At 72.7% G+C, this 57,671-nt stretch carries 48 protein-coding genes and 1 pseudogene (2 of these 49 running past the window's edge); 31 read left to right on the top strand and 18 right to left on the bottom strand.

Annotated elements, in window-relative coordinates; genetic code table 11:
• The 23 genes and pseudogenes from ACOJVX_RS22385 to ACOJVX_RS22275 all read left to right on the top strand — a co-directional run.
• Window positions 1–1,033, top strand: partial view of a protein kinase domain-containing protein gene (locus ACOJVX_RS22385; RefSeq protein ID WP_425475823.1) — the final stretch only. Its footprint begins 1,061 nt before the window's first position; 1,033 of the gene's 2,094 nt are visible here — the last part of the coding sequence; its start codon lies off the left edge, out of view; it ends in the stop codon at window positions 1,031–1,033.
• 174 nt (window positions 1,034–1,207) lie between these two features.
• On the top strand, window positions 1,208–1,960 hold the full coding sequence (locus ACOJVX_RS22380; RefSeq protein WP_035292565.1) for a purine-nucleoside phosphorylase: 753 nt from the start codon (window positions 1,208–1,210) through the stop codon (window positions 1,958–1,960).
• 32 nt (window positions 1,961–1,992) lie between these two features.
• Window positions 1,993–3,642 carry a phospho-sugar mutase gene (locus ACOJVX_RS22375; protein ID WP_418153655.1) on the top strand — a complete coding sequence of 550 codons (1,650 nt, stop codon included), beginning with the start codon at window positions 1,993–1,995 and terminating at the stop codon, window positions 3,640–3,642.
• 435 nt (window positions 3,643–4,077) lie between these two features.
• Window positions 4,078–4,902, top strand: coding sequence for a phage antirepressor KilAC domain-containing protein (locus ACOJVX_RS22370; protein WP_337662272.1), 825 nt, complete (start codon window positions 4,078–4,080; stop codon window positions 4,900–4,902).
• Between the two features lie 629 nt (window positions 4,903–5,531).
• Entirely contained in the window at window positions 5,532–6,647 is a 1,116-nt protein-coding gene (locus tag ACOJVX_RS22365) for an ROK family protein (protein WP_245588881.1), read from the top strand.
• A gap of 226 nt (window positions 6,648–6,873) precedes the next feature.
• Entirely contained in the window at window positions 6,874–7,269 is a 396-nt protein-coding gene (locus ACOJVX_RS22360) for a VOC family protein (protein WP_030104781.1), read from the top strand.
• 821 nt (window positions 7,270–8,090) lie between these two features.
• Window positions 8,091–9,329, top strand: a complete 1,239-nt coding sequence (locus ACOJVX_RS22355) for an ROK family transcriptional regulator (protein ID WP_245588855.1) — start codon at window positions 8,091–8,093, stop codon at window positions 9,327–9,329.
• A 68-nt stretch (window positions 9,330–9,397) separates the two neighbouring features.
• Entirely contained in the window at window positions 9,398–10,885 is a 1,488-nt protein-coding gene (locus ACOJVX_RS22350) for a sugar ABC transporter ATP-binding protein (RefSeq protein ID WP_026419373.1), read from the top strand.
• Between the two features lie 155 nt (window positions 10,886–11,040).
• Entirely contained in the window at window positions 11,041–11,979 is a 939-nt protein-coding gene (locus ACOJVX_RS22345; RefSeq protein ID WP_051314178.1) for an ABC transporter permease, read from the top strand.
• 153 nt (window positions 11,980–12,132) lie between these two features.
• Window positions 12,133–13,188, top strand: coding sequence for a substrate-binding domain-containing protein (locus ACOJVX_RS22340; protein ID WP_026419371.1), 1,056 nt, complete (start codon window positions 12,133–12,135; stop codon window positions 13,186–13,188).
• Window positions 13,189–13,288: 100 nt separating this feature from the next.
• Window positions 13,289–14,461 carry a Gfo/Idh/MocA family protein gene (locus ACOJVX_RS22335; RefSeq protein WP_026419370.1) on the top strand — a complete coding sequence of 391 codons (1,173 nt, stop codon included), beginning with the start codon at window positions 13,289–13,291 and terminating at the stop codon, window positions 14,459–14,461.
• Window positions 14,462–14,847: 386 nt separating this feature from the next.
• A complete protein-coding gene (locus ACOJVX_RS22330; protein WP_422647075.1) occupies window positions 14,848–19,713 on the top strand; it encodes a ThuA domain-containing protein in 4,866 nt (1,621 codons plus the stop codon).
• Window positions 19,714–19,895: 182 nt separating this feature from the next.
• Window positions 19,896–21,095 carry an inositol-3-phosphate synthase gene (locus ACOJVX_RS22325; protein WP_051314101.1) on the top strand — a complete coding sequence of 400 codons (1,200 nt, stop codon included), beginning with the start codon at window positions 19,896–19,898 and terminating at the stop codon, window positions 21,093–21,095.
• A gap of 260 nt (window positions 21,096–21,355) precedes the next feature.
• Window positions 21,356–22,210 (top strand): SCO3242 family prenyltransferase, encoded by an 855-nt coding sequence (locus tag ACOJVX_RS22320; protein ID WP_422647583.1) that lies wholly within the window; start codon window positions 21,356–21,358, stop codon window positions 22,208–22,210.
• Window positions 22,207–23,852 (top strand): annotated as a pseudogene (locus tag ACOJVX_RS22315) (EboA domain-containing protein). The gene ACOJVX_RS22320 and the pseudogene ACOJVX_RS22315 overlap by 4 nt, the downstream one beginning before the upstream one ends.
• 3 nt (window positions 23,853–23,855) lie before the next feature.
• On the top strand, window positions 23,856–24,755 hold the full coding sequence (locus ACOJVX_RS22310; protein WP_051314100.1) for a TatD family hydrolase: 900 nt from the start codon (window positions 23,856–23,858) through the stop codon (window positions 24,753–24,755).
• Between the two features lie 5 nt (window positions 24,756–24,760).
• On the top strand, window positions 24,761–25,966 hold the full coding sequence (gene eboE, locus ACOJVX_RS22305) for a metabolite traffic protein EboE (protein ID WP_418153660.1): 1,206 nt from the start codon (window positions 24,761–24,763) through the stop codon (window positions 25,964–25,966).
• On the top strand, window positions 25,963–27,402 hold the full coding sequence (locus ACOJVX_RS22300) for an alkaline phosphatase family protein (protein WP_418153630.1): 1,440 nt from the start codon (window positions 25,963–25,965) through the stop codon (window positions 27,400–27,402). Before eboE ends, ACOJVX_RS22300 begins: the two co-directional genes overlap by 4 nt.
• 109 nt (window positions 27,403–27,511) lie before the next feature.
• Window positions 27,512–27,829 carry a hypothetical protein gene (locus ACOJVX_RS22295; protein ID WP_026419364.1) on the top strand — a complete coding sequence of 106 codons (318 nt, stop codon included), beginning with the start codon at window positions 27,512–27,514 and terminating at the stop codon, window positions 27,827–27,829.
• 41 nt (window positions 27,830–27,870) lie between these two features.
• On the top strand, window positions 27,871–28,875 hold the full coding sequence (locus tag ACOJVX_RS22290; protein ID WP_026419363.1) for a sugar phosphate isomerase/epimerase family protein: 1,005 nt from the start codon (window positions 27,871–27,873) through the stop codon (window positions 28,873–28,875).
• Window positions 28,876–28,915: 40 nt separating this feature from the next.
• Window positions 28,916–29,788: a sugar phosphate isomerase/epimerase family protein gene (locus ACOJVX_RS22285; protein WP_030227616.1), complete on the top strand. Its 873-nt coding sequence runs from the start codon at window positions 28,916–28,918 to the stop codon at window positions 29,786–29,788.
• Between the two features lie 227 nt (window positions 29,789–30,015).
• Window positions 30,016–31,242 (top strand): M20 family metallopeptidase, encoded by a 1,227-nt coding sequence (locus ACOJVX_RS22280; RefSeq protein WP_418153633.1) that lies wholly within the window; start codon window positions 30,016–30,018, stop codon window positions 31,240–31,242.
• 173 nt (window positions 31,243–31,415) lie between these two features.
• Entirely contained in the window at window positions 31,416–32,612 is a 1,197-nt protein-coding gene (locus ACOJVX_RS22275; RefSeq protein ID WP_272500058.1) for an amidohydrolase, read from the top strand.
• Between the two features lie 225 nt (window positions 32,613–32,837).
• Here the strand turns inward: ACOJVX_RS22275 and ACOJVX_RS22270 are convergent, their stop codons facing one another.
• A complete protein-coding gene (locus tag ACOJVX_RS22270; protein WP_026419359.1) occupies window positions 32,838–33,290 on the bottom strand; it encodes a gamma-glutamylcyclotransferase in 453 nt (150 codons plus the stop codon).
• A gap of 171 nt (window positions 33,291–33,461) precedes the next feature.
• Between ACOJVX_RS22270 and ACOJVX_RS22265 the strand changes: the two genes are divergently transcribed.
• Window positions 33,462–34,868 (top strand): NAD(P)H-quinone dehydrogenase, encoded by a 1,407-nt coding sequence (locus ACOJVX_RS22265; RefSeq protein WP_026419358.1) that lies wholly within the window; start codon window positions 33,462–33,464, stop codon window positions 34,866–34,868.
• A gap of 9 nt (window positions 34,869–34,877) precedes the next feature.
• Here ACOJVX_RS22265 and glpK read toward each other — a convergent pair whose 3' ends face one another.
• Together glpK and ACOJVX_RS22255 are read right to left on the bottom strand one after the other, a co-directional pair.
• Complete coding sequence (gene glpK, locus ACOJVX_RS22260) at window positions 34,878–36,395, bottom strand: glycerol kinase GlpK (protein WP_026419357.1); 1,518 nt, start codon at window positions 36,393–36,395, stop codon at window positions 34,878–34,880.
• Window positions 36,396–36,534: 139 nt separating this feature from the next.
• A complete protein-coding gene (locus ACOJVX_RS22255) occupies window positions 36,535–37,284 on the bottom strand; it encodes an MIP/aquaporin family protein (protein WP_422647074.1) in 750 nt (249 codons plus the stop codon).
• Between the two features lie 358 nt (window positions 37,285–37,642).
• On the opposite strand from ACOJVX_RS22255, the gene ACOJVX_RS22250 reads away from it, so the two are divergent.
• Complete coding sequence (locus tag ACOJVX_RS22250) at window positions 37,643–39,352, top strand: glycerol-3-phosphate dehydrogenase/oxidase (protein ID WP_035292553.1); 1,710 nt, start codon at window positions 37,643–37,645, stop codon at window positions 39,350–39,352.
• 22 nt (window positions 39,353–39,374) lie between these two features.
• On the opposite strand, the gene ACOJVX_RS22245 is transcribed toward ACOJVX_RS22250, so the two are convergent.
• From ACOJVX_RS22245 to ACOJVX_RS22175, 15 genes are all read right to left on the bottom strand, one after another.
• The gene (locus ACOJVX_RS22245; RefSeq protein WP_026419354.1) at window positions 39,375–40,238 is read right to left on the bottom strand and encodes an ESX secretion-associated protein EspG; all 864 of its coding nucleotides are present in this window, start codon (window positions 40,236–40,238) and stop codon (window positions 39,375–39,377) included.
• Window positions 40,238–41,092 (bottom strand): PPE domain-containing protein, encoded by an 855-nt coding sequence (locus tag ACOJVX_RS22240; protein ID WP_155886191.1) that lies wholly within the window; start codon window positions 41,090–41,092, stop codon window positions 40,238–40,240. Before ACOJVX_RS22240 ends, ACOJVX_RS22245 begins: the two co-directional genes overlap by 1 nt.
• Window positions 41,093–41,114: 22 nt before the next feature.
• Window positions 41,115–41,525, bottom strand: a complete 411-nt coding sequence (locus ACOJVX_RS22235) for a hypothetical protein (protein ID WP_026419353.1) — start codon at window positions 41,523–41,525, stop codon at window positions 41,115–41,117.
• A gap of 200 nt (window positions 41,526–41,725) precedes the next feature.
• The gene (locus ACOJVX_RS22230; protein ID WP_103056028.1) at window positions 41,726–42,376 is read right to left on the bottom strand and encodes a DUF3558 domain-containing protein; all 651 of its coding nucleotides are present in this window, start codon (window positions 42,374–42,376) and stop codon (window positions 41,726–41,728) included.
• Window positions 42,377–42,411: 35 nt separating this feature from the next.
• Window positions 42,412–43,005, bottom strand: a complete 594-nt coding sequence (locus ACOJVX_RS22225; protein ID WP_051314098.1) for a GNAT family N-acetyltransferase — start codon at window positions 43,003–43,005, stop codon at window positions 42,412–42,414.
• Window positions 43,006–43,125: 120 nt separating this feature from the next.
• Window positions 43,126–44,088 (bottom strand): hypothetical protein, encoded by a 963-nt coding sequence (locus ACOJVX_RS22220; protein WP_051314097.1) that lies wholly within the window; start codon window positions 44,086–44,088, stop codon window positions 43,126–43,128.
• 218 nt (window positions 44,089–44,306) lie between these two features.
• Window positions 44,307–44,696, bottom strand: coding sequence for a DUF1707 SHOCT-like domain-containing protein (locus tag ACOJVX_RS22215; protein ID WP_418153640.1), 390 nt, complete (start codon window positions 44,694–44,696; stop codon window positions 44,307–44,309).
• A gap of 94 nt (window positions 44,697–44,790) precedes the next feature.
• Window positions 44,791–45,057 carry a hypothetical protein gene (locus ACOJVX_RS22210; protein ID WP_026419351.1) on the bottom strand — a complete coding sequence of 89 codons (267 nt, stop codon included), beginning with the start codon at window positions 45,055–45,057 and terminating at the stop codon, window positions 44,791–44,793.
• Window positions 45,039–46,850, bottom strand: a complete 1,812-nt coding sequence (locus ACOJVX_RS22205; protein WP_248783799.1) for an acetyl/propionyl/methylcrotonyl-CoA carboxylase subunit alpha — start codon at window positions 46,848–46,850, stop codon at window positions 45,039–45,041. The genes ACOJVX_RS22210 and ACOJVX_RS22205 overlap by 19 nt, the downstream gene beginning before the upstream one ends.
• A 313-nt stretch (window positions 46,851–47,163) precedes the next feature.
• A complete protein-coding gene (locus ACOJVX_RS22200; protein ID WP_030104807.1) occupies window positions 47,164–48,573 on the bottom strand; it encodes a dicarboxylate/amino acid:cation symporter in 1,410 nt (469 codons plus the stop codon).
• Window positions 48,574–48,618: 45 nt separating this feature from the next.
• The gene (locus ACOJVX_RS22195; protein ID WP_372492994.1) at window positions 48,619–48,708 is read right to left on the bottom strand and encodes a putative leader peptide; all 90 of its coding nucleotides are present in this window, start codon (window positions 48,706–48,708) and stop codon (window positions 48,619–48,621) included.
• Between the two features lie 470 nt (window positions 48,709–49,178).
• Window positions 49,179–50,414 carry a hypothetical protein gene (locus ACOJVX_RS22190; RefSeq protein ID WP_422647073.1) on the bottom strand — a complete coding sequence of 412 codons (1,236 nt, stop codon included), beginning with the start codon at window positions 50,412–50,414 and terminating at the stop codon, window positions 49,179–49,181.
• Window positions 50,405–51,034, bottom strand: coding sequence for a Maf family protein (locus ACOJVX_RS22185; RefSeq protein ID WP_026419348.1), 630 nt, complete (start codon window positions 51,032–51,034; stop codon window positions 50,405–50,407). The genes ACOJVX_RS22190 and ACOJVX_RS22185 overlap by 10 nt, the downstream gene beginning before the upstream one ends.
• A 142-nt stretch (window positions 51,035–51,176) precedes the next feature.
• Entirely contained in the window at window positions 51,177–51,413 is a 237-nt protein-coding gene (locus ACOJVX_RS22180) for an acyl-CoA carboxylase subunit epsilon (protein WP_030104809.1), read from the bottom strand.
• A 34-nt stretch (window positions 51,414–51,447) separates the two neighbouring features.
• A complete protein-coding gene (locus ACOJVX_RS22175) occupies window positions 51,448–53,088 on the bottom strand; it encodes an acyl-CoA carboxylase subunit beta (protein ID WP_026419346.1) in 1,641 nt (546 codons plus the stop codon).
• A gap of 712 nt (window positions 53,089–53,800) precedes the next feature.
• Here ACOJVX_RS22175 and ACOJVX_RS22170 point away from each other — a divergent pair.
• The 6 genes from ACOJVX_RS22170 to ACOJVX_RS22145 form a co-directional block, all read left to right on the top strand.
• Entirely contained in the window at window positions 53,801–54,715 is a 915-nt protein-coding gene (locus tag ACOJVX_RS22170; RefSeq protein WP_418153642.1) for a biotin--[acetyl-CoA-carboxylase] ligase, read from the top strand.
• Between the two features lie 90 nt (window positions 54,716–54,805).
• Window positions 54,806–55,336, top strand: coding sequence for a PH domain-containing protein (locus ACOJVX_RS22165; protein ID WP_030104812.1), 531 nt, complete (start codon window positions 54,806–54,808; stop codon window positions 55,334–55,336).
• Window positions 55,337–55,379: 43 nt separating this feature from the next.
• The gene (locus ACOJVX_RS22160; RefSeq protein ID WP_026419344.1) at window positions 55,380–56,330 is read left to right on the top strand and encodes a hydroxymethylglutaryl-CoA lyase; all 951 of its coding nucleotides are present in this window, start codon (window positions 55,380–55,382) and stop codon (window positions 56,328–56,330) included.
• Window positions 56,331–56,486: 156 nt separating this feature from the next.
• Window positions 56,487–56,984 carry a YbaB/EbfC family nucleoid-associated protein gene (locus ACOJVX_RS22155; RefSeq protein ID WP_035273976.1) on the top strand — a complete coding sequence of 166 codons (498 nt, stop codon included), beginning with the start codon at window positions 56,487–56,489 and terminating at the stop codon, window positions 56,982–56,984.
• The gene (locus tag ACOJVX_RS22150; protein WP_051314094.1) at window positions 56,981–57,307 is read left to right on the top strand and encodes a WXG100 family type VII secretion target; all 327 of its coding nucleotides are present in this window, start codon (window positions 56,981–56,983) and stop codon (window positions 57,305–57,307) included. Before ACOJVX_RS22155 ends, ACOJVX_RS22150 begins: the two co-directional genes overlap by 4 nt.
• A 21-nt stretch (window positions 57,308–57,328) precedes the next feature.
• Window positions 57,329–57,671: the start of a glycohydrolase toxin TNT-related protein gene (locus tag ACOJVX_RS22145; RefSeq protein WP_422647072.1), read on the top strand. 2,012 nt of this gene lie beyond the right edge of the window; only the first 343 of its 2,355 coding nucleotides appear in the window; the start codon lies at window positions 57,329–57,331; its stop codon lies off the right edge, out of view.

The following is a 57,671-nucleotide window of genomic DNA, read 5'->3' as shown; positions in this document are numbered from 1 at the left end:
ACGCCGTCCCACCGCGCAGTCCACCGGCGCGCTCGGAGCCCACACCGGGGCCCTGGGCGGACTCGGAGCCGACGACGATTCCTCGCCGATCCGGGCGATCGACGACTCGGCGCCGTTGGCCGCCGATCCAGGTCCGCTCCCCTTCCCCGTTCGGGACACCGGCACCCAGCCGGCGGTCGAGGAGACGTCCCCGCCCGCGCCGTTGGCCGCCGAGCCAGGTCCGCTGCCCTTCGCGCCGCCTCCCTCCTCCGGTGGGCCGGGCGCGACCTCCGACGACCGGGGCGGTCGACCGCCGGCTCCGTCCGACACGGCGGGCTCCCGACCGGGACGCCGGACGGGCGCTCCCCGCATCGGCAGGGGCGGGATGATGCTCGCGGTCCCGCTGTTCCTCGTCGCGGCGCTCGTGGGCTTCGCGCTCGTCAGGACCGTCGCGGGCGAGTCCGTGCTGCCGACCGAGGTCGCCGGGGCGCCCGCGCCGGGGCAGGGGGTCGGCAGCCCGACGCTCGACCTCGCCTCGGACCGCGCCGTGGGCGCGGACACCGAACCCACCGAGGGACGCTTCGAGCTGATGCTCCCCGAGGGGTGGGGCCGGTTCCAGGAGCAGCGGCAGTACCCGGAGCTGCCCGACAGCTCCATCACCCGGTACGTCTCCGAGGACGGTTCGAGCACGGTCGCGGTGGAGTGGTTCGCCGACTACTTCCAGGAACACAGCGTCGACGACTACGTGAGCCGCCTGCCGGAGCTGACGGCGGGCAGCGGCGGGCAGTTCGTCCCGGGTCTCGACGTCCCCGCCGAGACCGACCGGGAACAAGCTGGGCCCGAACCCGCCCGCGAACTCACCTACCGGCTCGTCGACTCCGGCCTGCTGAGGGAGTCGGCGGGGGCGGAGCAGCGGCGGACGGTCTACGTGCGGCTGCTGCCCAGGGACGACGACCTGTGGTTGGTCTCGGTCTCGGTGGACACCCGGTCGGAGACGGTCGGTCGCACCGAGCTGTTCAACCAGATCGCCCCGAGTTTCACCACCCTCGCCTGAGCCGGGGAACCCGGTGGCCCCGGACTCGGGGTCGGAGGCCTTAAGCTTCGCCCTGTGACGGCGAGTGACGCAGGCACCGCGACGGTGCGGACCGACGAGTCAGCGGCGACGGGCGGAACCGCCCCGGCCGACCAGGCCAGCCCCGAGGCAGCGGCCAGGCGGGCGGCGGCCGAGCTGGCGGCCAGGACCGGGGTGGAGGAGCACCAGGTGGCCGTGGTCCTCGGCTCCGGCTGGCGCCCGGCGGCCGAGGAACTGGGCGACCCGGTCGCCGAGGTGCCGATGGCGGAGCTGCCCGGTTTCGTGCCGCCGGCCGTCGCCGGCCACGGTGGCGCGATCCGTTCGGTGCGCCTCGGTGACTCCCGGGTGCTCGTGCTGCTCGGCCGTACGCACCTCTACGAGGGTCGGGGTGTCGCGCCGGTCGTCCACGGGGTGCGCACCGCCGTGGCGGCGGGCGCCCGCACGGTCGTCCTCACCAACGCGGCCGGTGGCCTGCGCGGTGACCTCGACGTCGGCCAGGCCGTGCTGATCCGGGACCACCTCAACCTGACCGCGCTCTCCCCCCTGGTGGGGCCCCAGTTCGTGGACCTCACCGACCTGTACACCGCTCGGTTGCGCGCGCTGGCCGCCGAGCTCGACCCGACGCTCACGGAGGGCGTGTACGCCCAGCTCCCCGGGCCCCACTACGAGACGCCGGCCGAGATCGGGATGCTCCGCACGCTGGGCGCCGACCTGGTGGGCATGTCGACGGCCCTGGAGGCCATCGCGGCCAGGGCGGCCGGGGCCGAGGTGCTGGGCCTGTCGCTGGTGACGAACCTGGCGGCCGGCACCACCGGCGAGCCCCTGAACCACGAGGAGGTCGTGGCGGAGGGACGCGCCGCCGCCACCAGGCTCGGTGGTCTGCTCGCCCGTCTGGTGGGCCGGTTGTGAGCGGCCTCGACCCGGCGCTGCGCACGGCTGCCATGCGGTGGGCGGCCGAGGACGTGGACGAGGACGACCGCGTCGAGCTGCAACGCGTGCTCGCCTCGGCGATGGCCGGCGACGAGTCGGCGAAGGCGGAGCTGGCCGACCGGCTGGCCGGTCCGCTGACCTTCGGCACCGCCGGGCTGCGCGGCCCGCTGCGCGCTGGTCCCAACGGCATGAACCGGTCCGTCGTCATCCGGGCCACGGCCGGCGTCGCCGCCTGGCTGACCGCCCACGGCCATGCCGGTGGGGTGGTCGTCGTCGGGCGGGACGCCAGGCACGGGTCCGAGCGGTTCGCGACCGACGCGGCGGGGGTGCTGGCCGCGGCGGGTTTCGACACCCGGCTGCTGCCCGGCCCGCTGCCCACCCCGTTGCTCGCCGGCGCGGTCCGCCGGTTGGGCGCGGTCGCGGGGATCCAGATCACGGCCTCGCACAACCCGCCCGCCGACAACGGGTACAAGCTGTACGACGGCGAGGGCACCCAGATCGTGCCCCCGGCCGACTCCGAGGTGGAGGCCGCCATCGAACGGGTCGGGCCCGCCTTCACGGTGCCCCTGTCGCAGGGCTGGCGGGTGGAGGACCGCGACCTCCTCGGCGAGTACCTCGCGCACGTCGGGACGCTGCCGAGGGGAAGCGCCCGGGACCTGCGGATCGCGGCCACCCCGATGCACGGCGTGGGCGGCGAACCGCTGGTGCGCGCGCTGGCCGCCGCCGGTTTCCACGACGTCCACCTCGTCCCCGAACAGGCGGAACCCGACCCCGACTTCTCGACGGTGGCCTTCCCCAACCCCGAGGAGCCCGGGGCCACCGACCTGCTGCTGGCCCTCGCGGAGCGGGTCGAGGCCGACCTGGCGATCGCCCTGGACCCCGATGCCGACCGCTGCGCGGTGGGTACCCGTGAACCCGGCGGCGGTTGGCGGATGCTGCGCGGGGACGAGACCGGTGTCCTGCTCGCCGAGCACGTGCTGGCCGAGCTGGACCGCGCCGCGCACCCCGATCCGCTGGTGGCGACGACGATCGTGTCCTCGTCGATGCTGGCCTCGGTCGCCGCCGCCCACGACGCCCGGTACGACGAGACGCTCACGGGTTTCAAGTGGCTGGTGCGGGCGGGGGACGGCAGGGGGACCGGTCTGGTCTTCGCCTACGAGGAGGCCCTGGGGCTGTCGGTCGATCCCGAGGTGGTTCGGGACAAGGACGGCCTGTCCGCCGCGGTGCTCGCGGCGGACCTGGCGGCCACGAGGAAGGCCGAGGGCAGTGACCTCCTGGCCGCGTTGGACGAGCTCGCCGCGCGGCACGGCGTGCACCTGACCGACCAGGTGTCGATCCGGGTGACCGACCAGGCGGAACGGGCGAGGCTGGTGGCGGGGGTGCGCGGGCGCCCGCCGGCGGAGTTGGCCGGAGTGCCGGTGTCCCTGGCGGAACCGAGGGCGGCCGACATCGTCGAACTCCGCGCCCAGTCCCTCCGCGTCGTGATCCGGCCCTCGGGGACCGAACCGAAGCTGAAGGCGTACCTCCAGGTGGTGGAGCCGGTCGCGGACGCGGCCCCGGAGGGCGGCGCCGACAGGTCCGACCGCGTGGCGGCGGCGCGGGAACGCGCCGAGGCCCGACTCACCGAGCTCCGCGACCAGGTCGCGGAACTGCTGCGCTGAACCGGAACCGGCTCCGTCCCGCTCCCGATCGGGACGGAGCCGGCCTCGCGTCAGGGGCGTGGACCTCTCCTGAGGACGCCCGGGCACCCGGCGGAGGGCCGGTCGCCGTTCTCCCGGTTCCCTCGGTTCTCCCGCCGTGCGGAATTGCCAGCCCCGGGGCCGCCGCCGAGTCGCGGAACCGTTCGAGGTGGGGAACGCGAGGCGCTCCCTTTTCGCTACCGGCGGCGCTGGCGAGGGTTTTCGACCGGCGGCGCGGTAGTCGGGGAACCCGCCACGACCCCGTCGCCCCCGCTGCTCCCAGTTCGCATCCTCCCAGTTCAGCGCCCGGAAATGTCGGTCGTTGCCGGTATTCTCGGTGGTGACGGTGAAAGCCCCGGGGAAACGGTGGAAACCACTTCGCGGGGTTCCGGCGGGAATCGGCAGGGGAGTTCGGACATGCCTGAGAACAGCGGTCTGGAATCAGCCAACGACACCAATCCCTTCGACTCGGTCCGGCGCGTGGACGACACCGGTGAGTGGTGGTCCGCCCGCGATCTCATGCCACTGCTCGGCTACTCGGACTGGCGGCACTTCGGCGAGACCCTGGCGCGGGCCAAGCGGTCGGCCGCCAACACCCGGGTGAACGTGGGCACGTTATTCGTGGCGGCGGGCGGTGCCGCCGCCACGGGTGGGGAACCGTCGGACGACCACCGCCTCACCAGGTACGCCTGCTACCTCGTCGCGATGAACGGCGACCCGGCGAAGCCGGAGGTGGCGGCGGCCCAGCGCTACTTCGCCGTCCGCGCCAGGGAAGCCGAGATCGTGCTGCCCTCGCCGAGGATGCCGGAGGACTACCCGTCGGCGTTGCGGGCGTTGGCGGACCAGTTCGAGGAGGCCGAGCGCACCCGCAGGGAGCTGGCGGTCGCCGCTCCGAAGGCCGAGGCCTACGACGCCCTGTTGGAGACCGACGGCACCTACCTGGTGGGCAACGTGGCCAAGATGCTCGGAGTCCCCGGGATGGGCCAGAACAAGCTCTTCGAGTTCCTGCGCGCCGAGCACGTGCTGATGTCGGCCGAGCACCGCCGCAACGAGCCCTACCAGGAGCACGCGCACCACTTCCGGGTGGTGCCGAGCGTGTTCGACACACCGGACGGGCGTCGTGGCGGGTTCACCACCAGGGTGCGGCCCTCCGGGATCGAGTTCATCCGGTCCCTCCTGGCCAGGCGGGGGTACCAGGTGCGGGCCGAGCTGGCCCCGGTCCGCGAGTCCGACACCGGCTGACCCAGTCCTCCCCGGGTGCCGGTGGAGGACCACCGGCCGTCGGCGCCCGGGGAGCCGCCGAGCTGGTGGAACGCGTCCGGAGCTACGAACGAGCGGCGGCCGAGCAGGTCGCGAGACCGCGGGTGCAGCTGTCCCGGGCTGAGGAGTTCGCCGCCACGCTCCGGACGCGACTGGACGCCCCGTCCGGGCCGCCGGGGTGAGGGTCGCCTGGCGGGGGCGCCCCTGGCTACTGGTGGCACCCGGGTGGGTCCACTCCGACGCGGGCGGCACGACGGAGTGGACCCGTGCTCCTCGCGATGCCACGCGGATGCGCCGCGGCGAAGGGGGCGCCCGCGCCGGCGAGGGAGCCCGGGCACCGGAGCCCCGGAGGGCCGGGAATCCGACGTTCGCCGGGAACCGGGAGTGGGCGGCGTTCGTCGGAACGGCGTGCCGGCTACGCCCGCCGACACCAGGTGCTCGCCGTGAGCGTCTCCCGTTCCGCGGTGTCGGGCTCGCTCCACCACGCGGGGGGCGGTCGACCGATGAGGGGATACAGTCCGTAAGTGACCGCGACAACCGGTGAGCAGTCGTTGAGAGTGGAGACCGTGGAGCAGTCCCGACTGCTGGCGCTGCTGCGTGACGAGGGGCCGATGTCCCGGGTCGAGCTGGGTGAACGGCTCGAACTGCCACGCGCCCGCCTGACCGCGGAGGTCAGCCGGCTGGCGGACGCGGGCATGGTCGAGTCGGGGGGACCCGCCGCGAGCCGGGGTGGCCGGCGGTCCACGCTCGTCCGACTGGCCTCCGACCTGCGCCTGCTCGCGGTGGACATCGGCGCCACCTCGGTGGGGGTGGCGGTGACCGGACCGAGGTGCGACGTGCTCGCCCACGTGGTGGAGGACTGCGACGTCCGCACGGGGCCGGTGGCTGTGCTCGAACGGGTCGCCGCGCTGGCCGATGTCGTGCTCGCCAGCAACCCCGGGCGGCTGCTGGCGTCCGGGGTGGGGCTTCCCGGCCCCGTCAGCTTCCGGGAGGGGCTGCCGGTGGCGCCCCCGATCATGCCGGGGTGGGACCGCTTCCCGGTTCGGGACCAGCTCGCGAGCCGGTGGCGCCGTCCGGTCGCGGTCGACAACGACGTGAACGCGATGGCGATGGGCGAGCGGCACGCGGGCGTCGCCCAGTCCCTCGACGAACTGATCTTCGTGAAGATCGGAACGGGTATCGGGTGCGGGATCGTCCTCGGGGGGCGCGTCTACCGGGGCGTGGCCGGGACGGCCGGCGACATCGGGCACGTCCGGATCGACGAGTACGGGCCGGCGTGCGCCTGCGGGGAGGTCGGCTGCCTGGAGGCCTACTTCGGCGGCGCCGCCCTGGCCAGGGACGCGCTGACCCTGGCCCGCAGCGGCCGGTCGACCCGGCTCGCCGAGCTCCTGGAGGAGCGGGGGAGCCTGACGGCCCAGGACGTGGGCGCCGCCGCCGGCGCGGGCGACTTCGCCGCCGTGAACCTGATCCGGGAGGGCGGCAGGCGGCTGGGGCAGGTGATCGCCTCGCTGGTCAGCTTCATCAATCCGGGCATGGTCGTCATCGGGGGAGGCGTGGCCGGCCTGGGGCACCAGCTGTTGGCCGAGGTCCGCAGTGCCGTGTACCGGCGATCGTTGCCCCTCGCGACCGGGAACCTCCCGATCGTCCTCTCCGAACTCGGGGACCAGGCCGCCGTGATCGGCGCGGCGTGGTCGGCCAGTGAGCGCGCTTTCGCCCTGACGCACTAGTCCTCCGCCGCTCACCGGTCCCCACCAGCGGGGTGTCGACCAGGCGCTCCCGGCGGCGGCCAGGTGGCGGGCGCGGCTCCAGGTGTGTTCCGAGGGCCCGACGCCCGTGCCGCCCGGCCGCTCGACGGAGCCCCCGCTCCGAGGCGGGCGGCGCTCTCCTCCCTGGCTCGGGTGACGTGGTGCCGTGCGCCGGGCGACCGGCGCCGGTAGCCCACATCCTGGTCGCATGCCTGGTGAGAACAAGACCCTCGTCTGGCCGGTGCTGGCGTACGAGGACGCGCCCGCCGGTATCCGGTTCCTGGTGAACGCCTTCGGCTTCCAGGAGAACGTCGTCTACCCGGGCGAGACCCCTGACGTGGTCCTGCACGCCGAGTTGCTGTGGCCAGAGGGTGGCGGGGTGATGCTCGGTTCGGCCAGCGTCGGGGAGGGACACGCGATCCGGCCGGGTGGTTGCGCCGTGTACCTGGTGACCAGCACCCCGGACGAGTTGTTCGACCAGGCCGTGGCTGGGGGTGCGGAGGTCGTGGTGGCTCCGGAGGACAAGGACTACGGGGCGCGGGGGTTCACCGTCCGTGATCCCGAGGGCAACGAGTGGAGCTTCGGCACCTACGCGGGGGGCTGAGCGCGCCGACGGTGCGGAGCCGGGCCGTGCGGGCTCGGCCGGCCGCGACGGGATGGTCGCTCGGTCCGGGTGAGGGCAGGGCGGCCGGTCTGCCGTGGACAGCGCCGGAACGCCGGACCGCCGCGACGTGCCGGTTCCGGCCCGTCCCCTGCCACGGCGCCCCGGCGCTGGCGTGGCGGCGGCGCACAGGAGCGGAGCCGGGCGGGGCTCCACCGACCACCACGTGTCGTCCCAGAACCGGCACCGGCCGGCGTCCGGCGGCTGGGTCGGCGAGGTCGGCGAACCTTCCAGGTTCTGACGGAGAGTGACGGCGCTCGGATGCCGGCGGCCCTCCACGGGCCCACCGGCGCGTGGTGGCCCGGCCGGGGCCGGGCCGCCGACGGGGGACTTGGAGGGCTGCCACCACCCCGGTGACGGGTGCTCCGGAGCCGAACTCCCGGCCTCGCCCCCACCGGTGCGGTGGGCTCGGCCAGCGCCGGCCCCGGGCGGCTCGCGCCACCGTCGCGCGCCCAGTGGGTGGCGCGACCGCCTTCCCGTCCCCGGGCACGACGGTCGTCCCAGGTCAGCGCGCGGTCGGGCCCGCTGGGGACCTCAAGCGGAGCTCGGTCCCCGGCCCGGGTCGCGAGAGTCGCGAAGGATCTTGTCGAATCGCTTAAACTGAGCAGACTTTCGTGTGGAAAATGCCAAAGTAGCGGCCAAAATCTGGGCCGAACGAGTGAAAACCTGGGATTTTCGTAGCCCGAAGGGGTTGACCAGTGATGTGGACCACCTTACTTTGATGAACCACCCAACGAAGTGAGGTTGCTGTGCGGAACGGTCACGTGCCGCCGGCCGATCAGGCCGGCCTGCGCCGAGCGAACCTCGCGTTGGTCGTGCGAACCCTGCGTGAGCACGGGCAGCAGTCCCGGGCGCAGCTGTCGGCCCTCAGTGGACTGAGCAAGGCGACCGTCTCCAACCTCGTGAGCGAACTCGAGTCCCGCCGCCTGGTGCGCGCCGCCGGGCTGACCGCCGGCCGCCAGGGGCGCCCGGGCCAGCTGGTGGAGCTGTCGCCGGGGTCGGTGTGCGGCATCGGCCTCGAGATCAACCTCGAGTACCTGCGAGCCACGGTGCTCGACCTCGCGGGAACCGTCGTCACCGAGCAGCTGGTGCCCCTCCGGGTCGTGGAACTCGGCCCGCAACGGTGCCTCGACCAGCTCGCCGAACTCGCCAGGTCGATGCTCGCCACGGTCGCCGCCGTCGGCGCCTGGCCGGCCGGCATCACGGTCGCGGTTCCCGGCCTCGTGGACACCCAGGCCGGCGTGGTGCGCTTCGCCCCGAACCTGCGCTGGCGGCAGATCGCCCTCGTCGACGGGCTCGCCGCCCGCGTCGACCTCCCGCTCGAACGGTGCGCCGTGGACAACGACGCCAACCTCGCCGCCCTCGCCGAACACACCAGCGGTGCCGCCAGCGGCACCGACGACCTGCTCTGCATCGTCGGCAGCAGCGGAGTGGGAGCTGGTCTCCTCGCGGCGGGGGTGCCCGTGCGCGGGGCGTCCGGCTTCGCCGGAGAGGTCGGCCACCTCTCGCTCGACCCGCTCGGCCCGTCCTGCCCCTGCGGGAACCGGGGCTGTTGGGAGCGGCAGATCGATCTGGGCACGCTCCTCGAGGTGATGTCCAGCCCGGACGACCCGGTGCGGGACCCCAGCCTCGCGGTCTCCGACCGGCTGCGCATCATCCGGGTCCGGGCCGAGGCCGGCGACCGCCGCACGCTCGACGCGCTCCAGCAGGTCGGGGACGCCCTGGGGGTCGGTCTCGCCCTGCTGATCAACGTCCTCAACCCGGCAGCCGTCGTGCTCGGCGGCTACTTCGCCGAGCTGTACGAGTGGCTGGTCGAGCACGCCCGCATCCAGATCGCCTCCCGCGTCCTCTCGCCCGAGGCGGCCCGGGCGGCGATCCTGCCGTCCACCCTCGGGTTCACCGCCGCCATCCGGGGCGGCGCGCAGCACGCGATGCGGATGGTGATGGACAACCCCACCCTCGCCCCGGTGGTGGCGAGCGAACCGACGGAGGCACCGGCATGAGCCGAACCGACGGGCCCACGGGGCCGCGCGCCGCCGGCCAGGAGGAGGCCGGGGAGGTCCTGCTGCGCATGGAGGGGATCGTCAAGGTGTTCCCCGGGGTGCGGGCGTTGGACGGAGTGGACCTGGAGGTGCGGCCCGGCGAGGTGCACTGCCTGCTCGGGCAGAACGGGGCGGGGAAGTCCACCCTCATCAAGGTCCTCGCCGGCGCCCACCAACCCGACGAGGGCGTCATCACCTGGCGGGGGACCGAGGCCCGGCTGCCGTCACCGGTCGCGGCCCTCCGGCTCGGCGTGGCCACCATGTACCAGGAGCTGGACCTGGTCCCCGACCTGTCGGTGGCCGACAACATCTTCCTCGGCCACTGGCGGTCCCGTTGGGGGTTCACCCGGGCCCGCGCGGCGGCGGCGGAGGCCACCCGGTTGCTCACGCGCCTCGGTCACCCCGAGATCCGCCCGCACCGGGAGGTCGGCGGCCTGTCCGCCGCCGGGCAGCAGCTGGTGTCGATGGCCAGGGCACTGGCCCACGACGCCGGGCTCATCGTCATGGACGAGCCGACGGCGGCGCTCGCCGCCGACGAGACGGAGAACCTCTTCCGGGTCGTGGAGGACCTCACGGCGTCCGGGGTGGCCGTCGTCTACATCTCGCACCGCATGGAGGAACTCCGGCGCATCGGTGACCGGATCACGGTCATCAAGGACGGTCGCACCGTCGCCAGGAACCTCGACGCGAAGACCACACCCACCTCGGAGCTGGTGTCCCTGATGACCGGGCGTCGGGTCGACGCGGCCTTCCCGAAGCGGGAGGAGAACACCACCGACGCCTCGGTGGAGGCGCTGCGGGTGGAGGGGCTCACCAGGCGAGGCGAGTTCAGGAACGTCGACTTCACCCTGCGCGCGGGCGAGGTCCTCGGCATCGCCGGGCTCGTGGGCGCCGGGCGCAGCGAGATCCTGGAGACCGTCTTCGGCGCCAGGAAACCCGACAGCGGGCGGGTCCTGGTGCACGGCCAGCCACTCCGGCCGGGCAGCGTCCCGGCGGCCGTGCGCGCCGGCATCGGACTGGCGCCCGAGGAACGGAAGAGCCAGGCACTCCTGCTCGACCTCCCCGTCGCCCACAACGTGACCCTGGCCAGCCTCCCGGAGTACAGCCGACTCGGCTTCTCCCAACGGGCGAGGGAGATCGACGACGCCACGGAGAAGCTGCGGGAACTGGACCTGCGGCCGGCGGACCCCCGACGCCTCATCCGAACGCTCTCCGGCGGCAACCAGCAGAAGGCCGTGGTGGCCCGCTGGTTGGTGCACGGGTGCCGCATCCTGCTGCTCGACGAACCGACCAGGGGCGTCGACGTGGGAGCTCGCAGCGAGCTGTACCGGCTGATCCGCGAACTCGCCGCCTCCGGCGTCGCGGTCGTCGTGGTCTCCAGCGAGGTCCCGGAGGTGCTCGGCCTGGCTGACCGGGTGCTGGTGCTCCGCGACGGCGACATCGTCCACGAGGCGCCCGCCGACGAGCTGACCGAGGCCGACGTGCTTGATCTGGTGATGGAAGGGAGTGCGGCGTGACCGACAAGAAACCGGGCTCGGTGCTCGGCGCCGGCAGCGCCGAGGACAGATCCCCCAACGAGACTGCGGGCTCCCCGAGCTCCGCCGGTGGAACCGGCGGAGACGGGCGGTCCGCACCGCAGCCCACCGCCCCCGCCGCCACGAAGGGCGGTGGGCTGCGACTGGACGTCCGGCTCACGGGACTGTTCGCGGTACTGGTCCTGCTGTGCGTCGTCGGGTACCTGACCCGGCCGGACGCGTTCCTCACCGAGGGGAACCTGTCCACGATCCTCCGGCTCGCCGCCGCCATCGGCGTGGTCAGCGTCGGCATGACCTTCGTCATCACCACCGCCGGGATCGACCTCTCCGTGGGTTCGATGGTCGCGCTCGCCAGCGTGTGGATGACGACGGTCGCCACCCAGTCCTACGGGGTGGGGGTGATGGTGCTCTGCGCCCTGCTGGTGGGACTGGGCGCCGGTCTGGTCAACGGCATACTGATCGCCTACGGCAGGGTCGTGCCCTTCATCGCGACCCTGGCGATGATGGTCGCGGCCCGGGGCCTCGCCGAGCGCATCAGCGGGCGGCAGACGCAGGTGATCAGGGACACCGCGTTCCTGGACTTCTTCCGGGGCAGCTTCCTCGGCGTCCCGGTCCTGGTGTGGATGTTCCTGCTGGTCTTCGCGGCCGGCTGGGTCCTGCTCAACCGCACCACCTTCGGCCGGCGCACCTTCGCAGTCGGGGGCAACCCGGAGGCGGCCCGCCTCGCGGGCATCAACGTCAAGCGCCATGTCGCGCTGGTCTACGGGCTGGCCGGCCTGTGCTGCGGGATCGCCGCCATCATGGTCGCGGCCAGGACCACCTCGGGCGCGTCCACCAACGGGCTCTACTACGAGCTCGACGCCATCGCGGCCGTCGTGATCGGCGGCACCCTGCTGACCGGTGGCCGAGGCAGCCTCCTCGGCACCCTCATCGGTGTGTTGATCTTCACCGTGCTCAGCAACATCTTCACGCTGAACAACCTGGAGACCGACATCCAGAACATCGCCAAGGGCGTGATCATCGTGGTCGCCGTGCTCCTGCAGTACCGCACCATGAACCACCCGCGAACGACCTAGCACCGCAGTCCGTCGTCGGGGCGGTCACCGCCGCCCGCCCCGACGAGGTCCACCGGCACGAGCCGGTGGGCCCGTGAGCCGTCGGCGGCCAACACACCCCAGGTCCGCCGCCGCCAAGTCCGGCGGTCCACGTCTCGTGCTCGGGAGTCCTCGATGTCAAGACAGCCACTGTTCGCCCGCCGCCGCTTCCTGCTCGGCGGCACCGCCCTCGGCGCGGGGGTCGTCCTGTCCGCCTGCACCTCCAACGACGCCGCCCAGGAGGCCCCGCGGAACGTCAGCGTCGGTGCCGGCGACAACGCCGAACCCGGGCCGGAGGTGACGATCGGCTTCTCCGCGCCCGCCGCCGACCACGGCTGGATGGCGGCCATGACCGCCTACGCGCGGTCGCAGGCCGAGGCGTTCGAGGACGTCACCTTCACCGCCACCGAGGGCACCAACGACTCCAGCCAGCAGATCGCGCAGATCGAGACCCTCATCAACGACGGTGTCGACGTCCTCGTCATCCTGCCGCACGACGGCGCGCAGCTGACCGCGGTCGGCCAGCAGGCGATGGACGCCGGCATCCCGGTGGTGAACGTGGACCGCGTCTTCGACAGCCCGCTGGCCTACCGCTGCTGGATCGGCGGCGACAACTACCGCATGGGCGTCAACGCCGGGGACTACATCGCCGAGCAGATGCGGGAACAGGGCAAGGACGACCCGGTGATCGCCGAGGTGGCGGGAATCGACTCGCTGCCCCTGACCCAGGAACGCAGCCAGGGGTTCGCCGACGCGCTCGCCCGGCACGGCTTCGAGGTCTCGCACCGGGTCGCGGCCGAGTTCACGGTGGAGAGCGGTGAGCGGCAGACCTCCAACCTGCTCCAGTCCGCCAGCTCCCTCGACGCGCTGTGGAACCACGACGACGACCAGGGCATCGGCGTGCTCGCCGCCATCGAGAACGCCGGACGAGACGAGTTCATCATGGTGGGCGGCGCGGGCTCACTGGACATGATGGACCGGATCGAGTCGGGCGAGAGCGTCGTCAAGGCCACGGTCCTCTACAGCCCGTCGATGTGCGCCTCGGCGATCTCGCTGGCCCGCCTCCTCGGACAGGCCAAGGGCCTCGGGGACATGGCCGAGCACGAGATCCCGGCGTCCATCACCACCTACTCGGCAGTGGTCACCAGCGACAACGTCGCGGAGTACCGGGACGTGGGCTTCGCGTCCTGACCTGGACGGCACCAGCCGGCCCCACCGGCGGAGGCCGGCACGGTAGTCCTCTCGGCCACGCCGAGATCGTGAGGACATCGAGAATGTGAGGGATCACAGCATGGCAGCCAGCGAGACGATCGGCGTCGGGATGGCGGGGTACTCCTTCATGGGTGCCGTCCACTCCCAAGCCTGGCGCACCGTCCACCGGTTCTTCGACGTGCCGGTAGCACCGGAACTCGTCGCACTCGCGGGCCGCGATCGGGCCAGGACCGAGGCCGCCGCCGCCCGGATGGGGTGGTCGGCCGCGGAGACGGACTGGCGGCGCTTGGTCGAGCGGGACGACGTCGGCCTGGTCGACATCTGCACGCCGGGGGACACCCACGCCGAGATCGCGATCGCCGCGCTGGACGCCGGCAAGCACGTCCTCTGCGAGAAACCGCTGGCCAACACGGTGGCCGAGGCGGAGGCGATGGTGGCCGCGGCGGAACGGGCCGCCGCCTCCGGGGTCCGCTCCATGGTCGCCTTCAACTACCGTCGCGTCCCGGCCCTCGCGTTGGCGCGCGAGCTGGTCGCGAACGGTCGCCTCGGCACCGTGCGGCACGTGCGGGCCGTCTACCTCCAGGACTGGCTCACCGACGAGAACTCGCCACTGACCTGGCGGCTCGACCGCACCAAGGCCGGCGCTGGCGCGCTCGGCGACATCGGTTCGCACATCATCGACGCGAGCCAGTTCGTCACGGGGCAGGCGATCACGGGTGTCTCGGCCATCACCGAGACCTTCGTCCGCCGCCGCCCGGTGGCCACCTCATCGGCGGGGTTGTCCGCCTCGGCCGGCACCGAGTACGGGGACGTCACGGTCGACGACGCCGCCCTGTTCCTCGCGCGGTTCACCGGCGGGGCCGTGGCCACCTTCGAGGCGACCCGGTTCGCCGCCGGTCGGAAGAACGCCATGCGGCTGGAGGTCAACGGCTCGCGGGGCAGCCTCGCGTTCGACTTCGAGTCCATGAACGAACTGTGGCTGCACGAGGAGGACATCGACGCGGCCGAGGGCGGGTTCCGACGCATCCTCGTGACCGAGGCCACGCACCCCTACCTCGGGGCGTGGTGGCCGCCCGGCCACGGGCTCGGCTACGAGCACACCTTCACCCACGAGGCAGCGGACTTCCTCACCGCCGTGGGCACGGGGACCGACCCGGAGCCGAGCTTCGCCGACGGACTGCGGGTGCAGCGGGTGCTGCGGGCGGTGGAGGACAGCGCCGCCGCCGACTCCCGCTGGACCCCGGTGCCGTAGTCGACCACGAGACCAGCCGGCCGAACGGGTCGGCGAGACGGTTCCGCCCGGCTCCTCCACGGAGCCGGGCCGGGAACCGGGAGCCCCGGCGGCTCCACGAAGGACCTGCCCCGGCCGACACCGGGGCGGATGGGTTCACACCGCGACGGGGAAGCGCAACAAGGAGGTTGGCACTCAACGTCGAGTAGTCCCCGGCTCGTCGAGAACGCGCTGTTGTTCGGGCGACGAACCTTGGTGAGAACAGGAGAAACATACCAGTGCGACGATCATTACGGGGGCGCGGCGGGAGTTCCGCGACCACCGGGCACAGAACCAGATCCAGGGGCACGGCGGCCCGCGCGGGCACCCTGTCACTGGCGCTCCTGACCGCTCTCGGTGGCAGCGCGATGGCCGCGGCCCCGGTCGCGGTGGCGGCCGACCAGCCGGCCGAGGCGGCCACGGCCGCGAACACCTTCCAGCCCAAACCTCCCATCGGTTTCCCGGTCTTCGACGAGGACGAGCACGACCACCCCGGCGATGACCACGAGCACGACGACCACTTCCACGCGTTGGTCTTCTCCAAGACCGCCGGGTTCCGGCACGACTCCATCGAGGCCGGTGTCGCCGCCATCGAGGAGCTCGGTGCGGAGCACGGCTTCCACGTGGACCACACCGAGGACGCCGAGGACTTCACCGAGCAGAACCTGGGCCACTACGACGTCGTCGTCTGGCTGTCCACCACCGGTGACGTCCTCAACGAGGAGCAGCAGGCGGCCTTCGAGGGCTACATCCAGGACGGCGGCGGCTACGCCGGCGTGCACGCCGCGTCGGACACCGAGTACGACTGGCCGTGGTACGGCGAGCTGGTGGGTGCCTACTTCGACTCCCACCCGCAGATCCAGGAGGCGACGACGGTCGTCACCGACCACGTCCACCCCTCCACCGCCCACCTCGACGAGGAGTGGGTGCGGACGGACGAGTGGTACAACTTCCAGGACAACCCGCGCGGCGACGTGCACGTCCTGGCGGCCCTCGACGAGGACAGCTACGACGCCGGCAGCGGCGCGATGGGCCACGACCACCCGATCGCCTGGTGCCAGGAGTTCGACGGTGGCCGCTCCTGGTACACCGGCGGTGGCCACACCATCGAGTCGTTCTCCGAGCCCGCGTTCCTGGAACACCTGCTCGGCGGTCTGCGCACCGCCGCCGGGGTCGCCGAGGCCGACTGCAAGGCGACCGTCGACTCCTCCTTCGACCAGGTGACCCTGGCCAAGGGTGCCGACCAGGCCGGCGAGCCGATCGCCCTGGCCGTGCTGCCCGACCGCAGCGTGCTGCACACCGCCCGCGACGGCCGGGTGTTCCACACCACCGCCGACGGCCTGAACACCCTCGCCGCCCGGATCCCGGTGTACGACCACGACGAGGACGGCCTCCAGGGCATCGCCGTGGACCCGGACTTCGAGGACAACCGCTGGGTCTACCTCTACTACTCCCCGGAACTGGACACCCCGCCGGGCGAGGCGCCGGAGAACGGCACGGCGGAGGACTTCGCCCCCTTCATCGGGCACAACACCCTCTCCCGCTTCCAGCTCACCGAGGACAACACCCTCGACCTGGACAGCGAGCAGGAGATCATCCACGTCGAGGCGGACCGGGGCATCTGCTGCCACGCCGGTGGTGAGATCGACTTCGACTCCGAGGGCAACCTCTACCTGTCCACCGGGGACGACACCAACCCCTTCGCCTCCAGCAACTACACGCCCATCGACATCCGCCCGGACCGCAACCCGGCCTTCGACGCGCAGCGTTCCTCCGCCAACACCAACGACCTGCGGGGCAAGCTGCTGCGGATCACCGTCCAGGAGGACGGCAGCTACACGGTGCCGGAGGGCAACCTCTTCGAGCCGGGTACGGACAAGACCCGTCCGGAGATCTACGCGATGGGCTTCCGGAACCCGTTCCGGTTCGCCATCGACCGGGAGACCGACTGGATCTACCTGGGCGACTACGGTCCCGACGCCGGCTCGCCCGACCCGAACCGGGGTCCGGAGGGCCTGGTCGAGTTCAACCTGATCAAGGAGCCCGGCAACTACGGGTGGCCCTACTGCCACGGCGACAACCAGGCGTACAACGAGTACGACTTCGCCACCGGCGAGTCCGGCCCGCTGTTCGACTGCGACAACCCGGTCAACAACAGCCCGAACAACACCGGTCTGACCGAGCTGCCGCCGTCGGTGCCGGCCTGGATCGAGTACAGCGGCGGCTCGCTGCCGGCCTTCGGCTCGGGCAGTGAGTCCCCGATGGGTGGCCCGACCTACCGGTACGACCCCGAGCTGGAGTCCGACACCAAGTTCCCCGAGTACTACGACGGCAAGAACTTCGCCTACGAGTGGGGACGCGGCTGGATCAAGGAGCTCCACCACGACGCCGAGGGCAACCTGCTCAAGATCAACCCGTTCTTCGACTCGATGGACCTCGTCCAGCCGATGAACATCGAGTTCGGACCGGACGGTTCGCTGTACGTGCTCGACTACGGCAGCGAGTGGTTCGGCGGTTCGGACGACTCCGCGCTCTACCGGATCGACTACACCGGCGGCGAGCGGACCCCGGTGGCCACCATCAGCGCCAGCGTCACCTCCGGGCACGCGCCGCTGACCGTCGAGTTCGACTCGGCCGGTTCGGTCGACCCGGCCGGCGGCGAGCTGGCCTTCGAGTGGGAGTTCGGTGACGGCGCGACCGCCACCGGCGCCACCGCGGAGCACACCTACACCGAGGAGGGCGTCTACACCGCCCGGCTGCGCGCCACCAACGACGACGAGCGGGTCGGTACCGCCGCCGTCTCCATCTCGGTGGGCAACACCGCCCCCGTGGTGGAACTGAACGCTCCCGTGCACGGCGGTGTCTTCGCGTTCGGTGAGCGGGTGCCCTTCGAGGTGACCGTGACCGACCCCGAGGACGGCGAGATCGACTGCTCCAGGGTCGTCGTCGAGTACATCCTCGGGCACGACAGCCACGGCCACCCGCTGACTCGGGCCAACGGTTGCAGCGGGCTGATCGAGACCCCCGGCGAGGGCGGGCACGGGGACGACGCCAACGTCTTCGGCATCATCAACGCCAGCTACACCGACAACGGCGCCGGCGACCTGCCCCCGCTGACCGGGTCGGACGAGGTCGTCCTCCAGCTGAAGAACAAGCAGGCCGAGTTCTTCACCGACAGCGAGGGCGTCACGGTCCTGAGCAAGGAGGGCGCCGGCGGTGGCCGGGTCGTGGGAGACATCCACGACGGCGACTGGATCTCCGTCGACCCGGTGAACCTGCACCAGGTCGACCAGATCGGTTTCCGGATCGCCTCCGGCGGCATCGGCGGCACCATCGAGGTGCGGGTCGGCGCGCCCGACGGCGAACTGATCAGCAGCGTCGACGTCGCGAACACCGGCGGCTGGGAGAACTTCGAGACCGTCGGCCCGGTCGACATCACCGACCCGGGCGGCACGAACGCGCTGTACTTCGTGTTCACCGGCGACGGTGACGAGGCGCTCTTCGACGTCGACATCATCCACTTCCACGGCGACGGTGTCGCCGACCCGGGTGCCGGGCAACCGGGCTGCGAGCCCGCCGAACCGGAGGAGGGCTACCGCATGCTCTTCGACGGCACCGAGGACAGCCTCGGCGGCTGGAAGCAGGCGGGCCCGGGCGAGTTCGTGCTCCAGGAGGACTGCACCATCCTGTCCACCGGGGGCATGGGCCTGTACTGGTTCGAGGAGGAGTTCGAGGCCTACAGCCTCAAGCTCGACTGGATGATGCCGGGCGACGACAACTCCGGTGTCTTCGTCGGGTTCCCGGACCCGGGTGACGACCCGTGGCTGGCCGTCAACCACGGGTACGAGATCCAGATCGACCCGACCGACGAGCCGGACCGCACCACCGGTGCCATCTACGGTTTCCAGGGCGCTGACCTGGAGGCCCGTGACGAGGCGCTCAACCCCGAGGGCGAGTGGAACAGCTACGAGATCGTGGTCCAGGGGCAGACCATCAAGGTCTACCTCAACGACGTGCTGATCAACGACTTCACCAGCACCCACCCGGACCGCGACCTCACCAGCGGTCACATCGGCCTCCAGAACCACGGTGACGTCGACGACGTGTTCTTCCGGAACGTCCAGATCCAGGAGATCGTCGACTCCGAGGCGCCGACCACGTCCCTGAGCACCGACCCGGCGGAGGCCGACGGCGCCGAGGGCTGGTTCCTGACCTCCCCCGAGGTCACCCTCGACGCCAGCGACGAGGGCAGCGGTGTCGCCACCACCGAGTACCGGATCGGCGACGGCGACTGGACCGAGTACACCGAGCCGTTCGCGCTGCCCGGTGACGGCGTCCACACCGTGGAGTACCGGTCGACCGACGTGGCCGGCAACGTGGAGGAGCCCGGCACCGCCGAACTCCGGGTCGACACCACGGCCCCGCTGACCACGGCCGACTTCGCCGACCCGAACGAGGCCGGTTGGCACGACGCCGACGTCGTGGTCGAGCTCGCCGCCGAGGACGGCACGTCCGGGGTGGCCAGGGTGGAGTGGACCCTCGACGGGGAGGACTGGGCGGAGTACACCGAACCCGTCCAGGTCAGCGGCGACGGCGAACACACCCTGCGGTACCGGGCCGTGGACGTCGCCGGGAACGTCGAGGCGGACAAGGCCGCGACGATCATGATCGACGCGACCGCGCCGACGCTGCTGGTGTCCGGAGTGGCCAACGGCGTGGTCTACGGCAACGCCACGGACCTGGTGCTCTCCTGGCACGCCGAGGACGAGACCTCCGGGATCGACTCGGTGAGCGGCACGCTCAACGGGGAGGCCGTGCTGTCCGGGCGGGTGCTCCCGCTCTACCAGCTGGCCCTGGGCACCCACACGTTGTCGGTCAGCGCGACCGACAACGCCGGCAACACCGCCGAGCAGTCGTTGGTGTTCGCCACCACCACCTCGCTGCGCGACGTCGGCCAGCTCGTCGACAGGTTCCGGCTCACCAACCGGCTGTCGCTGAGCGGGCACGCCGCCCTGGCGGGTCAGCTCACCGCCGCCAGGATCGCCGAGGCGACCGGGGACGAGCTCGGCGCGATCAACGAGCTGCGCGAGTTCGTCGCGCTGGCCGGGGACGCCGAACTGGTCCGCGACGCCGAGGTGCGCTCGGTGCTGGTGCGTGACGCGGAGGCGATCATCGCCTCCATCGAAGGGGTGGCCGTGCTCGACATGGCCGTCAACGCGGTCGACCGCGACTGACGACCTGCGGTCACCCACCGTGGTGGCTCATATCCGCCAGCGGATGTGAGCCACCGCACACCCTGCTGTTGGTCGGTGGCGCGGTGCGGTCTCCTCGAACGAGGTCACCAGCGCCGCGCCGCCCCAGCGGACTCGACGGAACGCTCGGCGAGCCGCGTGCGCCGCAAGGAAGGGGTTCGACGATGAACACCACTGGAAGACCGGGGCGTACCGGGTTGTGGCTGATCGGAGCCAGGGGCTCGGTGGCCACCACCGCCGTCAGCGGTCTCGTCGCGCTACGACACGGCCTGGTCGAGGCCACCGGGTGCGTGACCGAACTCCCCGAGTTCTCCGCCTGCCCCCTGCCCACCTGGGACGAGATCGTCGTCGGGGGGCACGACATCGTGAACACGTGCCTGCCCAAGAAGGCGGAACTGCTCGCCGACGCCGGGCTGCTGCCCCACCGGTTGCTGCCCTCCATCGAACCCGGCCTGGCCGCCGTCGACGCCGAGATCCGGGCGGGGCACGACCCCGTCTCCCACCGGGGAGCCCAGGCCGACGCCGCGCGCCGACTCGCCGACGACCTCACCGAGTTCGCCGAGCGCCACGCGCTCGACCGGGTCGTCGTGGTCAACGTCTCCTCCACGGAGGCCCCGGTCACGCTCCTCCCCGAACACCAGGACGCCGCCGCGCTGACCGCCGCGCTGACCGACCCCCAGCGGGCTCCCCTGCCACCCAGTTCGCTGTCCGCCTACGCGGCGCTGCTCGCCGGCTGCCCCTACGTCGACTTCACCCCGTCCACGGGTATGCGGCTCCCCGCGCTGCGCGAGCTGGCGGCGGAACGCGGGCTGCCCTACGCCGGATCGGACGGCAAGACGGGGGAGACCCTCCTGCGGACCGCGCTCGCGCCGATGTTCACCACCAGGGCGCTGCGGGTGCGTTCCTGGGCGGGCACGAACCTGCTCGGCGGCGGGGACGGCGCGACCCTCGCCGACCCCAGGTCCGCCGCCAGCAAGCTGGAGTCCAAGTCCGGGGTGCTCTCCTCCCTGCTCGGCGAGGACGTGACGGCCCCGCTGCACATCGACAACGTGCCCGACCTCGGGGACGTCAAGACCGCCTGGGACCACGTGTCCTTCGAGGGGTTCCTCGGCGCGCGGATGACCATGCAGGTCACCTGGACCGGATACGACTCCGCGCTCGCCGCTCCTCTCGTGTTGGACCTGGCCAGGCTGACCGCCGCCGCGCACGCGGACGGGCGGAGCGGGCCGCTGGGCGCGCTCGCCTTCTTCTTCAAGGACCCGGACGGCAACCGCGAGCACGGGCTCGGTGAGCAGTACCGGCAACTGCTGAGCTGGGTGGACGAGCTCGGGGAGCCGACGCGGGGGGAGGGGGAGACCCGGTGAACCCCGCACCCCACGACCGCCCGCAGCCTCCCGCGCCCGGCGGCGTCACCGTCGACGAGCCCACCCGAGCGGGCACGGCGCCGAGCGGCGACGCCGGCGGCGGACACGGGCGAACCACCGGCACCACCGACGCCGGGACCGGCCCTCCGACCGCACCCGAGGCCGACCCGCACCGCCAACCCGCCGCCACCGGGGACGCGGGGGACACCGGGCCCGGCACGGCCCACCCCGGTCCCGAGCTGGCCGGCCCGGCGGCGCGACTGCGGACCCTCGCCGAACTCGTCCGCCTGCCCGCCGCGCTCTCCGTGCTCGGGGACACCGCCGTCGGCGCCGCGGCCGCCGGCCGCCCGTTGACCGGGCGGCGGCTCGGACTTCCCCTGTCCTCCGCGGCCCTCTACCTCGCCGGGATGGCGCTGAACGACTGGGCCGACCGCGACCTCGACGCCGTCGAACGACCGGAGCGGCCGATCCCCTCCGGTCTGATCAGCCCGGGTGCCGCGCTGGGAGTCGCCACGACCCTCACCGGCGCGGGCCTCGCCCTCGCCGCCCTGGGCGGCGGCCGCGACGCCCTCCGGATCGCCGTGCCGCTGGCCGCCTCGGTGTGGACGTACGACACGCTGCTCAAGAACACCCCGGCCGCGCCCCTCGGGATGGCGGTGTGCCGTGGGCTGGACGTGCTGCTCGGCGCCGGCGCCCGCTCGGCCCGGGCCGCCGCGCCCGGCGCCCTGGCGATGGCCGCCCACACGGCGGGCGTCACCACCCTCGCCCAGGGCGAGGTGCACGGCACCAGTCGCGTCGCCGCGGGTGTCGCCCTCACCACCACCACCGCGTCCACCGCGCTCGCCGTCCTCGGCCCGGCCCGCGGCGGGTGGCACCGCGCCGGTGCGGTCCTCGCCGCCGCCGGCTACGCCCGCACCGTCGGCGGGGCGCAGCTGACCGCCGCCCGGGACACCTCGGCGGCCAACGCCAGGGCCGCGACGGGAGTCGGGATCCGAGGCATGATCCCCCTCCAGGCGGCCCTGGTGGCCAGGCGGGGCTCGTTGGCCGTCTCCGCGGCCCTGGCCGGGTTGGTGCCCCTGGGACGACGGCTGGCCCGGCGGGTGAGCCAGACATGACCGGCGTGGAGCCACCCAGCGCCGGCGGTGCCGCCTTCGCCCTCGGGTACGGCACCAACGGCTTCGCCAACCACCGGCTCGGCGACGCGCTCCGGGTCATCGCCGACCTCGGCTACGAGGCGGTGGCGCTCACCCTCGACCACCAGCACCTGGACCCCTTCGCACCGGACCTCGGCGCCCGGGTCGACCGGGTCGCGGCCACCCTCGCCGACCTCGGCCTCCGGGTCGTCGTGGAGACCGGCGCCCGGTACCTGCTCGACCCGTGGCGCAAACACCACCCCACCCTCGTGTCCCCCGACGCCGCGCCCCGGGTCGACTTCCTCAGGCGCGCCCTGCGGGTCGCCGAGGGCCTCGGCGCGGACTGCGTGTCCTGCTGGTCGGGCGTCGCCGAACCCGGCACCGGCGAACGGGAACCGACGGACGCGGAGGAGCCCGCGTCGCGGGGCGCGGCCGCACCGGGTGACCTCGCCTGGCGGCGCCTGCGGGACAACCTCCGGCCCGTCCTCGCCGAGGCCGAACGCCGCTCCACCCCCCTCGCCCTGGAGCCGGAACCCGGGCACCGGGTGTGGAACCTGGGCCAAGCGCTGGACCTGCGCACCGCACTCGGCGAGCCGGAGTGGCTGCGGCTCACCCTCGACGTCGGGCACTGCGTCGCGGTCGAGGCGGACACCGCGGCCGACTGCGTGCGCCGGGCCGGGACCCTGCTGGCGAACGTGCAACTCGACGACATGATGCCCGGCGTCCACGAACACCTGGAGTTCGGCGAGGGACAGCTCGACCTCCCCGCCACCCTGGCCGCGCTCGTCGAGGTCGGGTACACGGGCATCGCCGCCGTCGAGCTGCCCCGCCACTCCCACGCGGCCCCGGACACCGCCCGCCGCGCGCTGACGGCCCTCACGGCGGCGCTCCCCACCAGCGACGGGCGGTCCGAACAGGACCGGCGCGAGTTCACCGACGGGAGGTCAACATGACCGGGCAGGACCAGGCGGAAACCTGGCTGAACGAGGCCGTCCACCGCGTCACCAGCGGTCCCACCGCCGTCCGCTCCCTCTTCCCGGCCGTCGGTCGGGAAGTCGGTCGAGCGGCGCTGAGACCGGAGGAGGACCCGGGTGGCCTCGTGCACGGCACGGTGGACGACCAGGCCAGGACCCTGATCGTCGCCGCGCTGGTCGCCGCGCTGGAGGCGGAGCCGGAGGCACTCGCCAGGGAACTGCGGGAGCTGTACCGCTACGGCGACGACGCCGAGAAGCGGGGTCTGCTGCGGGGGCTCGCGGCCGTCGCGGGCCGCGCCCCGGACCCCGCCGACCCGGTCGTCGCGGCCGGCCTGCTCGCCGTGCGGGACGCGTTGCGCGCCAACGACGTCCGCCTGGTCGCCGCGGCGATGGGGCCCTTCGCCGCGGCGCACCTCGACGACCACTCCTGGCGCCACGGCGTGCTGAAGTGCCTGTTCGTGGAGGTCCCGCTCGCCGCCGTCGCCGAGCTCACCAGGCGGACGGACCCCGAGCTGCTGCGGATGGTCGCCGACTACGCGGCCGAACGCCGAGCCGCCGGCCGGGAGGTCCCCGCCGATGCCCTGGCGTTGCTGGCCACCGACGAGGGCCGGCCGCCGACCAGTGCCGCCGACCCCGGAGAGGGAGCCTGACCGATGCGCATCTTCGACCCGCACATCCACATGACCTCCCGCACCACCGACGACTACGAGGCGATGTACGCGGCGGGGGTCCGAGCCCTGGTGGAGCCCGCGTTCTGGCTGGGACAACCGCGCACCAACGTGGGCTCCTTCACCGACTACTTCGACGGGCTGATCGGTTGGGAGCGGTTCCGGGCGGCCCAGTTCGGCATCCGGCACCACTGCACGATCGCGCTCAACCCCAAGGAGGCCAACGACCCGAGGTGCGTCGAGGTGCTCGACGTCCTGCCCCGCTACCTCGCCAAGGACGGCGTCGTCGCCGTCGGCGAGGTCGGCTACGACTCGATGACGCCCGAGGAGGACCGGGTCCTGGCCCGCCAGCTGGAGCTGGCACGGGAGCACCGGCTGCCGGTGATGGTGCACACCCCGCACCGGGACAAGCTCGCCGGCACCCGCCGCACCCTCGACGTGGTCCGGGAGTCCGGCCTCAACCCCGAGATGGTCGTGGTCGACCACCTCAACGAGGTCACCGTGGAGCTCGTCGCCGACTCGGGGTGCTGGATGGGTTTCTCCATCTACCCGGACACGAAGATGGACGAGCACCGGATGGTCGAGATCCTCCGCCGGTACGGCCCCGACCGGAAGCTCGTCAACTCGGCCGCCGACTGGGGGCGGTCCGACCCGCTCAAGACGGCGAGGACGGGCGAGGCGATGCGGGACGCCGGCTTCGCCGAGCACCAGGTGTCCACGGTGCTCTGGGACAACCCGGTGGCCTTCTACGGGCAGAGCGGTCGCCTCGTGCTCGACCCGCTCCCCGGTTTCACCGGCGACGCCGCGACGTTCTCGGGCAACTCCGTCCTGCGCGGGGCGCGACCAGGCACGACGAGCCCCTCGGCCGAGGGGAGCGCTGTCTGAGGATGGTGTTGTCCTACTGCACCAACGTGCACCCCGCGGAGGACCTGCCGGGGATCCTCGCCCAACTGGACCGGTACGCCGGGCCGGTCCGCGACCGCCTCGGCGAGGACCGGTTGGGCGTCGGGCTGTGGTTGGCCGCCGAGGTCGCCGGCCACCTCGCCGCCGATCCGGGCGGCCTCCGCCGGCTGCGGGCCGAACTCGACGCCCGAGGCCTCGACGTGGTCACCCTCAACGCCTTCCCCTACGGGGGTTTCCACGACGCGGTCGTCAAGCACCAGGTCTTCGCGCCGCCGTGGACCGACCCCCGCCGCTCGCGATACACCCTGGACTGCGCCAGGGTGCTCGCGGCGCTGCTGCCCGCCGACGCCGGCCACGGCAGCATCTCCACCCTCCCCCTCGGGTGGCGGGAGCCGTGGTCCGAGCGGGACGACGCGGTGGCCACCACCGCCTTCGCCGAACTCACCGCCCGGCTGCGGGAACTGGCCGGCGACGCGCCCCCGATCAGGATCGCGGTCGAGCCGGAACCCGGGTCCCGCCTCGACGACGTGTCGGCCGCGGTGCGGTGGCTCGCCGGACGCGTGGACCCCGCGCACGTCGGCCTGTGCCTGGACACCTGCCACCTCGCCGTGTCCTGGGCGGAGCCCGCCGCGACGGTCCGCGCGGTCGCGGCCGCCGGGCTCGACGTCGTCAAGGTCCAGGCCTCGGCCGCGTTGGAGGTCCCCGACCCGGCGACCCCGGCCACGAGGAGCGCGCTGGCGGCCTTCGCGGAACCCCGCTACCTGCACCAGGTCCGGGAGCGCACCGGGGACGGGCGGGTGCTCCGGGTCGACGACCTGCCCGCCGCGTTCGACGAGCTGCCCGCCGAGGGGCCGTGGCGGGTGCACTTCCACGTGCCGCTGCACGCCACCCCGGCACCACCGCTCGCCTCGACCACCCCCGTGCTGCTGGCCGCGACCGCCGCGCTCGACCAACTCCGGCAGCCGCACCCTCCCCACCTGGAGGTGGAGACCTACACCTGGGGCGTGCTGCCTCCCACCGCGCTCGCCGGCGGTCAACCGGAAGGGTCGGCCGGATCGAGGTCGAACGGCCACGACCTGGTGGAGGGCATCGCCGCCGAGCTGCGGTGGGCACGCGACAACCTGCTCCCCGACCCGGACCGCGCACCACGCCGGACACCGCCGTCCGGAGAACCGAAGGAGGCCGCCTGGTGAAGCCGCTCATCGTCGTCAACGTGGTGGGACTGACCCCCCGGCTGCTGGAGCACATGCCCGGGCTGTCCAGACTGGCGAAACGCGGCTGGCGGGCCGAACTGGGAACCGTGCTGCCCGCCGTCACGTGCAGCGCGCAGAGCACCTTCCTCACCGGGCTGATGCCCGCCGAGCACGGCGTCGTCGGCAACGGCTGGTACTTCCGCGATCTCGGCGAGGTGCACCTGTGGCGGCAGCACAACCGCCTGGTGCACGGGGAGAAGGTCTGGGAGACCGCGCGACGGCTGCGCCCCGGCTACCGCGCCGCGAACATCTGCTGGTGGTACGCGATGGGGGCCAGCACGGACCTGCTGGTCACCCCGAGGCCCATCTACCATGCCGACGGCAGGAAGTCCCCGGACTGCTACACCCGTCCGCCGGCGTTGCACGACGAGCTCTCCTCGGACCTCGGGGACTTCCCCCTGTTCCACTACTGGGGGCCCACGGCCTCCATCGAGTCCAGCCGCTGGATCGTCGGCGCGGCCCGCCGGGTCCTCGCGCGGCACGCGCCGGACCTGATGACCGTCTACGTCCCACACCTGGACTACGACCTGCAGCGGTTCGGCCCCGACTCCTCCGAGGCCGTCATCGCCGCGGGCGCCGTGGACGACGCGCTGGCCCCGCTGCTGCGCGACGCGGCCGAGGCCGACGCGACCGTGCTCGTGCTCAGCGAGTACGGCATCACGTCGGTCCGCCGGCCGGTGGACGTCAACCGGGCCCTGCGGCGTGAGGGCCTGCTGGAGGTCTACCGGCAGGCCGGCATGGAGTACCTCGACCCGTGGGCGTCCCGCGCCTTCGCCGTCGCCGACCACCAGGTGGCCCACGTCTACGTCGCCGATCCCGCCGACCAGCCCAGGGTGCGTCGCCTGCTGGCCGAACTGCCCGGCGTGGACGAGGTCCTGGACCGGGAGGAACAGGCCCGGTACGGGATCGACCACCCGAGGGCCGGGGAACTCGTCGTGGTCGCCGAACCCGACTCCTGGTTCACCTACTACTACTGGTTGAACGACGACCGGGCACCGGACTTCGCCAAGGGCGTCGACATCCACCGCAAGCCCGGCTACGACCCGGCCGAGCTCTTCCTGGACCCGAAGGACCCGCTGGTGAAGGCGAAGGCGGCGGGCAACCTGGTCAAGAAGAAGGTCGGTCTGCGCTACGCGATGAACGTCGTGCCCCTCGACCCGTCCCCGGTCAGCGGTTCGCACGGGCGACTCCCGGACAGCCCGCTCGACGGACCCGTCCTGCTCTGCTCCGGGGGACCGGCACCGGAGGAGGCCGAGCGGGGCGGCCGGGTCGCCGCCACCGATGTCCGGGACGTGATGCTGCGCCTCCAGGGGCTCGACGGTGGACCGAAGACGCGGTGGCCGCTCGGCTCGGTTCCCGGCCTCGGCACGGATTGATCCCGATCGGCAGGTGATGTGGACGGCCAGGACCGGCAGACTCGACGGCGTCGGATCTACACGGTGTCTCAGCGAGCACGACCGCTGATCACACGACGGAGGATTACTGATGCGCGCGACGTTCCGCAGCCTGCTGGCGGTTCCGCTCCTGTTCCTGCTGATCGCACTCGGCGCCGCCCCAGCAGCCCTGGCGGCCCCACCGCCGGCGGTGGGCGCCGCCGACCTCGCCCCGTGGGCGGCGGGAGCCGCCGGGGACACCGGGACCACCGGCTCGGCGGAGACGCCCGCCGAGTCGGACGCCCCGGACGGGGAGACCGATCCGACGGCGCTGCGCGACTCCAACCGGCAGATCGCCGCCATCGTGGGAGCCGCCGCGCTGTTCGGCGCGGTCTTCCTGGGAAGGCGATACCGCAAGAAGAAGAAGTAGTAGCGCGACCCCCGCGCTGGCACACCGAAGGGAATCCGACGATGACCCGACCCATCACCCTGTTCACCGGCCAGTGGGCCGACCTGCCCTTCGAGGAGGTCTGCCGGCTGGCCGCGGACTGGGGCTACGACGGTCTGGAGATCGCCTGCTCCGGCGACCACTTCGAGGTGGACAAGGCCCTCGCCGACGACGAGTACGTGCCGGCGAAACTGGCCCAGCTCGAGCGGCACGGTCTCCGGGTGTGGACGCTGTCCAACCACCTCGTCGGGCAGGCAGTCTGCGATGACCCGATCGACCACCGGCACCAGAACATCCTGCCGGCCCGGATCTGGGGCGACGGCGAGCCGGAGGGGGTGCGGCAGCGCGCCGCCGCGGAGATGGCCGACACCGCCCGCGCGGCCGCGAAGCTGGGTGTCGGCACCGTCGTCGGATTCACCGGGTCGAAGATCTGGAAGTACGTGGCCATGTTCCCGCCCGTCTCCCAGGACGTCATCGACGACGGCTACCAGGACTTCGCCGACCGCTGGAACCCCATCCTCGACGTGTTCGACGAGGTCGGCGTCCGCTTCGCCCACGAGGTGCACCCCTCGGAGATCGCCTACGACTACTGGACCACGAAACGCGCGCTGGCGGCGGTCGGGAACCGGGAGGCCTTCGGGCTGAACTGGGACCCCTCGCACTTCGTGTGGCAGGACCTCGACCCGGTCGGCTTCATCCTCGACTTCGCCGACCGCATCTACCACGTCGACTGCAAGGACACGAAGAAGCGCTTCGACGGGCGCAACGGCCGGCTGGGATCGCACCTGGCGTGGGCCGACGCCCGACGGGGCTGGGACTTCGTCTCCACCGGGCACGGCGACGTGGACTGGGAGGAGGCGTTCCGCGCCCTGAACTCGATCGGGTACTCCGGTCCGATCTCGGTCGAGTGGGAGGACGCCGGGATGGACCGGCTGCGGGGCGCGGCAGAGGCGGTCACCTTCATCAGGAACCTCGTCTTCGACAAGCCCTCGGCGGCGTTCGACGCCGCGTTCAGCAACCAGAAGTGACGCGGCCATCCCATCCGACCGGATTCCCCGAGGAGACCAGATGAGACCCGACGACGACGTCGCCCTGTCCAGACGCGGCCTGTTCCGGGGCGTGGCAGGAGCCGCCCTCGGAGTGGCGGCGCTCGGCCTGGCCGCCGGCCAGGCGACCGCGGCCCCGGTCCCGGCCGGCGGCCCCGGCGGCCGCGTCCCCCGGAACGCGATCAGCGTCCAGCTGTACACCCTGCGTTCCCTGCTCGAACAGGACGTCCCGGGCACCCTCGCCGAGCTGTCCGCGATCGGCTACCAGAAGGTGGAACTGGCCGGGACCTACGGTCGCACCGCCGCCGAGTTCCGCGCCCTGCTCGACCGGTTCGGGCTCCGCGCGACCTCGAGCCACAACGGCGTCGAGGGCGACTTCGACCAGGTGGTGGCCGACGCGCTGACCCTGGGGCAGACCTACGTCGCCGCCCCGTGGGCGATGTTCGACACGGCGGAGGAGTGGCGTTCCTACGCCCGCCAACTCGACGAGGCCGGCGCGAAGGCGCGACGGGCCGGCCTGCGCTTCGGCTACCACAACCACGGCCACGAGTTCCAGCTCGTCGACGGGGAACGTCCCATCGACATCATCCTCGAGCACACCCAGCGCCAGAACGTGTACCTCGAGGTTGACCTGTACTGGGTGGTGGACGGCGGGGTGGACCCCGTCGACTTCGTCCACTCCACCGGTGGGCGGGTCCGCCAGTACCACGTGAAGGACCGGAGCGCCTCGGGTGAGTGGGCGGACCTGGGCACCGGCACCATCGACTTCGGTCGGATCTTCCGGGAGACGCGGACCGCGGGCGTTCGGGAGTTCGTCGTGGAGCACGACAACCCGTCCGACCCGCTGACGACCGTGCGGGTCGGCTACGAGTACCTGCGGGATCTCCGGTTCTGAGCCGGCGCCGGCCGCCGGTGGTCGGTCCGCTTCGGACCGACCACCGGCGGCGCTTGCCCCACCCGGGGACGCGCCTGCGCCGTCCGGGTGAAGCACACGGTGACAGGTCCGGCAGTACACCAAGGCTGTAGTTCCCGGGTCCGCCCAGCGCACGACCGGTACCGCAGAGCAGCTTCCCCGCCGGGACCGACGCCCCGCACCCCCCGGATGGGGCAGGATATGGCCCGATGGATACCGGGCACAGGAGTTCACTCAGGTCACGCTGCGCGAGGGCCGTCCGGGCCCACGCCCCGGCACTCGTCGGTCTCTCGCACAGTATCCACGCCGAGCCCGAGCTGGCCTTCGCCGAGCACGAGAGCGTCCGCAAGATCACGACGGTGCTCGCCGACGAGGGTTTCGAGGTGCGTGCCCCCGTCGCGGGGCTGGACACGGCGTTCACCGCGAGCTTCGGGCACGGCGACCTCGTCGTCGGGCTGTGCGCCGAGTACGACGCCCTGCCCGAGGTCGGGCACGCCTGCGGGCACAACGTGATCGCGGCGGCGGCAGTCGGGGCGGCGCTCGGCCTCCGGGACGTCGCCGACGAGCTCGGCATCACCGTCCTCGTCATCGGTACCCCCGCTGAGGAGGTCGGAGGGGGCAAGGTGTTGATGCTGGAGCGGGGCGTCTTCGACCCGGTCGCCCTGGCGTTGATGGTGCACCCGGGACCCGAGGAGACGGTGACCCGCCCCAGTCGGGCCATCGCGGACCTGGAGGTGCGCTACACGGGACGGGAGTCGCACGCGTCCTCGGCTCCCGAGCGCGGGATCAACGCCGCGGACGCCCTCACCGTCGCGCAGGTCGCCATCGGGCTCGCTCGGCAGCATCTGGAACCCGGCCAGCAGGTCCACGGTATCGTGACGCACGGCGGTGCGGCGCCCAACATCGTGCCCGCCAGGACCTCCGCGGTGTTCAACCTGAGGGCACCAGAGGTGGAATCGCTGGCTCGTCTGAGCGGTCGTATCGAGGACTGCCTCCGGGCCGGTGCCGTCGCGACCGGGGCTGGGTACGAGACCTCCGAGATCTCCCCGGTGTACGCGGAGCTGCGTCCGGACGACTGGCTGGCGGAGGCGTACCGCGAGGCCGTCGTCGACCTGGGCCGAGCCCCGCTGAGCCCGGCCGAGGAGCGGTCCCGGGTCTCGGGGAGCACCGACATGGGCAACGTCACCCACGTCGTGCCAGGGATCCACCCGACCCTGGCCCTCGACTGCGGGGACGCGGTGAACCACCAGCCGGAGTTCGCGGCGGCCTGCGTCTCGCCGTCCGCGGACCAGGCGGTGCTGGACGGAGCGGTCGCGATGGCGTGGACCGCGGTGGCCGCCGCCACCGACAGCGAACAACGGACAAGGCTGCTTGCCGACGTGGCGGGTCGGGCTGCCGCTTCGAGGAAAGTCGCCGCGACAGGAGGTGCGGCATGACTGTGGTGGATTCGGGTCATGAGATGACGGGAACGAACACCAGGACCGCCCAGGCGAGGCCGTCGAGGACGGACCCCGGCACCAGGGGCCAGCCGGCGGCGCGCGGTGCTTTCGCACCGGGCCACGCGCCGCTCGGCGAGCCGATTGGACCAGGGACCGACTCGGGCAGCACCATGACGGCTGTGGCGGACATCGGCGCCGGACGCGGGCCGGACTGGCTGGACTCCTGGCTGGGCCGGCACGGTGCGGACGTGGTGGCGTGGCGGCGGGCGATCCACGCCAACCCGGAACTGTCCCGGCACGAGACGAACACGACCGCCTTCCTCGTCGAACGCCTCACCGCCGCCGGCCTGCGCCCCAGGGTGCTGCCGGGCGGTACCGGCCTGATCTGCGACATCGGCAGCGGACGGCACTGCGTGGCACTCCGAGCCGACCTCGACGCCCTACCGCTGGCCGAGGCGACCGGCCTGCCGTTCGCCTCCGAGAACGAGGGGATCTCCCACGCCTGCGGCCACGACGCCCACACCACCGCCCTGCTCGGGGCGGCGCTGGCCCTGGCCAACGCGCCGTCCCTGCCCGGGCGGGTGCGCCTGATCTTCCAACCCGCGGAGGAGGTCATGCCCGGCGGCGCGCTGGACGTGGTGGCGGCGGGCGGGCTGGACGACGTGGACGAGATCTTCGGCCTGCACTGCGACCCCCGACTGGAGGTGGGCAGGGTCGGGCTGCGGGTCGGCGCGATCACCTCCGCGGCCGACCTGCTCGAACTGCGGTTGACCTCGCCCGGCGGTCACACCTCGCGTCCCCACCTGACGGCCGACCTGGTGCACGCGCTGGGCACGGTGATCACCGGGCTGCCCACCCTCCTGTCACGGCGCATCGACCCCCGGTCGGCCACCGTGCTGGTCTGGGGGGCGGTGCACGCCGGCAAGGCACCGAACGCGGTGCCGCAGGACGGCGTGCTGCGCGGGACCCTGCGGACGGGTGACCGCGACGTGTGGGCCGCGCTGGAGCCCATGGTGCGGGACCTGGTCGGCGCGCTGCTCGCGCCGACCGGGGTGACCTACGAACTCCGCCACCAGCGCGGCGTCCCGCCGGTGGTCAACGACGAGGACAGCACCCGGGTCCTGGACGCGGCCGTCCGGGCCGCCCTGGGTGAGGGCGCGGTGTCCACCACCCAGCAGTCCTCCGGCGGTGAGGACTTCGGTTGGTACCTGGAGCACGTCCCCGGGTCCTTCGCCAGGCTGGGCGTGTGGCCGGGGGTCGGCCCCCAGCGGGATCTGCACCAGCCGACGTTCGACCTCGACGAACGGGCCCTGCTGGTCGGCGTCCGCGTCCTCGTGCACGCGGCGCTGACGGCCATGACGGACTAGCGGGGCACGGGCGGGCGCACCGGGCGGTCCCCGGTGCGCGCTGGCCCCGCTACGGTGCGTCCGGGGTGACCACCCGAGCGCATGCGTCCGGTCACGTCGGGGCTCGGCCCGCGCGAGCGCGAGGTGGGGCGGCGGTCCTCGCCGCGCAGGGGACGTGCTCCGCCGCCCGCCCGACGGGCGGTCACACCGCCCGCCGCCGGTCCCGAGCCGGTGCGACCGAGGGGATCAGGGGCCGAGACCGGTGCAGGGTCTCGTGCGGATCTCGTTGGCGTACTCCCCGGGAGCCCCGGCCGCCTCGGCGGCGTCGGCCACCACCCCCAGGTAGCGCGCGGAGGGCAGTCCCCCCTCGTAGGCGTCCAGCACGTAGAACCAGGCCAGGACCGAACGGTTCAGGGTGTCCACGCGCAGCCGGATCTTCTTGTGCAGCCCCAGTTCGCAACCCTCCCACCGGTCGAGGTTGCGCTCGTCCTCGGGCGTGACGTCGTAGAGCACCACGAAGACCTGGGAGCCCGGGTCCTCGACGATGGTGGCCAGCGCGCCCTCCCAGCCGATGTCCTCCCCACCGAAGGTGAGCCGCCAGCCCACGAGCCAGCCGGTGTCCGCCAGCGGCGAGTGCGGAGCCCGTTCCAACATCTGGGCTGGATCCATGTTGGAGGCGTACGCGGCGTAGAGCGGCACCCTGACAGGGTAGCCGTTCGGTGTGGGCACGCTGTCGGGCGCGGGCGTTGATCCGATGCCAGGATCGTGCTAGCGGCAGGGCCCGGACCAGGGCCATCGTTCGCCACGCCGGTGGACAGCGTACGGTTGCGGAGTTCGACGAATGTTCGCTTCTCTACGAAGGAGGACCTGGTGACCCGCGTCGTGATCATGGGGGGCGGCCCGGCCAGCTGGGAAGCGGCCTTGGTCGCAGCGCAGCATGACGCAGAGGTCACGGTGGTCACCCAGGACAGCCTCGGTGGCGCGTGCGTGCTGTACGACTGCGTGCCGTCGAAGACCTTCATCGTCTCCGCCGCCGCCCGTTCCGCGGCGAAGAGCGCGGGCGAACTCGGCATCAACACCGGCGAGGGCCATGCCGACGTCGATCTCCCGGTGGTGCACGGCCGGGTCAAGGGGCTCGCCCTCGCCCAGTCCGCAGACCTGGAGACCCGCCTGCGCCGGGACAACGTGCGGGTGGTGCGCGGCTACGCCCGCTTCACCGACGAGCACCCCGGGCTGGCCACCCACCGCGTCGCGGTGGAGACGGAGGACGGCCAGGACGAGGTGCTGGAAGCCGACGTCGTGCTGATCGCCACCGGGGCCACGCCCCGCGTCCTCCCGGGAGCCGAACCCGACGGGGAGCGCATCCTCACCTGGCGGCAGATCTACGACCTCCCGGAACTCCCCGAACACCTGGTCGTCATCGGATCCGGTGTCACCGGCGTCGAGTTCGCCTCCGCCTACACCGAGATGGGCGTCAAGGTCACGATGGTGTCCAGCAGGGACCGCGTGCTCCCGCACGAGGACGCGGACGCCTCGGCCGTCCTGGAGGACGTGTTCGCGGAGCGCGGCACCGAGGTCGTGAAGCACGCCAGGGCGGAGCGGGTGGAACGCGTCGACGGCGGTGTCCGGGTGCACCTCCAGGACGGGCGTGTCGTCGAGGGCAGCCACGCCCTGATGACCGTCGGTTCGGTGCCCAACACCACCGACATCGGCCTGGAACGCGTGGGCATCACCCCGGGACGCGGCGGTTTCATCCCCGTCGACCGGGTCTCGCGGACCTCGGTGTCCAACGTCTACGCCGCCGGTGACTGCACCGGTGTCCTCCTGCTCGCCTCGGTCGCCGCGATGCAGGGCAGGACCGCCATGTGGCACGCCCTGGGCGGGGGCGTCCAGCCGCTGCGGCTGAAGACGGTGGCCGCCAACGTCTTCACGAACCCCGAGATCGCCACCGTCGGCATCGGTACCGGCGCCATCAACTCGGGTGAGGTGCCGGCGAGGAGCGTGATGCTCCCGCTGGCGACGAATCCGCGAGCGAAGATGGAGGGGCTGCGCCGCGGGTTCATCAAGTTGTTCTGCCGGCCGGCGACCGGGGTGGTCATCGGCGGGGTCGTCGTCGCCCCGTCCGCGAGTGAGCTGATCCTGCCGATCGCGATGGCGGTGCAGAACCAGCTCACCGTGGACGACCTCGCCTACACCTTCTCGGTGTACCCGTCGCTCTCCGGCTCCATCACCGAGGTGGGCCGGCAGCTGATGCGGCCCGCCGACGACCTGAACTGAGCCTGGGTCTCACTCCTCGTCGCCGCCGGCCCAGTCGAAGGTCCTGGTGACTGCCTTCTTCCACTCCCGGTAGCGGGCCTCCCTGGTCTGCTCGGCCAGCGAGGGGTCCCACTGGGTGTCCTGGATCCAGTTGCGCCGGATGTCGTCCTCGCTGTCCCAGAAGCCCACGGCCAGACCAGCGGCGTACGCGGCGCCCAGCGCCGTCGTCTCGTTCACCTTGGGGCGGATGACGGGCACACCGAGGATGTCGGCCTGGAACTGCATCAGCAGTTCGTTGACGACCATCCCGCCGTCGACCTTGAGGGACTTGAGCGCGACACCGGAGTCGGCGTTCATCGCGTCGATGACCTCGCGGGTCTGGAAGGCGGTGGCCTCCAGCACGGCTCGGGCCAGGTGCCCCTTGTTGACGAACCGCGTCAACCCCACGATCGCGCCCCGGGCGTCGGAGCGCCAGTAGGGCGCGAAGAGGCCGGAGAAGGCGGGCACGAAGTAGGCGCCGCCGCTGTCCGGCACGGTCGAGGCGAGCCGTTCGACCTCCGGAGCGGAGCCGATGAGCCCCAGGTTGTCCCGCAGCCACTGGACCAGCGAGCCGGTGACGGCGATCGAGCCCTCCAGGGCGTAGACGGTGTCCCGCTCACCCAGTTTGTAGCAGACGGTGGTCAGCAGCCCGTTCTGGCTCATCACCTTGTCGGTGCCGGTGTTGAGCAGGACGAAGTTGCCGGTCCCGTAGGTGTTCTTCGCCTCGCCGGGGGAGAGGCACGCCTGACCGAAGGTCGCCGCCTGCTGGTCGCCGAGGATGCCCGCGATCGGCAGCCCGTTCAGCGCTCCCCGCTGGCTGATGCGCCCGTACTCCTCGGAGGATGAGCGGATCTCCGGGAGCATCGACAGCGGGACACCCAGCTCGCCGGCGATCTCCTCGTTCCAGCTCAGGCTCTCCAGGTCCATCATGAGCGTGCGGGACGCGTTGGTCGGGTCGGTGACGTGGAGGCCGCCGTCCGGGCCGCCGGTGAGGTGCCACAGCACCCAGGTGTCCATGTTGCCGAACAGCAGGTCGCCCGCCTCGGCCCGCGCCCTGGCACCCTCGACGTTGTCGAGGATCCACCGGATCTTCGGCCCCGAGAAGTAGGTGGCCAACGGCAGTCCGGTCCGTTCCCGGTACCGCTCCTGGCCGCCGCCGAGCCGCCCCAGCTCCTCGATGATCCGATCGGTGCGGGTGTCCTGCCAGACGATCGCGTTGTAGACGGGACGACCGGTCCGGCGGTCCCAGACGACCGTGGTCTCCCGCTGGTTGGTGATGCCCACGGCCGCGATGTCCGAGGCGACGAGGTCCCCGTTGGCCAGCGCGCCAGCGCACACCTGCCGGGTGTTGCGCCAGATCTCCTCCGGGTCGTGCTCCACCCACCCGGCCCTGGGGAAGATCTGTTCGTGTTCCCGCTGGTCGACGGCGACCACCGCTCCGGAGTGGTCGAACACCATGCACCGGGTCGACGTGGTGCCCTGGTCGATCGCGGCTACGTAGTTGGCCATGCCCGCGTGCCTCCTCGTGGTTCCGGCCGTTCGAGAGTCGTGGTGCCCGGGGCACCGTCGTCACGTCACGTCGGGACGCGACCGTCGTCCTGGTCATGCCCCTCGGGTGGTCGGGCCACACCTCGGGCGGGCGCTGGGGTCAGATCGGCAGCGCCAGGTACAGCAGGGCCGCGAGCGACGCGCCCACCAGCGGACCGACGATAGGAACCCAGGAGTAGTCCCACTCCGGGCTGCCCTTCCCCCTGATCGGCAGCACCGCGTAGGCGATGCGGGGTCCGAGGTCCCTGGCGGGGTTGATGGCGTACCCGGTCGGCCCGCCGAGGGAGGCGCCGATCCCGATGACCACGAACGCGACGCCGGCGTACCCGAGCGCGGAGTTGCCGAGCGTGGTGGACCCGTCGGTCCCGACCTCGACACCGGGGGTGAGCAGGATCCACATCAGCAGCACGAAGGTGCCGATCACCTCGGTGACGGTGTTCCACGGCCGGTTCTCCACCGCCGGCTGGGTGGAGAAGATTCCCAGGGTCCCCTTCGGGTCGTCGTGGGTGTCGAACTGGAGCTTGTAGGCGGCCCAGGCGATCACCGCGCCCAGGAAGGCGCCGATGAGCTGGGCCACGACGTAGACCGGCACGACCGACCACGGTGTGTTGCCCGCGATCGCCTGGCCGAGGGTCACCGCCGGGTTGATGTGGCCGCCGGATGGGTCGGCGATGCTGGCTCCAGCGAAGACGGCGAAACCCCAGCCGATCGCGATGAGCAGCCAGCCCCCCTCGCGGCCCTTGGACCGGCGGAGCACGACGTTCGCCACTACCCCGGCACCCAGGATGATCAACACCGCCGTGCCAAGCAGCTCCCAGATGAAGATCTCGCCATTGCTGATCGGATCCATCGGTGGCCTCCCCGCGTCGGCAACAGTATGGGTCGGTGGTCAGGCCTTCGCACCCGTGCCGGGCCGGGCGACGGTGCCGCAACCTGTGGGTGCACGGGAGGTTACTGTGCGGTAGCGGAAGTGTCCACACTCAACGATCATGGGTGCTGTCGGTCGCGGTGAGCGGCCCGAACGGGCACAGTAGGTGCACGGCATGGTGGATGAGCCCACTCGTGGGCTCATCCGATCGGAGTAGCGTTGACGGAGTCCCGACGTGGACGCCCTGACAGCGGAGGAGGCGGATCCGGTGGCAGACGAACACGGTGCGCACCAGCGGGGCGGGGGGCCCGGCCGTCGGCCGTCCGACGCCCAGGCCGTGGTGCCGCCCGGCGCGTTGAGCCCGGCGGAGCGTGACCGCAGCTGGTCGCGCCTCGGTGACGAGGACTTCGACGTCGTCGTCATCGGTGGCGGGGTCACCGGCGCCGGGGTCGCGCTCGACGCGGCGACCCGGGGGCTGCGGGTGGCGCTCGTCGAGGCCCGGGACCTCGCCTCCGGCACCTCGAGCAGGTCGAGCAAGCTCTTCCACGGCGGTCTCCGGTACCTGGAGCAGCTGGAGTTCGGCCTGGTGCGCGAGGCGCTGCGGGAACGGGAGCTCATGCTCACCCGGCTCGCCCCGCACCTGGTCAAACCGGTCAGCTTCCTCTACCCGCTGAGCCACCGCGTGTGGGAACGGCCCTACACGGCGGCCGGCCTGCTCCTGTACGACACCATGGGCGGGGCGCGGTCGGTTCCCGGGCAGAAGCACCTCACCAGGGCTGGAGCGCTCCGCCTGTTCCCCGCGCTGCGGCGGGACGCGCTCATCGGCGGGATCCGCTACTACGACGCCCAGTCGGACGACGCCCGGCACACGATGACCCTGGCCAGGACCGCCGCGCAGTACGGCGCCGTGGTGCGGACCTCCACCCAGGTCACCGGTTTCGTCCGGGAAGCCGACCGGGTGGCCGGCGTGCACGTCCGCGACGTCGAGTCGGGAGCCGAGACCTCGGTCACCGCGAACGTCGTGATCAACTGCGCCGGTGTGTGGACCGACGAGCTCCAGCGCCTCTCCGGCAGCCGGGGCCGGTTCCGCGTGGAGGCCAGCAAGGGCGTGCACATCGTCGTCCCCCGGGACCGGATCGTCGCCGAGTCTGGCCTGATCCTGCGCACCGAGAAGTCGGTGCTCTTCGTCATCCCGTGGCGCAACCACTGGATCATCGGCACGACCGACACCGAGTGGAACCTCGACCTGGCCCACCCGGCCGCGACCCGGGCGGACATCGACTACATCCTGGAACACGTCAACTCGGTGCTGGCGACCCCGCTGACCCACGACGACATCGAGGGCGTGTACGCCGGTCTGCGCCCGCTCCTCGCGGGGGAGAGCGAGGACACCTCGAAACTCTCCAGGGAACACGCCGTCGCCAGGCCCGCTCCTGGTCTGATCGCGATCGCGGGCGGGAAGTACACCACCTACCGCGTGATGGCGGCCGACGCCGTCGACGCGGCGGCGGCCGACCTGCCGAACCGCATCCCGGCCTCCATCACCGACAAGGTCCCGCTGTTGGGCGCCGACGGGTACCACGCGTTGGTCAACCAGGCGGACCAGCTCGCCGCACGGCACGGGCTGCACCCCTACCGCGTCCGGCACCTCCTGGACCGTTACGGCTCGCTGGTGCACCAGGTCCTCGCGGAGGCGGCCGACGACCCCGAACTGCTCAAACCCGTCCCTGGGTCGCCCGACTACCTCCAGGTCGAGATCGTCTACGCCGCCAGCCACGAGGGCGCGCTGCACCTGGAGGACGTGCTCACCAGACGCACCCGGATCTCCATCGAGTACCCGCACCGGGGGGTGGAGTCCGCGGAGGCGGCGGCCCGGCTGATGGGCCGCGTCCTGGGCTGGGACGACGAGACCGCGCGGGAGGAGGTCCGCGTCTACGTCGCGAGGGTCGAGGCCGAGCGGGACTCGCAGACCGAGCCGGACGACCAGACGGCGGACGCCAGGAGGGCGGCCGCTCCCGAGGCCAGGCCACGACTGGAGGCCACCGCCTGACGGTCCCGCCGCCCCGGCCCCGTCACGGCGTGGACCAGGGGGCACCGACCACGTGCCCGTCCGAGGGCAGTCCGGCGGCGGCCTGTCCTCGGACCTCGGACAGCATGTCCTCGACGTGCTGGACCAGGCGGCGGGAGTCCACCGGCGACACCACCGACCAACTGGAGCCGTCGGGAGCTCCCCGTCGGGTCTGGAGGTACCGGCCCTTGGGGGTGTCGAAGAAGGCGATGACGCGGTCGAGCCGTCGCCGGCTGCCCCAGCTGTCCCGGCGGGCCACCCCGAACTGGCCTCGGTCCCCCGCCTCCCGGACCATCTCGGCGAGGGTGCGGGCGTCCTCCTCCCGCACCCCGCCGCCGCACAGGGCGGTGCGCAGGGCGTCAGCCGAACCGCCGGCCCGGGCGGCCGCGCTGTCCAGTTGCTCGGCCCGCAGGGTCACGGAGTGACCCGGCCCGGCGGGGCGGGCGGGTGCGGTGCCGACGGCGGCCCTGGCGAGGCCGCTCCCCTCCACCGCGCGCAGGGTCACTCGCTTGTGCTCGAGGACCGCCAACGCCCCTCGGCCCCTGGTGGCCGCGGCGAGGACCCGGACCCTGCGTTCCCCGAGCCAGAGCCGGCCGTCGACCTCCACGTCGGGTCGTTCCAGGCGGCGCAGCAACGAGCGCAGCTCCCCGTGGACGGCGCCGGGGCAGCCGAGGCCGCGCTGTCCGAGGTCCCGCCACGCCGCCTCCTCCAACCAGGACCGTTCCTCGAACGTCCGGCCCGGCGAGTCCACCCTGATCACCAGCGGCTGGTCACCGAGCCCCAGGTGCTGCCACAGCACGTCGAACTCCAGCGCGCTCAGCGCGAACGGATCGTCGGAGTGCCGGGCGAACACGTCGAGTAAGGCCATCAGGCGGTGCCTCCGCCGATCACGGGCGCGGCGACCCGGTGGTCGCGGCCGTAGAGGTCGACGGTCTCGGTGGCGCTGGGGTCGCTCGGGGGGACGTGGGAGTCGGGCTCGCGTCCCGTGTTCGGGGTCGGGGCACCGGGCCGCACGGGGAGCCGGGGGAGGTGGGCCGGGCGGCGCGCGGTCGCGCCGCCGGGCTCCCGGAACGACGACGGTGTCCCCTGGGGGGCCGGGCGCGCGGGCCGGGCGCCCGGCCCCGGCGTCCGCAGGGAGAGCAGGGGCCGCCCCGGGGCAGTCCCGTCCCCCCGGACCAGGTCGGGGGCCTGCACGACCACCTCGGGTGGCGGGCGGAACGTCGCCAGCATCGTCGTGGCACTCGCCGTGCTCACCTCGTAGGTGGTCATCACCTCGAACGCCCGGGACTCCGCGTCCCGCCGCGCCGACTCCTGCTCCTCGTAGTCGGACTGGCCGCCGAACAGGGCGCGGAGGTTGTCCAGCAGCCCGGGTTCCTCGGCGGTGACCTGGACCGGCGGGGGCATGTCCGCGCGGGCCTTGCTGACGTTCTCCGCCTGCGCCTCGGCGGCCTTGCGCATCAGGTCGGCCAGGTCCCTGGCCTCCCGCGCCCAGTCCCGCAGCGGTCCGAGGCCGTTCCGCGCGCTCTCCGCGGCCGCGCCCTGCCAGGAGGTGGTGGAGCGGAGCAGCGCCTCGCGGACGTCCTCGTCGATCTCGCCCAACGCGTTCGCCATCGCGGCCCACCGATCGCCGGCGGTGTGGGAGGCGTCCGCGCCGGGGCCGGAGTGGAGCTGTTCGTACAGCTCCTCGTGCGTGTAACCGTTCCAGCGGTGCTCGCCGCTCATGTTCAGCACCCCCACGGGTAGATCAGCAGTACGTGTCCCAGGTAGCGGAGTTGTCCCCCTCGATGACCTGGTACTGCTCGTTGGCCATCCGGAGGGAACCGGCGGCGGACTGGAGTTGGTCGCGATACCCGCACAACGCCTCGAACGCCGCCGCACTGCTGCCGAAGGAACGTTCGTTGAAGCGCTCCGCGGCGTTCTGGCTGACCGGGTCGCCGGCCCACGGAATGATCCTGAGGTCGTTGAAGGCGTGTTCGATCTGCGGACCGAGCTGGTCGAGCGCGTGCTGGAGTGAACTGATGAGTTCCGGAATCGCCTGCGGCTCGATTTCCAGGTGGTCCCCACCGCCCGGAACCGTCGCGTCCTCCCCGGAGGGCGGCGGTCCGGAGTGGCCAGTGGGACCGGGCCCGTCGTCGGGACTGTGGCTGGATGGCACGACAACCTCCCTACCTGCGACCGTGCTGAAGCTTAGCCCGCCGTGATGACGTTGTGGAGTTACCCGATCGCGGACAGTGCGTCATTCAGTAAAACAGTCGGCTGCCCGGAACCCAATTCCCGCTGACGAGTGAAGGATGAGTTCGGTGTGTAGCGGGCCTGCTCCGTGCAGGGGGTTCGTACTGACGTGATCCGGCGAAGCTAACCCGATGGTGGAGCAGTTTCGTGTTCCTCCGCCGCGACACCGGACCGTTCGCGCAGATTCGCGGTGACGATTTCCGCCACCCGCTCGGCCCCGGCGCAGAGCTGGTCGAGACCGGGAGGTGGGCTCGCTCCGTCGTCCCGGTAGAGGACGTCGAGGAACTGCCCCTCCGCGACGTCGACCTCGACGTTGCAGACGCCCTCCTGCCCGGGGGTCCGCACCACGAGCGCCGGGAAACCGGCTGACGAGACGTGGTCCACCTCGACCTGCGCGGTGTCGTCCGTCCACACCCCGACACCCTCGATGGTGACCAGCGCGAGGCGGGCTCCCACCAGGTTCTGCGCGCTCCGCAGGCTGCACGTCGCGGCCTCGCCGAAGCCGTTCTCCACCCCGGGGACCGGAGGGCGGTCGATGCCCAGTTGGATCCGGTCCTCCCGGCCGAGCAGCGCACACGGGTCGACGCCGTCGAGCGGCATCTCGGCGGGGCGTGGCGGCGGTGGGGGGACCGACGGGGAGGGCAGTGGGGCCAGCAGGTGCGACGGTGGCTCCCGGAGGGCGGCACGGCCACCGGCCTCCGCCACACAGCCAGTCGTGAGCAGGACGGCGGCGACGGAGCCGACCAGCCGTCGTCCGGAGGTGAACCCGCGCATGGCCGTACCGTAACCCACGGAGCGGATGGAGTCAGCTACGCACGGTGCCGCCGGCTGGGAGCCGGTCCGGTTCCGGCCGCCGAACCGGTGGCGGTGATGCACCAGGGGAGTGCGCGCGCGGCACCCGCCTCGTCGCACCAGGACGGGCTGGTCGGCCGGCCCCGTCGGAACCCGATGGCCTCCGCGAGGGCGTCGGCCTCCGCCGTGGGTCGTATCCACAGCAGACCGAGTTCGAGGCCCGCGAACGCGAAACCGACCACGGCGGTGAGCGCTCCGCGCGGCACGTCCGGGTCCGAGGCGCCGGGCCCGGTCCACCACCGCAGCTCGGCGGAAGCCGTCGCCGAGGAGCGATCCGCCCGGGCGGGAACCAGGATCACCTCGGCGAGCAACGCCCCGCTGGTCGGCTCGGCCACCGCCCACGAGATCAGCTCGTCGCGGCGGCCCTGCTCGTGGCGGCGGGACACGTAGGCCCCCGCGCCGTCACCGTCGAGGGGGGAACCGATCCCCATCACCGCTCGGGCCACGGGGTCGCCCGAAGCCGCGACCAGCGCCGGGCGGTCGTCGAGCCCACCGTCCGCGCGCAGCGACCGCAGGTAGGCCACGCCAGCGTTGATCTCCACCTCGTCCACGGGAGGAGGGTAGGGCCGGGCGGTGCTCCGCGCGGACCCGCCACCACGGCAGGGGGCCGAGGGCCGCTCCACGAGGGCGGTCGCGCGGGCCGCGCGGTTCTCCGGGATCCCCGCCGGAGCTCACCACCGGGGCGGGTGCGGGGGGTGCCCTGGCGAGCCAGCGGGGGGAGCGCTCCAACCCGGATGGGCGGCACCCGGCGCGCCAGGCGCCGGGTGGCCGGGGTGCCAACCGGGCGGGGTGGCCGGGGCGGCTGGCGGGTCGAAGGACGGGGCCGGACCAGCGGCGCCGTGCGGCGGACCGGCCGGGGAGCTGGGGGCGCCGGCGATGCCCGGCGGCGGAAGCGGCGCGGCGGGCGGCGGCCCCGACGAGGTTCCCGGGGTGCGCGGTGTGTGGTAGCCGTCCCCACCGTCGTTCCACACGAACTGGGGAACCCGTTCCAGGAAGTCCACCAGGTAGTCCAGCATCGACGTGGCGCGCGGCAGGTCCAGCGTCCCGCTCTCCCAGGTCACCAGGTCGACGTTCTCGAAGCGCAGCGGGAACCGGACGGCCCGCGCGTCGGCCAACATCCACTCCATCGTGCGCGGGTGCAGGACGTCGTAGGCGAACTTGTCGTCCACCGTGTTGATCCGGAAGGTGCGGTTGAAGTCCTCGCTCTCCAAGCGCAGGTCGTGCCCGCCGAAGAGGTTCAGCAGCCGGTGTCCGAAGTGTTCCCGGCCGATCTGCAGGGAGGGCCACGGGATGCGGCGTTCCGCCGAGGCGCAGGCCACCAGGTTGGTGATGGTCACGGTGCGCCGGTTCTTCCCCGAGCCCCGCTTCTCCTTGTAGACGTACTGGAACGCCGCGACGCGCCAACCCCGGTGGCGTCCGACGAGGACGTGCCTCGCCGCGCGCCCGAAGCCCCTGTTGAACGGCGGCCCCTGGAACCTCCCGACCCAGCGTTGGTCGTCGGGCTGGTAGACCCAGCCGTGCTGGGCTGCCCAGGCGCTCAGCTCGGCCGCCAGTCGGCGGTCGCGTCGTCGCTGGACGATCGCCGCGATCGCGCTTCCGACGGCCACCAGCGCCATGATCACGAGCTGCGGCATCCCGGGCTCCCCTCGTCACCGGCCGGACGACGATCTCCGTCCGCCGTATCCCCCGACCGGTGGGTACCAACGGCTTCGGCACGGCGTCAAGCGGAACGGGGGAATCAGGGGGTGTCGGGTGACGGCCGTCGCGGACGCGGGCCGGGGCGGGGAGGCGAGTGAGGAACCGGGCGGAGGCCCTTCGGGGGCCGGACACGAGCCGGGGAGCGGGTCCCGCCTCAGCGACGGGGCCGCAGCACCAGGGTCACCACCAGGGGGAGCAGCAGGACCACCGGGTTGCGCACGACGAAGGCGATCGCCAGGCCGGCGACCCAGCAGAACGCGATCGTGGACACGGTCCCGAAGTCGAGGGTCCCGCCGTGGCGGCGCGGTTCCACATCGCCCCGTGGACGGGGTGGCGGGCGTAGGAACTCGGGACGGGGTTCCGGCAGGTCCACGAAGAGCCTGGCGATGTCCCCGCGCGTCACGGCGGAGGACGCCCGCGCGGCGCGGTCCCCGTAGTCCTCCGCCCCCAGGCGCCCGGCACTGAGGTGTTCACCGAGCAGCCGCACCGCCTCGGCTCGTTCGGCGTCCCCGATCCGGACGTCTGGTGACGGGAAGTCCTCCACGAACGCCGATGTTACGTTCGCCGGCGCGGTGGAGCGGACGTCGCCCCGCGCCCGTCGCCGTGGCGGCCCGGCCGACGGGACGACGTGCCACCGGTCAGTCGAGGTCGCTGGTGAACCCGTGGAGGGGAAGCGCCAGCTCGTCCAGGCGGTTCCGCAGGGCCGTCGCCGGTTCTCCTGCCGGCGTGCTGAGCAGCTCGACGACCCAGTCCGCGTCCTCGGCGTCGTCCTCGCCGGCCAGCAGCTCGCGGTGCACGGTCGCTGGTCGCCAGCCCTCCTCGGCCAGGCCGTCCGCCAGCAGCTCGGCGTCGGCGCGGTCGGGCAGGACCACCAGGACCCCGCCGGTCAGTCCTTGATCTCGCACAGCACGGTGCCCTGGCTGACGGTGTCGCCGGCGCTGGTCGTCAGCCCGGTGATCGTCCCCGCCCGATGCGCGGTGACCGGGTTCTCCATCTTCATGGCCTCGAGGACCGCGACCAGGTCGCCGGCCGACACCTGGTCACCGTCGGCGACCGCGAGTTTGACGACGGTCCCCTGCATGGGGGCGGTGACCGCGTCCCCCGACACGGCGACGGTCCGACCACCACCACGGCGACGCGGCGCTGGTTTCGTCGCGGCGGCACCCGAACCACGGCCGGGCCCGGCCGTGAGACCAGCCGGGAGGGACACCTCGAGCCGGCGACCACCGACCTCGACGACCACCGACTCCCTCGGCTCGTCCTCGCCCGCCGAGGCGCCGCCGGAGGTGAAGGGCTCGATCGTGTTGTCGAACTCCGTCTCGATCCACCGGGTGTGCACGGCGAAGCCGTCCTCGGCGGTGAAGGCCGGGTCACGCACCACCGCGCGGTGGAAGGGGAGCACGGTCGCCATCCCCTCGACCTCGAACTCGTCCAGCGCGCGACGGGCCCTGGCGAGTGCCTCCGCCCTGGTCCGACCGGTGACGACGAGCTTGGCCAGCAGCGAGTCGAACTGCCCGCCGATGACGCTGCCGGACTCGACGCCGGCGTCGACCCGGACACCGGGTCCGCTCGGGGGCACGAACCGGGTCACGGTGCCGGGAGCGGGGAGGAAGTTCCGCCCAGCGTCCTCGCCGTTGATCCGGAACTCGATCGAGTGGCCGTGTGGCACCGGGTCGGCGGCGAGCTCGAGCGGCAGGCCCTCGGCGATCCGGAACTGCTCCAGGACGAGGTCGATGCCGGTGGTCTCCTCGCTCACCGGGTGCTCCACCTGGAGGCGGGTGTTGACCTCGAGGAAGGAGATCGTGCCGTCCGTGCCGACCAGGAACTCCACGGTTCCCGCACCGTGGTACCCGGCCTCAAGGCAGATCGCCCTGGCGGCCTCGTGGATGGTGGAGTGCTGCTCCTCGGTCAGGAAGGGCGCGGGCGCCTCCTCGACGAGCTTCTGGTGGCGGCGCTGGAGCGAGCAGTCCCGGGTGCCGACCACCACGACGCGGCCGTGCTGGTCCGCGAGGACCTGGGCCTCGACGTGGCGCGGCCGGTCGAGGTAGCGCTCCACGAAGCACTCGCCCCGGCCGAAGGCCGCCTCGGCCTCCCGGACGGCGCTGTCGAACAGCTCGGGGATCTCCTCGAGGGTCCTGGCGACCTTGAGACCCCGACCGCCACCGCCGAAGGCCGCCTTGATGGCGACGGGCAGGCCGTGTTCGGTCGCGAAGGCCACGACCTCCTCGGGCCCGGAGACCGGGTCCTTGGTGCCTGGCACCAGCGGCGCGCCGGCCTTCGTCGCGAGGTGCCGGGCGGTGACCTTGTCCCCCAGGTCCCGGATCGCCTGCGGCGTCGGGCCGATCCAGGTCAAGCCGGCCTTGGTCACGGCCTCGGCGAAGTCGGCGTTCTCGGAGAGGAAACCGTAGCCGGGGTGGACCGCGTCGGCGCCGCTGCGCTCGGCGGCGTCCAGCAGCTTGTCGACGGACAGGTAGCTGTCGGCCGCGGTGTCCCCGCCGAGGGCGAAGGCCTCGTCCGCCAACCGGACGAACGGAGCGTCCCGATCCGGGTCGGCGTACACCGCCACGCTGCTCAGACCGGCGTCCCGGCAGGCCCGGATCACCCTGACGGCGATCTCGCCGCGATTGGCGATCAGCACCTTGCGTAGGGGACGGATCTCGACACTCGACCCGGTTCCGGTGCCGTGTTCGGCTGCCAACTCGGGCACGCTCAACCTCCTCGCCTGGCACGTCGTCGCCGACGGCCGGCCCGACCAAAGTTTGCTGGGGCCCTGGCCGTCGCCGTTACGGCGAGTGGCGGACCGAAGGACGCGTCCGGGCACAAAACCCCTGATCGATGCTCGCTGCCCGGAGGGGCGATCGGTCATGGCGAAGCCCTACCAAAGGCGGGGCCCGTTTCTGTCGCTGCCCGACAGCTCCCCGGGTGGCACGCGCCCGAACGGTCCGCCGAACGCGAACCGGATCACCCATTTGGCGGATGGATGATCCGGTTCGCGGGTGGCCGTTCGGCGCTCAGCCCGTTGCCGGGGAGCGCCCCTCACCGGCTGGTACCGGGGGTTGCCCGCTGGACGACCCCCCGTCGTGGGCACCGGCCGGCGCGGTCTCCTCGGCCAGCGGCGGTGCGGTGGGGTCGAGCAGTGAGCTGTCCCGGGAGAGCAGGGTCTCCCGGTCGAGAAGCCCCTCGCTCCGGGCGACGAGGACCGGGACGACGATCTGACCAGCGACGTTGGTCGCGGTCCTGATCATGTCCAGGATCGGGTCGATGGCGAACACCAGGGCGACCCCCTCCAACGGCAGGCCGACGGTGCTCAGGGTCAGGGTGAGCATCGTGAACCACCCCGTCACGCCGGCCGTCGCCGACGAGCCGACCACCGCGACGAGGACGATGAGCAGGTAGTCGGTGGGGGTGAGCGTCACACCGTAGAACTGGGCGATGAAGATGGTCGCGATGGCCGGGTAGATGGCGGCGCACCCGTCCATCTTGGTGGTCACGCCCAGGGGCACCGCGAAGCTCGCGTACCGCGAGTCCACGCCGAGGTTGACCGCGGTCCGGGTGCTCAGCGGGAGCGTCGCCCCGGAGGAACGGGAGACGAACGCGAACTGGAGGACGGGCCAGGCCTTCCGGAAGAACAACAGCGGGCTGACCCCGGCGACCAGTCGGAGCAGCAGCGGGTAGACGGCGAGCAGCACGACGAAGCACGCGACGTAGACGGAGACGCCGAGGCGAAGCAGGGGGGCCAGGGTCTCCCCGACGCCGTAGGTGGCGACGGCGCGGCCGATGAGCCCGAGGACGCCGAGCGGCGCGAGCAGCACCAGCCACCACAGCACCTTCTGCACGATCTCCAACGCGGACCGGTTGAAGGCGATGAAGGGAGCGGCCTTGTCCTTCAGCGCGTAGGCGGCGATGCCGGTGACCACGGAGATCACGACCACCTGGAGCACCGCTCCGTCGGCGAACGCGGCGAAGAGGTTGTTCGGGACCAGGCCCGTCAGGAAGTCCAGCCAGGAACCGGGCTGCCGCTCGGCCAGCGACTCCACCGTCTCGGGATCGGGCTGGATCGCGACGCCCTCCCCCGGGCGGCTGAGCAGGCCGGTCGCCAGTCCGATGAGCACCGCGATGAGCGAGGTGGCGGCGAACCACAGCAGGGTCTTCCCGCCGAGGCGGGCGACCGCTCCCGGGCCCCGCCCGAGGTCGCGGAGGTTCGCGATGCTCACGACGATCGCCGTGAAGATCAGCGGGACCACGGTCACCTGCAACGCGCTCACGTAGGAGGAACCGAGGGTGGCCAGGGTGGTGGTCAGCCAGTCCCACTCGAGGGACCTGGCGGCCAGGCCGAGCAACAGGCCGAGCAACAGGGCGGCGAGCACCTGGATGGCGAGGCTGGGACGGAGGGATCTGCGGCGGACGGTCGCCTCGGACATGGGAGGACTCCTGGACGAGTGCGGGCGGTCGGGTGCTGAGTCGGATCAGCGACCCGGACAGGTGGCACTCGCCAACCGGCAGTAGTCGACGTGGCGACGGCGGGTCAGCAGGGGAGTCCTGTATCGGCTTCGCATAGCGGGGGCTGTAACCCGATCGTGTGAAGATCTCTTCCCGTTCCGCGCCGATTGTGGTTGCGGTCACCGCCGTCCGACACCGCCGCTCGGACCAGCGGGGCATGAGTTCTCCATCACCCGGTCGTGGCCGCGCGGGCGTTCACGCCGTCCGCCCCCACCTCGCCCGGGCGTGACGGCCAGGGCCGCGAACGACATCCAGGGGGGCCGGATCGGGCCTCGACCCCATCGGACAGCGGTCGGGCACGTGGCGGAGCCGCCCTCGATCCGGGCACGCGGCGGAGCGCGGGCACCCGGTGCTCACGGCTGGCGGGGGAGGGGTGGATCCGGTCGGAGGCGGGGACGGGGCTGGCAGGCCGGCGACGGGGCACCACGGCCGGTGGTGACAGCCCCCGCCGTCAGCCTCCGAGGCGGGCGTCGGGGGGGCGGGGCCGGCCGTCGGGCGGCCCGCGAACCGGTGCCGACGACCGTCGTCACCGGGCGCCGGCGGAGCCGGTCACCGCCTCGGAGACGCGGGTGCTCGCCGACCACAACATCCACTCCAGCGGCCCCCGGCGGAACACCAGCGACCACCCGACCGCCACCACGGCCGTGATCAACACGAACAACCCCAGCGCCGGCCACCGGTCGCCCTCGTCGAGGGGATGCGCGGCGGCCAGCGCGACCAGGTGGGCGCCGTAGACGGTCAGCGGCATCGACCCGATCGCCCGGAGGGGGGTGAGTGCCGCCGCGACCACCCCCCACCGGCAGAGCAGGAGACACCCGCCCAGCACCAGCAGACCGACTCCGGTCGCCCCCACGACCTCGAAGGGAGTTCCCGAATGCGGGGAGGAGACCAGCAGCCACGCGGGGTCGGCGCTGGGCACGGTGCCGAGCATGCCCCACTGGACGAGCTGGTCGAGACGGGCGGCGAACTCCTCGGTCGGCTGCGTGCCCAACCCGTACTGGTCGAGGAGGAGTCCACGCAGCCGGTCCGCGTTCCCCGAGGCCGATATCCAGACCGACAGCCCGTACCCGGCCACCGCCAGGCCCGCCCCGACCAGCGACAGCGTCCTGGCGACCCGGGTGGAGGAGAGGTCCAGCCGCCCCACCGCGACGCCGGCGAGCACGAACGGCATCCACGTCAGCGCCGGGTAGGACCCGGTGACCAGCAGCGCGGGCAGCCCGTCGGGATTCGACCACTCCAGTGACTCGAACACGTGGTACTCGTACGGCTGATCGCTGGGCGCCCACCGCGACCGCAGCCAGAAGGACACCAACGGTCCGAGGACGGCCCAGGCGGCCGCGACCGCCCAGAGCGCGGCCGGTCGGAGCCAGAGCAGCGGCAGGGCCAGCGCGAAGTACACGGCGTAGTAGCAGAGGATCACCAGCACCGGGGTGCCCAGCGCGCCCAGCACCAGGCCGATCAGGAACAGCAGCAGGGCTCGGACGGCGAGCCTGACGACGACGGCACCGCGGTCCCCACCCGCCGCGGGGGTGCGGCCGCCGCTGAGCAGGGCGAGCGAGACGCCCGCGAGCAGGGCGAACAGCGCCGCGGACCGGCCGTGGAACACCTCGAGCACCACGGCGCCCTCCGCGCCGTCCCTGGGGTGCGGGCCGATGTGCGCGGCGAACATCCCCAACACCGCGAGGGCGCGCGCCACGTCGAGACCGAGAACCCGCGACGTGGGGCCGCTGGCCCTCGCCCGGCGTTCGCCGGTCAGCTCCACAGCGCCACCACGTCGACCCCGGCGGCGGCGAGGAGTTTCCTGGTCAGGGGCAGGCTGATCCCGACGACGTTCGACGGGTCCCCCTCCACACCCTCCACGAACCACCCGCCGCGACCGTCGAGGGTGAAGGCCCCGGCGACCTGGAGCGGTTCGCCCGTGGCCAGGTAGGCCTCCAACTCGGCCTCGGTCGGCTCACCGAACCGGACCGTGGTCCCCGCGATGCCCTCCAGCGACTGGACCCGCCGACCGTGTTCGACGCGCACCACCGCGTGGCCCGTCAACAGCTCGGCGCTGCTCCCGGACAGGGACTTCCACCGTTCCCTCGCGCGCTCGACCGAACCGGGCTTGCCCACGGCCGTCACGCCGTCCGGACCCGTCACCGCCAGCATCGAGTCACAGGCGACGACGACGGAATCCGGGTGCTCCGAGGCGATCTCGGAGGCGACCGCGTCCGCCTTCGCCCTGGCCAGCTCCACGACGACCCGAGCCGGGTCCGGCCGGGACATCCCCGCGATGAGCGCGTCCTCGTCGACGCCGGAGACCCGGACCACCGGATCGACACCGGCGGCCCGCAGCACACTGCGTCGGGCGGGTGAGGCCGAGGCGAGAATCAGCTGCACGGGTCGAGCGTAGAGGGGTGCCGCGACCCGCCAGGGCCAGGGGCGGCACCAACTCCGGGGGCGGGAACGGCGCCGGATCGCGATGCCCGGCCACCGGTCCCCGCGCTCGACGGCCTCCGGTCGGCTCGCGCCCAGCGGCCCGTCACCCCCGGGGGAGCGTGGAACGCCGCCACGCCCCGGGCCCGGGGCTCAGGGGTTGGCGGAAGGAGGCGGAGCGCTCCGCCCAGGGCGACCGCTCCCGCCGGCCGCCCTCGGCCGGACCGGCCGAGGCCAGTGAGGCCACCACGCTGGTCAGCGCCGCCAGCTCGACGTCGTCCGGGGTGCCCCGGACGATCCGCAGCAGCGGACGCGCCGGCTGGCCCTCGTCGTTCGTGCTCATGCGTTCACCTCCGTTGACCGTCGGCCCGCCAGGGTCAGAGCGGGATGTTCCCGTGCTTCTTGGGGGGCAGCGCCTCCCGCTTGTCCCGCAGCATCCGCAGGGACCGGGCGATGTACCCCCGGGTGTGGGACGGCGGGATCACCGAGTCCACGTAGCCCCGTTCCGCGGCCACGTAGGGATTGCACAGGGTGTCCTCGTACTCCTGCTGGAGACGGGCTCGCACCTCGGCGATGTCCTCTCCCCGGTTCGCCGCCTCGACCAGGGTCCGGCGGTGCAGGATGTTGACCGCGCCCTGCGCCCCCATCACCGCGATCTGGGCGGTGGGCCACGCCAGGTTCATGTCCGCGCCCAGGTGCTTGGAGCCCATGACGTCGTAGGCGCCCCCGTACGCCTTGCGGGTGATCACGGTGATCTTGGGGACCGTGGCCTCCGCGTAGGCGTAGAGCAGCTTCGCCCCGCGTCGGATGATGCCGTTCCACTCCTGGTCCGTGCCTGGCAGGAAGCCGGGGACGTCGACGAAGGTCAGCACCGGGATGTTGAAGGCGTCGCAGGTCCGCACGAAACGGGCGGCCTTCTCGCTGGCGGCGATGTCCAGCGTGCCGGCGAACTGGGTGGGCTGGTTGGCGACCACTCCGACGCTGTGCCCCTCGACGCGGCCGAAGCCGATCACGATGTTGGGTGCGAACAGCTCCTGGACCTCGCAGAAGTCACCCATGTCGAGCACGCGGGTCACGACGTCCCGGATGTCGTAGGGCTGGTTCGGCGAGTCCGGGACGAGGGTGTCCAGCTCCAGGTCGCTCTCGGTGAGCGTGTCGGCGACCGGGCCCTCGCCGGTGTCCTCCCCCTCGAAGACCGGGGCGTCCGACAGGTTGTTCGAGGGGAGGTAGCTCAGCAGCGCCTTGACGTAGGAGATCGCGTCGTCCTCGTCCTCCGCCAGGTAGTGGGCGTTGCCCGACCGCGAGTTGTGCGTCTCCGCGCCGCCCAGTTCCTCGAACCCGACGTCCTCACCGGTCACGGTCCGGATGACGTCCGGGCCGGTCACGAACATGTGCGAGGTCTTGTCGACCATCACGGTGAAGTCGGTGATGGCGGGGGAGTACACCGCACCGCCCGCGCAGGGCCCCATGATCAGCGAGATCTGGGGGATGACGCCCGAGGCGTGGGTGTTGCGCCGGAAGATCTCGCCGTAGAGCCCCAGGGAGACCACGCCCTCCTGGATCCGCGCGCCCCCCGAATCGTTGATCCCGACGATCGGGCAGCCGGTCTTCATGGCGAGGTCCATGATCTTGACGATCTTCTCGCCGAGCACCTCGCCCAGCGAACCGCCGAAAATCGTGAAGTCCTGGGAGTAGACGCACACCTTTCGGCCGTCGACGGTGCCGAATCCGGTGACGACACCGTCGCCGAGTGGGCGGTTCCGCTCCATGCCGAAATTGGTGGACCGGTGACGAGCGTGCTCGTCGATCTCCACGAAGGACCCCGGGTCGAGCAACATGTCGATCCGCTCACGGGCGGTCTTCTTGCCCTTCGCGTGTTGCTTCTCCACCGCTCGGGCCGAGCCGGCGTGCACCGCCTCGTGGCTCCGGCGGTAGAGGTCGGCGAGCTTGCCCGCCGTGGTGTGGATGTCCGGCTCGGCATCCGGCACTTCCCCGATCGGCTCCGTCGCGCTGCTCATGAGGAGGCAGCCTAGCGTTGTCGGAGCCACTTCTCCGCACCCTTGCCCGGACTCCTCCTGCCAGGACCGCACCCCATACCACCTGCCGCGATGCGGTAGTTCTGTGGAACTGGACCAAGAACGGACCGCTCGCTTTGTCGTCCACGCACGGGTCGGTGCTGAGCGGTTCGCGCGGGGGCCGCGGGGCCTGCCCGTACCACCCACCGGGGGTGCGGCGCTCGTCGGGCCGAGGCGGGGGCCCGGGCCGTGCCGCCGGGAGGGCCGGCGCCGCGCCCCGCGGCGGCCGGCGGGTCGCGCGGCCGCGGCCTCGGGGCCTGGCGGCGTGGCCGGGCCGACGGCACGCGGCACCGCGGTAGCGGATTCAGGACCCGCGTTTCACTCGGAAGTGGGGGAAAGGGGAAGTTGGCGCATCCGGTTGTCGCGGAAGGCGAATGGTGTCGCACGAGCGGAAATCGGCCGGCGGACCACCACCCCCCGGGGACGACGACACCGGGACGGTGCTTTTCGATTCCGGGTCCGGTGCCGTTCCGGGCGGAACCAGGAAAAGGCGGGAGCGGGAACGGGACCGGCGGCGTCGGATGGCGGCCCGCCCCGACCCCAGCGTGACGAGGCGGGCCCGGCGCGCCGAGCCGCGCCAGGGCCTCGGACGCGGGGCGCCCGTCCCGGGGGCCGGCCCGACCGGTGGGCGGCCGGTCGTTCGTAGGCTGGTGCGGTGCGCGCTCGACTCGACAGACCCCCGCTCGACGCGGTCCGCCTCCACCACGAGCTGGTGCTGGACGGCGGCCCGTTCACCTCCGTCGACGTGGTCGGGGTGACGGGGTCGACCAACGCCGACCTCGTGGACGCCGCCCGGCGGGGCGCTCCTGACCGGAGTGCGCTGCTGGCCGAGGAACAGCGGTCCGGGCGCGGCCGGCTCCGGCGGGACTGGGAGTCCCCGCCCCGGGCGGGTCTCACCCTCAGCGTGCTGTTCCGGCCGGCGGACGTGCCGGGAACGGCGTGGGGCTGGTTGCCGCTGCTCACCGGCCTCGCCCTCGTGCGGACGGTGCGTGAGCGGTGCGGGGTCCGGGCGGCCCTCAAGTGGCCGAACGACCTGCTCGTCGGGGCGGAGGGCGCCAAGTGCGCCGGCATCCTCGCCGAGGTGGCGGTGCCTCCGGCCGACCCGGGGGGAGCGAGGGCCGCATCGGAGGGGCAGCGGCCCGCCGTGGTGGTCGGTGTCGGGCTCAACGTCACCCAGGAGGCCGAGGAGCTGCCCAGCCGTCCAGGCGCGGTCCCGGCGACGTCGTTGGTGCTCCAGGGGGCCACCGAGACCGATCGCACCACCCTCGCCTCGGTGTTCCTCCACGAGCTGGCCTCGGCGGAACGGCGGTGGCGGGATCACGCGGGAGACGTCCGCCGGTCCGGTCAGCTCGCCGCCTACCGCGAACGGTGCGCGACCCTCGGCACCCGGGTGCGGCTCGACCTGCCCGGAGGCGGGCACCTGACGGGAGTCGCCGAGGACGTCGACGACCTGGGCCAGCTGGTGCTGCGCACCGACGACGGCGCGCGCGCCCACTACCCGGCCGGGGACGTCCACCACCTGCGGGCCGAGCCGGGGCCGGGCGGTGCCCCCACCGGGGGTGGGACGTGACGGAATCGGGTCGGTTGCCGTCCCGCGCGGGCTGGCGCGCCGGTACGGTGATCAGGTCGGCAGCGGTACGGGCAGAGCGGGGAGGGATCCGTGGGATACCCGGAGAACATGCTCACCGACGACGAACGGGTGGTCATCCACAAGCATCCGCACTGGAAGACGCTCGTCTGGCCCACCATCGCCTTCCTGGTCATCGTGGGGGGTGGCTCCTACCTCGCCGCGCTGGCCCAGGACCTCTCCTGGAACCAGATCGCCTGGATCTCGCTCGCGGTGCTGGGGGGCGTCCTCATCCTCTGGTTGTTCGTCACCCCCCTCGTGCGGTGGCGCAGCACCCACTTCGTCGTCACCTCGGAACGGGTCATGGTGCGGGAGGGGGTCCTGCACCGCACCGGCATCGACATCCCGCTGTCCCGCATCAACAGCGTCCGCTTCCAGCACAGCCTGATCGACCGGGTCCTCGGGTGCGGCACGCTCATCATCGAGTCCGCGTCCGAGGAGCCCCTGGAGTTCGACGACATCCCGAGTGTCGAGCGGGTGCACGGCCTGCTCTACCACCAGATCAACGACGATGACGACGGCGACTACTACTACCGGTCCCGTCCGCAACGCGACCCGGACTAGCGGCCCTGGAGCAGGCGCCGCCGACACGGTGAGGAGCCCAGCGTTGAGCACCCGCACCCCCGGCCTGCCCCAGACCGTTCCGGCACCCGAGGAGGAGGGCCTGCCCCCTCGGGTCACCATCTGGGAGGTGGGGCCCAGGGACGGCCTCCAGAACGAGTCCCGCCCGGTGGACCTCGCCGTCAAGCTCGAGTTCCTCGAGAGGCTGGCGGCGGCCGGCCTGCCCGTCGTGGAGGCCACCAGCCTGGTCCACCCGAAGTGGGTTCCCCAGCTCGCCGACGCCGAGGAGCTGCTGGCCCGCCTTCCCCGCCGACCCGGTGTCCGGTACCCCGTGCTGGTGCCCAACGAACGCGGGCTGGACCGCGCCCTGCGGGCCGGGGTCGAGGACATCGCCGTCTTCGCCAGCGCGACCGAGACCTTCGCGCGGCGGAACCTGAACCGGTCCTTCGACGAGCAGTTCGCCATGCTCGAACCGGTGGTGGCGCGGGCGGTCGCCGAGGGGGTCCGGGTGCGCGGCTACCTGTCGATGTGCTTCGGCGACCCGTGGGAAGGGGCGGTCCCGCCGGAACGAGTCGTGGCCTCGGGCGCGCGCCTGGCGGAGATGGGAGTGGACCAGCTCTCCCTCGGGGACACCATCGGGGTCGCGACGCCCGGCCACGTGCTCGCCGTGCTAGCCGCCTTCGAGCGCGCCGGAACTCCGGCGGTGACGCTCGCCGTCCACTTCCACGACACCTACGGCCAGGCCCTGTCGAACACCCTGACGGCGCTGCGCGCCGGCGTCCGGACGGTGGACTCCTCGGCGGGTGGGCTCGGGGGCTGTCCCTTCGCGGGGTCGGCCACCGGGAACCTCGCCACCGAGGACCTGGTGTGGATGCTCGACGGGCTCGGGGTGCGCCACGGCGTCGACCTGCCCGCGCTGGTCGAGACCAGCAGGTGGATGGCGGAGCGGCTCGGCCGCCCCAGCGTCTCCCGGGTGGTCGCGGCGCTGGCGCCCTGAGCCGGTCGGCGTTGCTGATCAACGGACCGCCGGGGTGGACGTGAAAAAGTTTCCCCATTCCGTCGGAACCGGGGGAGCCCTGCCGCCGTCAAAGCCGGAACCTGCCAGACCGGTACCCCCGTGCCGTCGGCCACCCCGGAGGCGACCTTGGCCCACATGGACCACCAGGCCGACGTGAACGCGCTGCTGGCCGACTACCGGCGCAGCCGGGAGCAGCTGGGCACCGTGCGCCGTGATCTCGTGGCGATCCGCGAGACCGCGAGCAGCCCGGACCGGACGGTCACGGCGACGGTCGGCTCCCAGGGCGCGTTGCGGGACCTGACGATCAGCCCGGACGCCTACCGGCGGCACCGGCCGGACGAGCTCGCGAGACTCGTGCTCACCACCGTCTCCGAAGCCTCCCAGGCCGCGAGTCGGGCCGCCGAACTCGCCCTGGCCCCCGTGCTGCCCGAACGGGTCGGCTCGGACTCGGTGCTGGCGGGGACCGGTGACCTCTCCGATCGGGACCTGCTCCCCGGCCCCGACGCGTGCGGCCGAGACCGGAACGAGGGCGCCGCCGCTTCTGGTGGCACGAGCGAGGACGACTCGTTCGACGCGGTGAGCTGGCTCCGCCCCGGCGGGTGGTCCACGTCGGGAGAGAGGAGCGGACGGTGAGCCACGACGGATACCAGGTCGACCCGGAGCTCCTCGCCGAGCGCGCCGCCGCGCTGGGCGGGGAGGCGACCACGGCTGAGCGGATCCTGGGCCGGCTGCGCGAGGTGCTGGACGCGACCGGGGAGTGCTGGGGCGACGACGAGATCGGCCGCCGGTTCGCCGCCGGTCACGTGGACCCCGCCGACACCACCCTGGAGCTGATGAGCGGCCTGCCGGGAAGGCTCACCGACCACACCGACCGCCTCCGCGCCTCGGCCGCCACCTACCGCGACGCCGAGGAGACCAACACCAGCGCGCTGGGCACCGGACCCGGTAGCCGCTGATCTCGCCGAAGGGATCTGAGGATGGGGATCGAACTACCCGGCGAGCTCGTGGACATCGCCAACCGGGCCGGGGTGCGCTGGCCGGCCGCCGACGAGGAGGCCATGCGTGACCAGGCGGAGGCCTGGCGGGAGGCCGCCGAGGACGTCGAGGTCGCGGGTCGGCGGGCCGACTCCCTCGCCGACCAGGCGTTGGACGGCTTCACCGGCGCGACCGCGGACGGCGCCCGCCGCGAGTGGCGCGCCTTCGTGGACGCCGACGCGGGTGACTACCCGCTGATCGTCCAGGGCTGCCTGGCGGCCGCCGACCGCCTGGAACACGGCGCCGAACAGGTCGGGGCCGCCAAGGTGGCGATCGTGCGCCGGC

The sequence above is a fragment of the Actinoalloteichus caeruleus genome, from assembly GCF_049311605.1.
In the GTDB taxonomy this organism is placed as follows: domain Bacteria; phylum Actinomycetota; class Actinomycetes; order Mycobacteriales; family Pseudonocardiaceae; genus Actinoalloteichus_B; species Actinoalloteichus_B caeruleus.
The sequence above is the reverse complement of the archived record's forward strand: the minus strand, read 5'-3'. Positions and strand labels throughout refer to the sequence as shown.

What these genes read in the sequence shown, in the direction of transcription:
- ACOJVX_RS22375 (WP_418153655.1), top strand. Translation starts at nt 1,993, where the DNA reads ATGCGGTGGGCGGCCGAGGACGTGGACGAGGACGACCGCGTCGAGCTG.
- ACOJVX_RS22370 (WP_337662272.1), top strand. Translation starts at nt 4,078, where the DNA reads ATGCCTGAGAACAGCGGTCTGGAATCAGCCAACGACACCAATCCCTTC.
- ACOJVX_RS22365 (WP_245588881.1), top strand. Translation starts at nt 5,532, where the DNA reads ATGTCCCGGGTCGAGCTGGGTGAACGGCTCGAACTGCCACGCGCCCGC.
- ACOJVX_RS22360 (WP_030104781.1), top strand. Translation starts at nt 6,874, where the DNA reads ATGCCTGGTGAGAACAAGACCCTCGTCTGGCCGGTGCTGGCGTACGAG.
- ACOJVX_RS22350 (WP_026419373.1), top strand. Translation starts at nt 9,398, where the DNA reads ATGGAGGGGATCGTCAAGGTGTTCCCCGGGGTGCGGGCGTTGGACGGA.
- ACOJVX_RS22340 (WP_026419371.1), top strand. Translation starts at nt 12,133, where the DNA reads ATGTCAAGACAGCCACTGTTCGCCCGCCGCCGCTTCCTGCTCGGCGGC.
- ACOJVX_RS22335 (WP_026419370.1), top strand. Translation starts at nt 13,289, where the DNA reads ATGGCAGCCAGCGAGACGATCGGCGTCGGGATGGCGGGGTACTCCTTC.
- ACOJVX_RS22330 (WP_422647075.1), top strand. Translation starts at nt 14,848, where the DNA reads ATGGCCGCGGCCCCGGTCGCGGTGGCGGCCGACCAGCCGGCCGAGGCG.
- ACOJVX_RS22325 (WP_051314101.1), top strand. Translation starts at nt 19,896, where the DNA reads ATGAACACCACTGGAAGACCGGGGCGTACCGGGTTGTGGCTGATCGGA.
- ACOJVX_RS22310 (WP_051314100.1), top strand. Translation starts at nt 23,856, where the DNA reads ATGCGCATCTTCGACCCGCACATCCACATGACCTCCCGCACCACCGAC.
- ACOJVX_RS22295 (WP_026419364.1), top strand. Translation starts at nt 27,512, where the DNA reads ATGCGCGCGACGTTCCGCAGCCTGCTGGCGGTTCCGCTCCTGTTCCTG.
- ACOJVX_RS22290 (WP_026419363.1), top strand. Translation starts at nt 27,871, where the DNA reads ATGACCCGACCCATCACCCTGTTCACCGGCCAGTGGGCCGACCTGCCC.
- ACOJVX_RS22285 (WP_030227616.1), top strand. Translation starts at nt 28,916, where the DNA reads ATGAGACCCGACGACGACGTCGCCCTGTCCAGACGCGGCCTGTTCCGG.
- ACOJVX_RS22280 (WP_418153633.1), top strand. Translation starts at nt 30,016, where the DNA reads ATGGATACCGGGCACAGGAGTTCACTCAGGTCACGCTGCGCGAGGGCC.
- ACOJVX_RS22275 (WP_272500058.1), top strand. Translation starts at nt 31,416, where the DNA reads ATGACGGCTGTGGCGGACATCGGCGCCGGACGCGGGCCGGACTGGCTG.
- glpK (WP_026419357.1), bottom strand. Translation starts at nt 36,395, where the DNA reads ATGGCCAACTACGTAGCCGCGATCGACCAGGGCACCACGTCGACCCGG.
- ACOJVX_RS22255 (WP_422647074.1), bottom strand. Translation starts at nt 37,284, where the DNA reads ATGGATCCGATCAGCAATGGCGAGATCTTCATCTGGGAGCTGCTTGGC.
- ACOJVX_RS22245 (WP_026419354.1), bottom strand. Translation starts at nt 40,238, where the DNA reads ATGGCCTTACTCGACGTGTTCGCCCGGCACTCCGACGATCCGTTCGCG.
- ACOJVX_RS22240 (WP_155886191.1), bottom strand. Translation starts at nt 41,092, where the DNA reads ATGAGCGGCGAGCACCGCTGGAACGGTTACACGCACGAGGAGCTGTAC.
- ACOJVX_RS22230 (WP_103056028.1), bottom strand. Translation starts at nt 42,376, where the DNA reads ATGCGCGGGTTCACCTCCGGACGACGGCTGGTCGGCTCCGTCGCCGCC.
- ACOJVX_RS22220 (WP_051314097.1), bottom strand. Translation starts at nt 44,088, where the DNA reads ATGCCGCAGCTCGTGATCATGGCGCTGGTGGCCGTCGGAAGCGCGATC.
- ACOJVX_RS22200 (WP_030104807.1), bottom strand. Translation starts at nt 48,573, where the DNA reads ATGTCCGAGGCGACCGTCCGCCGCAGATCCCTCCGTCCCAGCCTCGCC.
- ACOJVX_RS22195 (WP_372492994.1), bottom strand. Translation starts at nt 48,708, where the DNA reads ATGCGAAGCCGATACAGGACTCCCCTGCTGACCCGCCGTCGCCACGTC.
- ACOJVX_RS22180 (WP_030104809.1), bottom strand. Translation starts at nt 51,413, where the DNA reads ATGAGCACGAACGACGAGGGCCAGCCGGCGCGTCCGCTGCTGCGGATC.
- ACOJVX_RS22175 (WP_026419346.1), bottom strand. Translation starts at nt 53,088, where the DNA reads ATGAGCAGCGCGACGGAGCCGATCGGGGAAGTGCCGGATGCCGAGCCG.
- ACOJVX_RS22155 (WP_035273976.1), top strand. Translation starts at nt 56,487, where the DNA reads ATGGACCACCAGGCCGACGTGAACGCGCTGCTGGCCGACTACCGGCGC.